Genomic DNA, 57,671 nt, shown 5'->3' with positions numbered 1-57,671 from the left:
GCTGCACTGTTTTTGCTTTTGTTTTTGTGCTGTCCTTTTTCACATCCTCTTTCTTCGGTTTCGGAATTTCCTTCTTCGGCATAAAACTCGCATTATAGATACGATCCTGAATATACTTTGGCATAGTGATGGTGTCCTTAACATATTTTTCGACCATCATACTGGCTATAGGTCCAGCCCATACTCCTCCGTAACCGGCATTTTCTACAAATACAGCAATTGCTATTTTTGGATTTTCACGTGGGGCAAACGCAAAGAATACAGCATGGTTTTCACCGTGTGGATTCTGGGCAGTTCCTGTTTTTCCACACATTTCTATTCCATTAATTCTGTTGGAATACGCTGTACCTCCCGGAGAGTTCACGGCCTGACTTAAGCCTTCTATCACCATCTGATAATATTTCGCATCTACTCCGGCAGAAATTTTTTCTGTAAATTCTTCTTTCAGGATTTTTTTGTCTCCTATCCCTTTGATCAGGTGAGGACGGTAATAGAAACCTCTGTTGGCAACAATGGCCATGATATTTGCCATCTGCAAAGGTGTAATACCCATTTCACCTTGTCCGATCGATAAAGAAATGTTAAATGAAGATCTCCATTTGTCATTACCATAACGTTTTGTATAAAAATCTGAAGTAGGTAGCAGACCTGGTTTTTCGCCGGGTAAATCGATTCCTAATTTATGACCTATACCAAATTTCATAGTAGCCTCTCTCCACAGATCGTATGCCTTTGGTCCGGAAAGTCCTCTTGAATCTATCATTCGGGCATACGTATACCCGTAATAGGTATTGCAGGACCGTTGTATAGATTTGACCAGACTGGTTGGTCCATCTACGTGCGTACAACGCATAAATCCGCGCCCTCCTCCGTAGCTGTATCCTCCGGGACAATTAAATACAGTATGCGTATCTATCATGCCGGCTTGCTGTGCTGTCAAAGCTGAAACCACCTTGAATACAGATCCCGGCGGATAGGAAGCCTGAATAGGCCGGTTAAACATGGGTTTGGTCGGATCATTCAGCAATTTCATATAATTATTGCCTCTTTGTCTCCCTACCATCAGGTTGGGGTCGTAACTCGGACTGCTTACATAGGCCAGTATTTCTCCTGTGGAAGGTTCGATTGCAACAATGGATCCCAGTTTATTCTTCATTAATTTTTCACCCAGAATCTGCAGTTCTTTATCCAGTGAAGAGATTAATCCATCCCCGGCTACAGCAAGCGTATCATACTTGCCTTCCATAAAAACTCCTTTTGGTCTGTTGAGGGCATCAACCATAAGATTTTTGACACCTCTTTTACCGCGTAACAGATCTTCATATGCCCGTTCAACACCACTGGCGCCAATATAATCGCCTGGTCTGTAAAAACCATTTGATTTTTCGATGTCCCGATCTCTTACTTCCTCAATATATCCCAGGAACTGTGCAGCCAGACTGTCCGGATAACTGCGGACAGTACGATTCTGTACATAGAATCCTCTGAATTTATATAAATGTTCCTGAAGACGTGCATAGGTGGTCGCCGAAAGTTGCTTTTCAAATTGAGAGGCTCTGAACGGAGAATGCGCGCGAGCTTTGGCCATCCGGCTGTCAAAGCCGGCTTTATCGATGTCTATTAATGAACAGAGTAAAGCGGTGTCTATATCTTTTACTTCTTTTGGGGTGACCAGTAGATCGTAGACAGGTTCGTTTTGTACCATTACCTTGCCGTTACGGTCTAAGATGACCCCGCGCGCAGGATATACAATGACTTTCCTCAAGACATTGTTGTTTGCAGACAGAAGATAAGTGTCGTCAATGATTTGAAGATAAAAAAGTCGAGCAATCAGTATAATGGCAACGGCAATAAATATCCCTTGAATGACGTATTTACGAGCAAAAAAACTGTTCATAAACCGGAGGTTTCCTTCGTTATTAGAAAAATGTACAGAATCGATTATGCATTATAACGGGTCTTCTTTCTAAAGAATAATAGCCCGGATAATAGGATGATAATCAGTGTAAAGATACAACTTAATCCGATACTTAAGAGTGTATATTGAAATTGGTAGAATGAAAATACTTCTAATATATACAATACCGTATGGTGGACTAAAATGCCAAAAAATGTATAGGAAAGGAACCATTTAAATCCCATTTCTCCTAATGAGGGGGTGAGGTAGGATTCTTTCATATCCACCTCCAGCGTGATGTTATGAAAAAAGATCCTGTACCAGGCTAATGCCACACATGCAGCAGCATGTACGCCCAGTGAATCATAAAATACGTCTACTGTCAGTCCGGTAAGAAAAGCCAGTACGTATAATAATAAATTAGGAAGGCCGATAGGTAAAAGAAAGATAATAAGAATATAAGGGAAGGGGCTGGCGAGATTGTAATAACCAATATTCTTGAACAGAAAAACCTGTAAAAGAATAAGGATTACAAATCGTAAAAAATTAAGTAAAACCGTTCTACCCATTGTCGTTATTCGTTTCTTCTAAAAGTCTTTTTTCTTCGGCCATTTTATCTTTAAGAATATACACGTGCTGAAGATTTGAAAAATTGGTGGAAAGCAGTAGCCGCAGATCCAGAAAACTTTCACCGGAGGTAATGCCTGTCTCTACTATTTGGCCGACCTGTATTCCTTTTGGAAAAATTGAAAAACCGGAAGTGTATACTTTTTCTCCTTTGGCGACCTTGACATGATTAGGAATATCACGCACCATCGCATACCGTGAATCTCTGTTACTGCCCCACATTAACGAACCAAATACTTCTGATTTGCCCAGTGTGACGGAGATACGTGTATCGGGATGCAATAGAGACTGTACTGTACAGAAGTCTTTTGAGACATTCAATACTATACCAACAACTCCATTAGAAGTTATTACGCCCATATCTTTTTCTACCCCGTCTTTCGAACCTTTATCCAGCGTAAGATAATTGCTTTTCTGATGAATACTGTTATTTGCAACATTGGCAACAATAAACTGATAACGTCCTTCTTCTATGCTGTCTACCAGGCGAACGCTGTCTGAGCTATCTTTGACAATATAGCGTTGGAGCTGGTTGTGAAGCATTGCATTTTCCTGAACGAGCTGATCATTGGCATCAGCGAGCGCCAGATAGCTTTTCCAGGAGTTTACCTTAGCATACATATTGCCGATCACGACATTAGAAGAATTAAAGGCTGAAGCACGTTGGAAAGTGTTGTTTTTGACAACAAGGAGTACAGAAAAGACAAAAAACAGGATAAACCAAAAAAAGGCGTTATATCTGATTAAGAATAACCAAAGGTTTCTCATGTTATTGCTGGTGTTTTTTAACAACTACGCGATATAGCAGGGTATACCTATCTATATCGCGTAACTGGAATTGATATTCAAAGAATTACTGCATTAAAAACTTGAATTTACCAATATTTTTCAATGCTGTGCCTGTACCACGTACAACCGCACGAAGAGGATCTTCTGCTACGTGAACAGGAAGTTTTGTTTTGGCCTGAATACGTTTATCCAAACCTCTTAGTAATGCACCACCTCCGGTCAGGTAGATACCAGTCTGATAGATATCTGCTGATAATTCGGGTGGAGTTATTTCTAATGCTTTCAGGATTGCTTCTTCAATCTTCGAAATAGATTTATCCAGACAATGCGCAATCTCCGTATAGGAAACAGTGATTTGTTTAGGAATACCGGTCATCAGGTCACGTCCCTGTACAGCAAAATCTTCAGGTGGCTCCTGTAATTCAGGAAGAGCAGCACCAACTTCAATTTTGATTTTCTCTGCCGTACGGTCACCGATCATGATATTGTGTTGTCTTCTGATGTATTGTACAATATCAGAATCAAAATTATCTCCGGCAACACGGATAGACTGATCACAAACGATACCTGATAATGCGATGACCGCAATCTCTGTCGTACCACCACCGATATCGATGATCATATTACCGACAGGTTCTTCTACATCGATACCGATACCAACGGCTGCTGCCATAGGTTCGTGAATCAGGTATACTTCTTTTGCTCCTGCAATTTCTGCAGAATCCCTTACAGCACGCTTCTCGACTTCTGTAATTCCGGAAGGGATACAAACGACCATTCTAAGAGAAGGGAAAAACCAACTTTTTCCGTTGTTTACTAATTTTACCATTCCTCTGATCAGATGTTCAGCGGCTGTAAAATCAGCGATAACACCATCACGAAGAGGTCGTACGGTTTTTATATTATCATGAGTCTTACCTTCCATCTGCATTGCCTGACGACCAATAGCAATTACTTTATTGGTAGTGCGGTCAAATGCAACGATAGAGGGTTCGTCTACTACTACTTTGTCATTATGGATAATCAGGGTATTAGCTGTACCCAAATCGATCGCAACTTCTTGCGTAAACCAGTTAAATAACCCCATTTAGTGAATTTTAAACGATTTTTTATTAATATGCAAAACTACTGAAAAATTATCAATCTCTGTGTACAATGAAAAAAAATTATTTGGTTCAAAATGAACCGAAAAGAATCTTTTGTTAGGTATTAAATCGTTAACGGAAAAGAGATGATTATCGTATAATTTTACTGCTTTTTTTGTTGTTAAAATTTAAAAAGATCCCTGTTTTTTAATGTTAGTTGTTAAGTAAACTAATCGTTTACAAATAATCCTTATTAGGATTATTTGTGTTGTCCCAGATGTTGACTTTTTAAATCACTTATAAATTAAAGAGAGCTGCAATTTGCAGCTCTCTTTAATTTATTTTGCTCCCGGAGGGCAATACGTTTTAAGAAATTTGGTGAACAAAGTTGATAAATGCCGCGTTGTTCCTGCTCCTTCATTGATGGAATGGCTGCGGTTTGGGTAGGACATCAGTTGAAATTGTTTGTTATATTTTACCATTTCGTTGGTATATACCTCTGTATTCTGGTAGTGCACATTATCATCTCCTGTTCCGTGTATGAGTAATAAGTTGCCTTTTAGATTTTTGACATAAGATACAGGAGATCCTTTTATAAAGTCTTCTTTATTTTCCTGTGGCAACCCCATGTAGCGTTCCTGATAGATATTGTCATAAAACAACTGGTTTGTTACGGGAGCAATGGATATTCCGGTTTTATAGATATCCGGATATTGTCCCAGGAGGTTGAGTGTGGAAGATCCGCCTCCGCTCCATCCCCATACGGCTATACGCTCCGGATCTACAAATTTCCATTTTAATATCTCTTTTGCACCCATGGCCTGATCACGAATATTGAGACGGCCGATATTTCTGTAGATAGATTTACGCCATACTCTGCCTTTTGGAGCCGGTGCACCACGGTTTTCCAATGAAATATAGATGTATCCGTCATCCGACATATTACCTGTATACAATGGATTGTATCCGGTGTAAGTATCATCTGTTACTGTTTGCGCTGCAGGTTCTCCATAAACATAGAATACAACCGGATATTTTTTATTCGGATCGAAGTTTTTTGGTTTTACCATCCACCCGTCTAATTCAATGCTATCCTGTGTTTTAATTTTGATAAATTCCACATGTGTGGCAATTCCTTCTTTAACAGACTTTGGTTTTACAATTTCTTTATGTTCCGGAAGGCTTACTATAGATCCTGTGGAACTAAACGTCGTGCTCTTGCTGTTGAAAATGGCCAGTTTGCCATTGGAAGAAATCGTATAGGTGTTTGTTCCTTTATATGTCGCCGGAGTTACGCGACTGGCCTGCCCGCCATTCAGGCTGATTTTGTACAAAAACTTTTGAGTTGCATTTGCCGGAGAAGCAGAGAAATAAATAAGATTAGCTTTCTGATCAATATTATCTAGTTGTATAACATCATAGTTTTCTTTTGTAATCAGCGATTCTTTACCCTGAAGGTCGATTTTATAAATTTGTCTCCATCCGTTTTTTTCGGAGAGCCAGATAAATTCCTCGCCATTGTTGATCCAGTCCCAACCGCTTGGGTCTCCGTTATTCCAGCGGGCTTTAATATCTATCCATGCTTCGTCAGTTTCCTGGTGAATGGTTTTGGAAGTCGCATTTACAGCATCGCACACGATAATTCTGCTTACATTTTGTTTGCGGTTAAGCTGTTGGAGTATTATAGATTTGGAATCCAGTACCCATTCCATTCGGGGAATATAGTGCTGGATGTCATCTCCTTCAATACCGGCTTTTTTGGTACTTCCATCTGATATATTATAAAACCAAATTGTACAGGAAGAAGGGTTCATACCTACTTTCGGATATTCTACCGGAATAGTGAACGAATACAGGCTGTCTGTATTGTTGATCATCAGGAAGTTGCGTGTTTCTTTTGCGTCTAATTTCCAATAGGCGATTTTTGTTCCGTCGGGTGACCACCGAAATCCGTCCTGACATCCGAACTCTTCTTCATAAGCCCAGTCAAATGTACCGTTGATAATGCGGTCTGTGCCGTCTTTGGTTATAGCGATGTATGTATTGGTAGAAAGATCTTCTATGTAAATATTATGCTTGGATACATAAGCGACTTTTTTGCCGTTAGGTGAAAATTTTGCAAACATCAGAGAGGAGGCAGGCAATCCTTTGCCCAGTTGAATAAGTTTCTTGCTCTTTTTGTCAAATATCCAGTAGTCTCCTCTCGTATTATCCCGCCATACACGTTGCGTATTGGCAAACAGTAAAAGGCTATTGCCATCAGGAGATACCTGAAAACTCTGGACTTCTAACGCTTCGGTCGAATCTTTTGGGATAAGGTCCTGTGTAGTCAGAAAGGCTTTATTCTGATCCGGGTGAAGAAGATCTACCATATCAATTCCCTTGGAAGAGAATGAATAATAGGCATTGCCATCTGCCGTCCATTGCATTTTTTGAGCAAAACTATTATGGAGTAAAAAGATGCAAAATATGGATAAAAAGTATTTGGTGAGTTTTATCATAAAATAAAAAATTATGCTGCTAATTGTTTGATCTGTAGTTTTCAATTTCCTCTGCGGTTTTAATGAGTTCCGGACCTAATAAGCGATGACCGTCTGCTGTGATCAGGAAATCGTCTTCTATACGGATTCCACCGAAATTGCGATATTCATTTACTTTATCATAGTTGATAAATGTGCTGTTTTTATTTTCTGCCTGCCAGATATCAATGAGTTCAGGAATAAAATACAGACCAGGCTCAACGGTGACTACATGACCTGCTTTCAGCGGTTTACCCAGGCGAAGTGATTTAAGTCCGAAAGTACGGGTATCTTTTGGTTCGTCCGGAGTATACCCCACATATTGTTCTCCGAGATCTTCCATATCATGTACATCCAGTCCCATCATATGCCCGAGTCCACATTGAAAAAACAGCGTGTGGGCATGTGCTTGTACGGCTTCTTCAGCGTTACCTTTCATTAATCCAATGGATTTCAGTCCTTCAACAAGGGTAAGGGAGGCTTTAAGATGAATATCTTTGAAGTTTGTGTCCGGAGCGAGTGCATTTCTTGCATTCGTAAAAGACTGCAATACTATGTTGTAAATTTCTTTTTGTTTGGTGGTGAATCTCGAATCTGCAGGGAATGTGCGGGTAAGATCACCTGCATATCCCATCGCTGTCTCTGCACCGGAATCATTCAGAAAAAGATCTCCGCTTTTAAGTGTATGCTGACGATAATGATTGTGCAGTATTCCGCCATTGATAGTTACAATAGGTGGATAAGCCATTTCACAGCTCTGATCAGCAGCCAGATGTTGGATGGCATTGGCAATTTCAAATTCCCGTATACCCGGCCTGACAATTCGCATGGCGAGCAGGTGCATTTCAGTAGAAACGCGAATAGCTTCTTCTATTTCCTTAATTTCCTGATCTTCTTTGATCTCTCTTTGCTTTACAACAGCTGTTATAAAGGGTGCTGAAGGTTGTATAGCAGATACAGAAATACTGAATAGTTCTGTAAGTAAGATCTTGTTGGAAGGTTGATAAGGAGGTAGATAATGTACAGTACGATTCTTGTTTTCCTGCAGATAAGTAGCTAATGCGGAAAAAGGACGTGTCTCACTGATCCCGGAACGCAGACTTTTCTCTTTTAATGTCTCCTGTTTACCCATCCAGACGATATCATCGATACTTAATTCATCTCCGAATACAATTGTTTTATCTTCATCAATATCTATAATTGCAGCCAGACGGGGTTCTTGTATTCCGAAGTAATATAAAAAAGTACTGTCCTGCCGAAATCTGTAGGGGTTGTGTTCGAAATTTATCGGATTTTCAATATTCCCCAAAAACAGGAGAATACCATGGCCAATATTTTTCTTTAAGACATTTCTTCGTTCCTGATAGGTATGTGCTGCAAACATATAGTTGTTGTTTAATACGTTAAATTTAAGGTCTTTCACCTTTGTATACGGGATGATTTTATCATCCTTTACATTTTGACTTTGATATAATAATTAAAGGTATCGATATCAATATTTTGCTTTGTCAGTTCCGCAACAGGTATGGGTTTAAACTGCTGATCAAACGTGTATTGTTGTTTTACTTCTCCTTTTTTACCGATAGCTACCGGCATTTTGAAATCTTTGACTTCACTGATCCACCGGGCTGCGGGCAGACCTTTATTGTTCCAAACCACTTCCAGGGTCGGAATGCTGGTATGCTGTACATACTGCTCAAAAACTTTTGACAGATCTATACCCGATTCACGAGATACATAAGATGTGATATCCTGATAATCTACAGTTTTATGATAAAATTTTTTGTTTAATCCTCTGAGGATTGCACGCCATTTTTCATCATTATTTATCATGGAGCGGATCATATTATGTAATACTCCACCTTTAAGATACATATCACCCGATCCTTCTTTATTTACATCATACGGGCCTTGCATTGCTGTATCATTCAGGATACCCCTGCGATTGCCGTTTACATACTCCTGGCTGGCCTGTTTGCCATAATGATAGTCAATGTATAATGCTTCGGAATAGTTTGTGTAGCTCTCATGGATCCAGAGGTCAGCGACATCTTTGGCCGTTATATTATTTCCGAACCATTCGTGACCTGACTCGTGGATAATGATAAAATCCCATTTCATTCCCCATCCTGTGCCGGAGCTTTCTGTGCCCAGATAACCGTTTTTATATTTATTCCCGTAGGCAATGGCGCTCTGATGTTCCATGCCCAGATGGGATGTTTCGACAAGTTTGTATCCATCTTCATAAAAAGGATAGGGACCAAACCAGTGTTCCAGGGCTTCAAGCATGGGTTTGACATTTTCACCAAAGTGCTTTTCAGCTATTGTTTCATTTCCACGGAGGACATAATAATCAATATCCAGTTTACCGTTTTCACCCTGATAGGCATCCTGCAAATGTACATAATCACCTATATTCAATGCCACATTGTAGTTGTTGATTGGGTTAGAAACGCTCCAATGGTAAGTTGAATATCCGTCAGTGCCCTTTTCTACGCCTTTAAGTCTTCCATTTGAGACGTTCATTAAAGAGGAGGGAACTGCAACCGAGATCAGCATACTGTCTACCTCATCCGATAGGTGATCTTTATTGGGCCACCATGCACTGGCTCCCAGACCCTCACATGCAGTTGCTATCCACGGATTCCCGTTTTTATCCTTTTTCCAGTCGAATCCACCATCCCAGGGAGCACGTTTAGCCTCAACTGGATTGCCGGAATAATAAACCTCAAAGGAATCCTGATTTCCTTTTTTTATAGTTTGCGGAAATGATATAAAAACAGCATTATATTCTCTTCTGAAAGGTAAAGTCTTTCCCTGATACACAACTTTGTCAATAGTGAGGTTTTCAAAGAGGTCAAACTGTAGGTCTTTGAAGTCCGTCACTGCCTTGAACCGGAAGAGATTGCTGCCCGAAACAGATTTTTGCTCAGGATTGACTTTTATGTTAAGATGATAGAATTGCACATCATAACAGGTACGTAAGGGGGTAAGCTTTCCGCGTAAGGAATCAGCCCGGGTAAAACTGTTTTTAGGGTGTAAGAGTTGCGAATAAGAATGTAAGGAAAACAACAATAACAGCAAAAGAATAGGGTAGCGCATAACCGATCACAAATTGATCTATAAAAATAGCAAAAGAACCTGAAAAATAAAGCGCTTAAATTCCCCTTGAAATTTTTCTGTTTGTAAAGAATTCGCTGATTTCTGTGACCGAACGTGCATTAAGACAGTTTTCAGCAGATAGTCCTCCTTTACGTGCTACGTAGACACCATAGTGCATATCCAAAAGTCCTTCTGTACGGTGTGCATCCGGATTGATGGATAGCAATACACCTTTTTCGATAGCGTATCTGTGCCATCTCCAGTCCAAATCTAACCGCAGAGGGTTGGCATTAATCTCGATGACCACCTGATTTGCTGCACAGGCATCTATTATTTTTTTGAAATCCAAAGGATATCCCGAGCGGCTTAATAATAATCTTCCCGTAGGATGCCCCAGAATAGTGGTGTAAGGATTTTCGATTGCTTTTATTAATCTGTCTGTCGCTTTCTCTTCATCCATTTTGAGATTGGAATGTACGGAAGCTACTACAAAATCGAATTTAGCAAGTATCTCATTCGGATAATCGAGAGATCCGTCCGAAAGAATATCAGATTCAATACCTTTGAAAATACGGAATGGAGCCATTTTTTCATTCAACGCATCTACTTCTTTCCATTGTTGTTCCAGACGATCTATAGACAGACCGTTGGCATATACAGCCGTACGGGAGTGATCGCAGATACCAAAATATTCTAATCCCAGATCCTCCTTACAGTATCGCGCCATTTCAGCCAGGCTATGTACGCCGTCACTATATGTAGAGTGATTGTGAACGGTTCCTTTTAATTCTTCAAAAGTGATAAGCTGCGGAAGTGTGCTGTTTTTTGCTCTCTGGATTTCATCCAATCCTTCTCTAAGTTCGGGCTCGATATAGGCTAATCCCAGCAACTGATAGATCCCGGCTTCTGTAGAAGCTTTAGGAAGTGGCTGTTGTATCGCTTCTAATTGTTGGATATGGAGTTCTGAACCTGTGGTTATTAAAAGAGTTTGCGCAAAATTTTCGGAATCTGTATTTAAAAAACTAAAAAGGAAGCCATTGTTATCTTTTGCGTCTATCCGATCCGGATCTTGTTGCTGAATCTGCAGATCAGGAATCGTAGCTAATACTTTTTGCAGCTCTTCTGTTGAAGCGGACAGCAAAAAATCCACACGATCTAATATTTCAACTTTTCTTCTGAAAGCTCCGGTATACGAAAGCGCTGTGTGTTCGGGTAGGGCGAACCGTAATTTATTGAGAATTGCTTCTGCAGACGGCAATACTTTTGCGTATAAAAACCAGCCTTGATTGGCAATGGAAAATTCTATATTTTTCTTAATGTCTTCCTGTGTTTTGAGACCGAAGCCTTTTGCCTCTACCAGACGGTTTTCGTTGCAGGCATAATACAGTTCTCCTACAGATTCAATACCGAGTTCTTTCCATATGATCAGTATTTTTTTTGGTCCAAGACCTTTTATCTGAAGCATATCCAATAATCCGGGAGGCGTATTGGCGATCAGCTGATCCAGTTCTGTAAAGGATCCAGTCTGAATAATTTCCTGAATTTTTTCTGCCGTGCCTTTGCCGATTCCCTGTTGAGCACTGAGATCTTCAACAGTCGCTGTAGCTGCAGCAAAGGGCAATTTGTCAATTTTAAAAGATGCGGAGGCCATTGCTTTAGCCCTGAATGGGTTTTCATTATGAAGTTCCATAAGCTGACTTCCCAGCTTAAATAGCTTAGCAATGACCTTGTTATCCATATCTTAAATGTTGTTTTATTCTGTAAGTGCCGGTTTTTTTTCTTCTGGTTTCGGCCGCTCATATTTATTGATGATCAGTCGGATTCCACCATTCATAGTAAAGAATTTGATAGACCAGTTGACGAAAGTAACCAATTTATTTCTAAATCCGAAGATGGACATCAAGTGAACGAACATCCATACAAACCAGGCGAAGAATCCCTGAAACCGGATTTTACCCATATCTACGACAGCTCTGTTACGACCTATTGTAGCCATAGATCCTTTGTCAAAATAGCTGAAACTTTCAAGAGGCTGATCATTAAGCAGGTGCATGATCTGATGTGCTACGAATTTACCTTGTTGTTGTGCAACAGGAGCGACACCCGGTAATCCTCTTGGAAGATCTTCTGTAATCATAGCAGAGACATCTCCGATAGCAAATACATTTTCCAGACCTTCGACTCTGCAGGTTGCATCTGTTTTGATGCGATTGCCACGCTGGATAATATCTTTTTCCAGGCCTTCAGGGAATTGTCCCATGACACCTGCTCCCCAGATAACCGTTTTGGTATCAATACTCTCTCCATCGCTGAAAGAGATCGTATTTCCATTATAGCCTGTTACCTGCTTGTTTAACAATACTTTTACTCCTAATTCTTTCAGATATGTTTCTGCTTTTTCGGATGCCTGCGGAGATAATGCAGCGAGGATCTTATCCTGCCCCTCTATCAGGTAAACATTCATTTCCTGAGTAGATAACTCAGGGTAGTCTTTTCTAAGGATATTATTACGGATCTCTGCGATTGCTCCTGACAGTTCTACACCGGTAGGGCCACCACCGACAACGACGAAGTTGAGGTAAGGAGCACGCTGTGTAGCGGTCTCTCTCAGGACTGCTGCTTCCAGATTTTGAAGAACATAACTTCTGATGTTAAGCGCTTCGCGTATGCTTTTCATCGGAAGAGAATATTTGGCTACTTCCTGGTTTCCGAAGAAGTTTGTTGTAGCGCCTGTCGCAACAACCAGATAGTCGTAATCGAAATCTCCGACATCTGTTCTTACAATTTTAGTATCGGTATCGATATGTGATACTTCTGCTATTCGGAATTTAAAATTTTCCTGCGATTTGAACATCTTCCGTAACGGGAAGGAAATGGCATCGGCTGCAAGTGTTCCGGTGGCGACCTGATAAAGCAGGGGCTGGAACGTGTGATAGTTATTGCGATCCAGAAGTAATACTTCTACATCTTTGTTTTTGAGGTGTTTAGCAACTTCCACTCCACCAAAGCCACCACCTATGACGATAACTCTTGGAAAACTTCTCTCTGAACGACTGCTTAGCATATTAGTTGTTTTATCTTTATTCTATTAACTTTTGCAAGTTTTTGCAAATATCTTAAATTTTATTGCAGTAAACTAAATTATTTGCAACTAACCTTGTACACATGCGATAAAGAGATCTTTAAAGAAGGCAGATTAACAACGTGCGTTGATCGAAAAGACAGAAGCACTTTTTGCCTGTTTGTATATAAGTCTTTTTCAATCAAGGGTATTCTTAGTGTACAAAGTACACAAATTTAAGAATAATAATTAAAAAGGCTTATTGTAAGGTCCCTTTTATTTTTATTCGTAGCCCGTCATTTTCATTGCCTAGTCTGATCTGACAGGCAAGCCTGCTCTCATCATCCGCATCTGGTAAGGTATCCAGCATATCCAGTTCCTGATCCTGTGGTTCGGACAGGTTTTCAGCTCCATCCAATATCTGCACATGACAGGTCGCACACAATGCCATTCCTCCACAGGTGGCCAGAATCTCGTATTCTGAAGCCTTCAGGATCTCCATCAGGCTCAGATTTATATCTGTAGGAATCTCTACATCTTTTACTGTGCCTTCCCGGTCTTCTACATAAATGGTGATTAAATTATCCATGTGATTTGATTAAAATGCATTTACACCGTTTACCGTTGTATATTTAAATGAAAGTTTCTGATCCGGATATACATATTTAAAAGCACTCTGTGCCATTAATGCTGCTTCGTGATATCCGCAAAGAATAAGTTTTAATTTTCCCGGATAGGTATTGATGTCTCCGATAGCAAATATCCGTTCCACATTAGTAGAATAATCAAAGGTGTCTACAACTATTGCATTTTTATCTATATTAAGTCCCCAGTCTGCAATAGGCCCTAACTTAGGACTTAATCCATACAGTGGAATAAAGTGTTCGGTATGGACAACTATGGCTTCTTTTTGCTTATTTTGTAAATGCACTTCCTGAAGAGTGCCGTTTCCCTGTAAGGCCACCAGATTATGAGAAAGCAACAGATCAATTTTTCCTTCATTGGCCAGTTTGTATACTTTCTCTGCTGAGTCCGGAGCTCCGCGGAAACTGTCACTGCGGTGTACCAGCGTAATGCTTTTTGCAACATCGGCCAGGAAAATTGTCCAATCCAGTGCCGAATCACCTCCGCCGGCTATCAGGATATTTTTATCTCTGAAACGTTCCGGATCACGGACCATATAATGTACGGAGTTGTGTTCAAAAGTATCCAGATTCTGAATTTCAGGCTTACGGGGTTCAAAACAGCCCAATCCTCCGGCAATCACGACTACCTGACAATGGATAACTGTTCCCTCAGAACCAATTACATAATAAGAACCATCTTCCTGTTTATTCAATCCTTCTACACGTTCTCCTAAAGTGAAGGTAGGGTGGAAGGGCGCTATCTGCTCCATCTGATTATTGATCAGCTCCTGTGCATTTATAGCAGGATAACCGGGAATATCGTAGATCGGTTTGTGCGGATAGATCTCTGAAAGCTGACCGCCTACCTGTGGGAGGACATCTATCAAATGGCATCTCATTTTTAATAAGCCTGCTTCAAATACTGCAAATAGTCCTACCGGACCAGCTCCGATTATACAAATATCAGTTGTTATCATAGCTATCTATGTTTAAGTTATCGTGTATTTTGTTAAGTATTCGGGTGAAATGTTTGAAATCCTCATCTGTCAGATTATCCCAGGCCTTGGTACGGATCTGTGTGATGTGAGGAGTTAATGATTGTACTTTACTGCTGCCCAGGTCCGTCAGTTTTAGATAAAGAGAGCGTCTGTCGGTAGGATGATTGTGACGTTCGGCCAATCCTTTCTTGATCAGCAAATCCACAATACGGGTCAGTGTAGGCTGATCTTTACCGCATTTTTCAGCCAGTTCCTTTTGTAACAAATCCGGATGTTCAAAGAGTGTCTTTATGATTGTCCATTGATCCACTGTAATATCGAATCCCTTTTCCGTAAAAGAGGATTGTGCGTATTGCTTTACCTTTTTCGCAGTCCGGTCCAGGATAAATGAATATTCGTTGAATTTTTCGTTTTGCATAACAATATTTAGTACAACAAATATATGAAAGAATACATTAAGTTAAAACCATTTTTGTTAGTCCATTGTCAATATTGATTATAAAAAAAGAGGGCTTTCATCATTGATGAAAGCCCTCTGTATGGTACTAAGTTATGTGCTTGATTATGGTCTTGCAGGCTCTACTTTTTTAAGATCTGCTTTTTCTGCCATGTGACGTCCTTTACGGAAGTCATATACAGAAGGTGCTGCAAGGAAGATTGAGGAGTATGTTCCTACTACGATACCGATAAGGATCGCAAAGGAGAATCCACGGATTACTTCACCTCCGAAGATAAACAATACGGCTAATACGAAGATAATGGTCAGTGACGTAATGATCGTACGGCTTAATGTTGTGTTAATCGCATGATTTACAATATCACTCATTTTTTCATTATGGCTGTTTGGCTTGTTTACGTACTCTCTCAGTCTGTCAAATACAACTACCGTATCATTTACAGAGTAAGCAATTACGGTCAATATCGCTGCCACAAAGTGCTGGTCGATATCCAGAGAGAATGGTACGATACCATCTAACAGAGAGAACAAACCTAATAAGATAACCGCATCGTGGATAGTTGCAATCGCAGCTCCTGCAGAATACTGCCATTTGCGGAAACGGATCAGAATGTATGTTGCAATGATAATAATCGAGAAGATAGCCGAATAGGTAGCTCTTGATTTGATATCATTTGCAATTGATGGTCCTACTTTCTGTTGTGAAAGGATTTCATGTTTGTTTCCTCCAATCTTAGACAAACCAAGGTTCAGTTTATCCAATACATCTTTATCTACAGCATCACTGGTCTCGTCAATCTTGTACGTCGTCGTAATGCGAACCTGATTTTCACTTCCGAAAGTTTTTACCTCAGTTGTTTTCTGGAATACTTCATCCAGATTCTGACGTACGCTTTCCAGATTAACAGCTTTTTCAAAACGTACTGTATAGGTACGACCACCCTGGAAATCTACCCCAAGCGTAAAGCCTTTTGTAAAGATAGATGCCAAACAGATAATAGCAGCAATAATAGATACGATATAGAATTTCTTACGGTTTTTGATAAAGTTGAAGTTTGCATTTCTCAGCGTGTTCGCAGACCAAGGGTAAGATACAGAGATCTTCATGTCTTTATCCAACATGAATTCAAAGATCAGACGGGAAATGAAAATTGCAGTAAATAATGATGTAACGATACCTAACATCATCGTTGTTGCAAAACCTAAGATCGGTCCGCTACCTAAGAAGAAGAGTACAATACCTACAAGGAAAGTTGTGATCTGTGAATCGAGAATAGACGGCATCGCATGTTTGTAACCATCTGCAATCGCCTGACGCATAGATTTACCCAGACCCAGCTCTTCCCGGATACGCTCATATATAAGTACGTTGGCATCTACCGCTGTACCCATAGTCAATACGATACCTGCAATACCCGGTAAGGTAAGTACGGCATTTAAGGAGGCTAATACCCCTAACAGGAAGAATACGTTGACAATAACAGCAATATTTGCTGCCCATCCTGCACGGTTATAATAAACAACCATGAAGATCAATACCACTACGAAAGCAATGATGGCAGAGTTTACACCCGCATCGATTGCTGCCTGACCTAATGAAGGACCTACAATAGCCTCTTCAACGATCTTAGCTGTTGTAGGAAGACGACCTGCCTTTAATACGTTTGCTAAATCTTTTGTATCATCTGTTGTAAATGATCCTGAGATCTGTGAACTTCCGTTTGGAATTTCTTCATTTACATTCGGAGCAGAGTAAACAACATTATCTAATACAATAGCAATAGCTTCTTTATTTTGAGCTGCTTTTGCCGTGATTTTGCGCCATTCGCGTGCACCTTCATTATTCATCTGCATCGATACCACAGGTTGATTTGTCTGTGGAGCGATGTCATTTTTTGCATCTGTAATCACATCACCTGTCAATACCGCACCGTTATCAATACCTGACGGTCGGATTGCATAAAGTGATAATGCATTAGGTGAATTTTGTTCAGGTTTTACTGCCCAAAGAAGTTTCAGGTTAGCCGGGATAATAGATTTTATCTCTGGTTTTGCTAATAAAGCATTTACTTTTGCAGTATCTTTCAGTTCCGCAATACCGACCATAGGGCCCGGTACTAATTGCATCTGGTTGTTTGGTCCCATAGCAACTGACGGTCTCAATACAGCAAATAACGGATTTTCTTCACCCAATTTTGCGTTTACAGCAGCTGAGTCAGATTTTCCTTTGCCAGCACCCAGGTTGGCTAACAGATTTTCTTTCTTAGTTGTATCTGCTTTTGTTGTATCAGCAGGGGAAGATTTTTGTGCTTTCAGGGTCGCCGCTAATGTTTTGTTAACATTTTCCAAAAGAGGATATACCTGGAAATTGCTATGTGTTTCATAGAATTCCAGTTTGGCAGATCCCTGAAGAAGTTTGCGTACACGTTCCTCATCGTTGACACCCGGAAGCTCAATAAGAATACGGTTTGTTCCTTGTTGAATCTGGATATTCGGAGATGCTACTCCGAATTTGTCAATACGGGTACGAAGTACTTTATATGAATTCTGGATAGCATTATCCGCTTCTTTTTGCAAGAAATTAGCTACTTCTTTATCAGAGCTTGTCGCTTTGATTAAGGTAGAATTAGATTGTGTAGCAAAAAATGAAGCTAATGGAGTGCTTGCTCCGCTGGATTTGTAGTCTTCGATAAATAAATCAACTAATGATTTATTGGAAGATCTGCTTTTCTTTACAGCATTTCCTAATGAAGTGTTGAATTTTTCATCTTTCGGATTGTTCGCTAAGTTTCTGATCAATTCGTCTAATGAAATTTCCATTGTCACGTTCATACCGCCTTTTAGGTCAAGACCTAAAGCCAGTTCTTTGGCTTTGACTTCTCTGTACGTGTATTTCGCTACTCCCAGATTGTATACAACCTGTCCAGCCATCGAATCTAAATAAGCCTTTTCTTTCGTCATGTCACCTTTGGCGAATGCCTCAGCGTCTTTTTCTACTTTACGGCTCACAAAAGTGAATGATAGGGAATAGAGGCATGCTAACGATACCACTATAACCAAAAATTTAATCAGCCCTTTACCTTGCATTGTCTATTTTAGTGTATTAGTTTGATATATAGTATATTTATAATTTACTCCGGTTGTATTACATTTTACCAAGAATGGCAAAGGTATAAAATTTTTGTATAATGAACCCGACATGATTAAAATAATTATCAAAAGCAAGAATTATCGACAATTTTGTTTGTAAAAGCTCCTCTATTTGTTGATAAACAGATGTGTGGAACTGCAAGCTGGGAAATATAAAAGAGTATTCCGGCTTTTATATATGCAGGAGAGGGAGGAACAAAAAGAGCCTGACGGATATCCGTCAGGCTCTGCTTAAAGATTTGATATTTTCTATTTCAATGTGTATTTGATACCTAATGAAAATTCAGAAGCATCAAAATCACTATTGTGATTTAACTGCCAGTAAGGCTTCCAATCTACGTGAAGACCGATAGGAGCACTAGGGATTTTGAATTCAAGACCTGCCTGTGGACGTAAAGCGATTGCAGTGAAATCATCGCTACCAGCATCGATAAACGAGATTTGAGGACCAACACCTACATACCATCCCAAACCGTTAGTGCCACGGAAAGGTCTTGCATACTGATAATCTGCACCAATACCTACAACATTATCACCGAATAATACTTGAACCTGACCTTGATTAGTTCCTCCAAAAGAAGTTTTGTATTGTACTCCAAATGCATCAAATGGTGAATCAAATACAACTCCTATAGCCGCTCTTTGCGGAGACTGTGCTTTTGCTTCTTGGGCACCTAATGCCAAAACAGCTGCTGCTGCAAAAGAAAGTAATAATTTTTTCATAATAATGTTATGTTGTTTTTCTGTTAAATTACGATCAACACTTTGCAAATAGCTTGCCAAAAATCATGATTGATACATTTTTTTATGCAGAAATTGTAATCAGGCAATCATCATTTGGTTGTCAATTATAAAAAAACGTTTTACAATCCGAATATTATTTGTAATTTTGCCTGGCAAATAGAAACTCCAACACGTATTTGCCATGCAATTAGATCCACAAAAATTCGTAGCAGAAGGTCTTACCTACGACGATGTATTATTAATTCCCGCTTATTCAGAAATTTTGCCGCGTGATGTAGACACGAGCACATATTTGACTAAAAAAATCAAGTTGAATATTCCTTTGGTCTCTGCCGCTATGGATACGGTAACAGGTTCTGACTTAGCTATTGCTATAGCACAGGCCGGAGGTATCGGTATGCTGCACAAGAATATGACAATTACAGAGCAGGCTGCTGAAGTCCGTAAAGTAAAACGTTCAGAAAGTGGTATGATTCAGGATCCGGTTACGTTGCTGGAAACAGCTACTGTAGGTGACGCATTCAAAATCATGAGTGAGCACAAAATCGGAGGTATTCCTATTATAGACTTATCGGGTAAACTGGTCGGAATTGTAACAAACAGAGATCTGCGTTTTCAAAAAGATATGAAACGCCCTATCAGCGAATTAATGACCCGGGATAATCTGGTTGTAGCTCCTGAAGGTACGGATCTGGTGCAGGCTGAACTGATACTTCAGAATTATAAAATTGAAAAACTTCCTGTTGTCAATGAAGAAGGATTTTTAAAAGGACTGATTACCTTTAAAGATATCCAGAAATATAAACATTACCCTAATGCTGCGAAAGATTCCCATGGTCGTCTGCTGGTAGGAGCTGCAGTAGGAGTGACTCCGGACACATTGGATCGTGTAGATGCTTTGGTAAAAGCTGGTGTAGATGTCGTGACTATTGATACTGCACATGGTCATTCAAAGGGAGTAATAGATAAACTTAAATTAGTAAAATCAACATACCCAGATCTTCAGGTTATCGTCGGAAATATTGCCACCGGAGCAGCAGCAGCTGATCTGGCAGCAGCAGGTGCCGATGCTGTAAAAGTAGGAATCGGTCCGGGTTCTATCTGTACCACACGTATTATAGCTGGTGTAGGTGTACCACAGTTGTATGCTGTTTATGAAGTTGCCAAAGCACTTAAAGGTACAGGAGTTCCTTTGATTGCTGATGGTGGTATCAAGCAGACAGGCGATATTGCAAAAGCAATAGCAGCGGGAGCAAGTACTATTATGGCCGGATCACTGTTTGCAGGAGTAGAAGAAGCTCCGGGAGAAACGATTATATATGAAGGACGTAAGTTTAAATCATATCGTGGTATGGGATCTATTGAGGCTATGGAAAAAGGATCCAAAGATCGTTATTTCCAGGATGTGGAAGATGATATTAAAAAACTGGTTCCGGAAGGAATTGTAGGTCGTGTTCCTTATAAAGGTACTTTGGCAGAAGTTGTATATCAATATATCGGAGGTCTTCGTGCATCAATGGGCTACTGTGGTGCGGCAACGATTTCGCGTCTTCAGGAAGCGCAGTTTGTGAAAATTACAGGAGCAGGACTTCGCGAGTCGCATCCGCATAATATTTCGATTACAAAAGAAGCTCCCAACTACAACAGCAGAGGTTAATTTCTGATCGGAAAAAATATTAAAAACGGGCATTCAATTTTTGGATGCCCGTTTTTATTGACCACATTCTTTGTTTTTTAGGATATAAATGGTTAAATTGTAAATCGTTAACTATTTTTATTACATCACTTAACAATATAATAATATGGGTAAAGGAGATAAAAAATCAAGAAAAGGGAAAATTATTATGGGTTCGTATGGTAACAAACGCCCTCGTGGATTTCAAGCAAAAGCTGTGGTTCCGGAAGCTACAGAAGCCGGAAAACCTGCAGCAAAGAAAAAAGGTAAAGAAACTGCCTGATACACATTCCGGGATTTATTGCCGGTGTGAGAGAGACCAGCATACTTCGTTCAAGTGTGCTGGTCTTTCTTTTATAATCTCCTCCCTAAACCGAGATAAAAAAAATAATCAGTTCTGATTTCGCTGTTGACATACTGTTGTCATTGACCCGGATTAACTTTGAATCATAATCAAAACAGGAGAAATATGAAAACAAATGAAATCATCAGCAAAGAAGAATTATTGAAACACTGGCAGGGACACCGCAGTCTGACACGCCGGGTTATAGAAGCATTTCCGGAAAAAGATTTGTTCGAATTTAAAGTAGGTCCTATGCGTCCATTTTCATTAATGGCTCAGGAGCTGATCTCCATCGCCGGTCCCGGATTAAAAGGTATAGTGAATAGGGCAGAGGAGCCTTACAGCGAAAAAATAGACCTGAAAACAAAACAGGAAATTCTTGACGAATGGGACAAGGTAACCAAAGATGTAGATCTGTACTTTAACAAGATTAAAGAAGAAGATTTTCACGATACCTTTAATCTTTTTGGTGAGTACAAATCACCTATATATGAAAATCTTCTTTATTTTATTGATAATGAGATTCATCATCGCGGGCAGGGGTATGTGTATCTCCGGGCTTTAGGAATTCAGCCTCCGCCATTCTGGGAGCGATACTAATTTGTTGTTTTATATAAAGAAAGCGGTTCACTTGTGAACCGCTTTCTTACTTTTGGACAGATTTAAACTGCTTATCGCTGACAATCAGCTGTCCATATCTTATTTTCTTTTGTGAAAGCTATAGTTAGTTTTCCTGCATCAATACGGATCAAAGCACCTTCTGCTGAATTTATATTAACCAGAGTGTTATCTCCTTTTTTCTCAAACTCTACTCCTTTAAGATCCGGAATATCATTGTTAAAGTAAAAAGTATAGGAATTACCTAATTTCTGTACAGTCACTGTTCCATCAGCCAGCGGTTTATTGTTTTGGCTGTTTCCAAGATCAGTATAGGAAATTTTACCGTTGTACTTCCCTACGAAGATATCATTGTCAGCCGGATCATCATCTTTACTACATGCTGAAAATATAGCAACAGTGAACACTAACAGCCCCAAGATCTTAATCATTTTTTTCATAGTGGTAACGTTTTTTATGTTTGTTAAAGATTCTGTTTATATGCAGAATAAAGGACAAACCCGGTGCCAAAAACGGGAGGTAGGAAGTAATGTGGCTGATTAACAGCCTGATGTGGTAAGACTTATTTGATGAAACCGGCGACTATGTTAATGGTCAGAGCGACCACAAAAGTATTCAGTGCAAAAGAAAGTAAACCGTGAAACAGTGCCACATGTCTTATCTTTTTACTGGATATCTCTACATCTGAAACCTGGAACGTGCATCCTAAAACAAAAGAAAAGTAAGCAAAGTCAAGATAGTCGGGCTTCTCTGATCCCGGAAAGTCAAGACCTCTTGCTTTCTTGTCGTCATCATTGTAGTAGAGCCGAGCATAATGAAAAGTATAAATCGTGTGTACAAGTGCCCACGAGGCAATCATGCTGGCTACAGCTATTCCTATATTGCTGATATTAAGAGAAGGGTTATCTGCCGGAGATTCGATTACAAATAATACCGCAAAAAGACAGGTGAAAGAGGCTAATAAGATAAATAAAGTGACAACAATGCGGCTTCCGTCCTCGATTGTGGCTAGTTTAATAATCTTCCGAATCGGCATAGTATAAAAAGTTGTCCAGGCTATGACCAGGTAAGTAAGCGAAAAAGCCAGCCAGCTATACAGGAACTGAACCATGATGTTTTCATTCCTCGGTAATACAAAAAAAACAAATCCAGCAATTACCAGTGCTATCAACCCTCTGTGTATGGGTCTCAATTGGTGAATAAATAATTCTTTGGGCTGCATATTTGTTGAAATAAAGGATTTCCTATCCTCTTTTTCAGCTCTGCTGATGGGAGAGGATAGGAATAATAGTTATTTGGAACCTGTCCTTTTGATAATCATGATAGATTTGTATTTATCAAGATCAAAATGAGGTGATTCGAGCGTCAGTTCTGTAGGAAAAGGAAAGTTCTTGTCAAAGAAATAGAGCGTTGTGGAGCTTCCGTAGTCATTCGTAGGGAACAGATCTGCAGCACCTTCATAATCTGCATTTGCGATATCACCGACTGAAATAGCATAAATACGGATAATACCACCTTTATTTTGTTCATTACGCACAAAAGCAACTTCTTTGAAATCTCCTTTCAGATCTGCGATACTTTTTTGAGTCAGCGAATCTTTGAAAATAAATCCTACGATCAGTATAATTGGGATGATCAGCAACCAGGCTTTTTTGTTTTTGCTCTTCATTAAAGCGAAATTTTAATATCAAGGAGTTTGAAAAATTCTTTTAAAATGGCCTGATGTCCCGGCCATGCAGGTGATGTCACCAGATTGCCGTCTACTACAGCCTGATCTGCAGGTATATTTTTCCATGTTCCCCCGGCAAGTTCGATGTCCGGTCCTACAGCTACATAAGCTGTCAAAGTGCGTCCCGCTAATACTTTTGCGGCAGTCAATACCTGAATACCATGACAGATAGCGGCCACAGGTTTGTTGGCGTTAAAGAAATGTTGTGTAATTTCCAGTACACGCTTATTCAACCGGATATATTCTGCAGAACGTCCGCCTGCAATATAGAGTCCGTCATATTCTTCCGGATTGACAGTGTCGAAGTCCTTGTTGATACCGAAGTTATGCCCGCGTAATTCCTTGTATGTCTGATCTCCGGTAAAATCATGCACTGCTGTAGGTACTACATCTCCTTTTTTGCGTTCAGGAGCGATGGCGTCAACATCAATTCCAATTGCACCCATTGCCTGAAAAGGTACCATTGCTTCATAATCTTCTACATAATCGCCTACTAATAATAAGATTTTTTTTGCCATGATCTTCTAAATTTTTATAGTGTTAAATATACAAGTAATTGCTTTGAGCGGCAGATCAGTTTAGTAAAATATACGTCATGAATTGCCTTGAAGTTTTTCGGCCATTGTTCTTTTCGTCTTCCTGACTTTCGCTTCCAGCTGACTTCTTAACAACATATTAACTACTCCTTTTCCTTCTTCAAAGTTATCATTGAAACTAGGCAGCGAAAAGGTATCCAGAACATCTCCTCCGTCAAATGGCATCCGTGCAGTTGCAATGCTCAATACCGATTGTCCGCCTCTGGCACCAGGACTTGTAGCCATCAGAAAGATCGGTTTGTCCGCATATATCTTTCTTTTGGGAATGCGGGAAATCCAATCGACCATATTTTTGTACCCCACATTATAATTGCCGTTATTTTCAGCTAGTGAGATAAGAATAAGATCTGCCCAGTCGATCTTGTCCACAAAATTATGCACTTCCTGTGGTATTCCTATTTCTGCTTCTACCTGCTTGCTGAACAGCGGTAACGGAAAATCATTGAGATCGGCAATCTCAATAATATCTTCGGCTTCTTTGTAATATCTGGATACAGATGCTACCAGTTTTTTATTTATGGATGAGGAACTGTTGCTTCCTGCAAAGGCTAATATTTTCATATCGTAAACTTAACTAAATTTTATATCTTCAGCCTAATTAAAACTATAACAATGAAATCTAAACCTTGTTTTTTACTTCTGTTTTTGATGGTTTGTTTTTTTAAAGGATATGCACAGACCGCTATTCATTGGTTAGACCCTTTGACCGAAAATGCTGTGTCAGGCAGGGTTCCCGGATTAGCAAAGAGTCATGACTATGGCCGACTTCCTGCTTCTCTAAAAGAACAGGTGAGGGAGCCGGTATGGTCGTTGGGAACTAATGCAGCTGGTTTGTTTATAGATTTTCAGACAGATGCAGATTCTATTATAGTGAAGTATACACTTAAAGGTTCGCTCGCAATGCCACATATGCCTTCCACCGGCGTAAGTGGTCTCGATCTGTATGCCTTTGATCCGGTCAAAAAGACCTGGAGCTGGGCTGCAGGAAGATATGATTTTAGTGATACCTCTTCATTTGTGTTTTCGAATATTGCCTCCAGCTCTTCTCTGCAGTATCGCTTATATCTACCTTTGTATAACTCCGTTGGCTGGATGAATATCGGGGTGACGGAAGGGAGCAAACTGGAGTTCTTGAAGAAGGATAGTAAACCTGTAGTAGTATACGGTACGTCTATCGCTCAGGGAGCCTGTACATCGAGACCCGGTTTGGCGTGGACCAATATTCTGGGCAGACATCTGCAGATACCTGTGATTAATCTGGGGTTTTCCGGTAACGGACGGTTAGAAGAACCTGTCCTAAACCTGATGAATACTGTCGATGCGCGTGTATATGTGCTGGATTGTATTCCTAATCTGGGTATTACCAAAGATTTGTCAGAAAAGCAATTGGACTCTTTGCTTAAAAATGCAGTATCGGTATTGCGTCTGAAACATCCCAAAACGCCGATAATTATTACAGAACACAGTTCGGGTATGGATCCACAGGTGATGAATCTGGGAACAAATGCAGCTTATACACGATCGACTGTGATTGCAAGGAAAGCTTTCCGGGATATGCAACAATCCGGAATAAAAGATCTGTATCTGCTGTCAAATACAGCTATCGGTCTTGATCTGGAATCAACGGTGGACTATGCTCACCCCAATGATCTGGGAATGATGAAGATTGCACGTGCATATGAAAAACTGATCCGGAACATACTGAAGTAAAAAAATATCCTCACCTGTATGAGCGGGTGAGGATAATATTATATAACTGAGAATAGCTTAGAGCTTACTTTCTTTTTTCTTTTTGCGGATTTCCGGTTTTGAAACCTTGAGCTCATACTGTCTCTCCAGATACATAATGATCTCCCCTGCGATATCTTTTTTAGTCGCTTTTTCTATCCCCTCCAGTCCGGGGCTTGAATTGACCTCGAGTACCAATGGACCTCTTTCCGATGGAATCATATCCACTCCACAGACGGTCAGACCCAATTCTGCAGCTGCGGCTATAGCTGTGTCTTTCTCCTTCTTGGTCAGTTTGATGACTTCAGCGCTTCCTCCTCTATGGATATTGGAGCGGAATTCACCTTCTTTGGCTGTTCTTTTCATAGCTCCGACGACTTTTCCTCCAACGACGAAGGCACGTATGTCCGTTCCTTTGGATTCCTTAATAAATTCCTGTACAAGGATATTATTCCCTAATCCATAGAACGCTTCAATAACGGATGAAGCTGCTTTTTTTGTTTCAGCGAGCACAACACCTATACCCTGTGTTCCCTCCAGCAATTTGATAACCAGCGGCGCACCACCGACCATGCTGATCAGGTCATCTACATCGGAGATGGTTCTTGCGAATCCTGTTACCGGAAGTCCGATACCGGCACCCGAAAGGATCTGCATACAGCGCAGTTTGTCCCTTGAACGGGTAATAGCCTGACTTGGGTTGGCTGAAATAACACCCATAACCTCAAATTGACGTACAATAGCAGATCCATAAAAGGTAACAGACGAACCTATCCGCGGAATAATGGCGTCGATAGGGCCGATCTCCTGACCACGATAATGAATGCTTGGGCTGTCCTGGCGGATGCCTACGTAACATTTGCTGTGATCCATGACCACACACTCATGTCCTCTTTTCTCAGCAGCCTCCACGAGTCTTCGTGTGGAATACAAAGATTTATTAGTTGAAAGAATAGCGATTTTCACTGAACTGATAGTATTGTATTGTTATAACAAATGATATGCTGCTTGGTTTTCCTTTTGCAAATTTATAAGGAAGAGTTTTCTGAGAGGTTGTATTTTGAAACGTCTACAAGGAATTTTTTGCTTATAAAATTTCGCCCAAGAAGCATTGGAAATTTCATGCCCGAACGATTTCGGAATGAAAGTTTAATATTATATAGTTGATCGAAGAGTTTAATCTTAGTAAAGATCATATACCTGATCTCTGAATGTCCAAAAGAGCTTTTTACAACTCCCTGGCGTACTATCGGAAACCGGATGACACGTGTGCTCTCTGTCTCAAAATCGTCGATGATCGTGCATTGTATAAATTTGTGTCCGTTTTCTTCTTCAATATGATATTCTTCACAATGAAGAACAGAAGTACGGGCACCTGTATCGATTTTTGCCTTAAAATTGTACAAGCCAAGTTCCGGCAGATCTACCGTTTCATACCAACCTATGGTTCGCATTTCAGCCATATATCTACCGTTTATTCGTATTCAAATGTTCCGTAAGGAGAATGGATCGTTACTTTTTTGCCTGAAGCCCCTTCTACACGGCCTACAATCTGTGCAGGGATACCAAATGATTCAGAAATCGCAATAATATCCTGAGCAATGTCTTCCGAAACGTACAATTCCATACGGTGTCCCATATTAAAAACCTTATACATCTCCTGCCAGTCTGTTTTTGATTCTTTCTGGATCAGATCAAACAGAGGCGGAACAGGGAACAGATTATCTTTGATAACATGCACATTATCCACAAAGTGTAATACTTTTGTTTGCGCACCACCTGAACAATGCACCATTCCGTCGATTTGTGAACGATATTTATCTAAAATGGTCTTGATAACCGGAGCATATGTACGGGTTGGTGATAAAACCAGTTTACCTGCTGTGATCGTTTTCTCATTGCCTATTTCAACGGGATCTGTCAATCCTTTACCACCTGCAAATACCAGATCATAGGGAACTGCGGGATCAAAGCTTTCCGGATATTGTTCGGCAATCGCTTTATGAAATACATCATGACGTGCAGATGTAAGGCCATTGGAACCCATTCCGCCATTATATTCTTTTTCATATTTGGCCTGTCCGTATGAAGCAAGTCCTACGATTACATTTCCGGATTTGATGTTATGATTGGAAATCACATCCTTACGAGGCATACGACAAGTAACCGTACTGTCCACAATGATGGTACGCACAATGTCGCCTACATCTGCAGTCTCTCCACCTGTAGAATAGATGCCTATACCCATATCACGAAGTTCAGCAAGTATTTCTTCTGTCCCGTTGATGATTTCTGCAATTACTTCTCCAGGGATCAGATTCTTATTTCTTCCGATAGTAGAAGACAACAGGATATTATCTGTTGAACCTACGCACAGCAGGTCGTCAAGATTCATAATAATAGCATCCTGTGCGATTCCTCTCCATACTGAAGCATCTCCTGTTTGCTTCCAGTATACATACGCCAATGAAGATTTTGTACCTGCACCATCGGCATGCATAATATTACACCATTCTTCATCACCAGCCAGAATATCAGGGATGATTTTACAAAAAGCTTTGGGAAAAAGTCCCTTATCAATGTTTTTGATTGCATTGTGTACATCCTCTTTACCTGCGGACACACCTCTTTGGTTGTATTTTAAATCTGACATCTTGGGGCAAAAATAGTCAATCATCCTGATATTTACAGGAAAATTGGCGAATATTAAACGGATTTGAGTATTGACCAGGAGTCTACCAGTTTGTCAAAGGTAAAGCTGGCATTTGCCGGGCTGGTGCTGGGCAGGCTGTGATAGGATATCTGCGGAAGTCTCTTATGGTATTTGTCATATAATTGCTTTGCTTTATTACCGTTAAAAATCACGTGCTGTATAGAAGGGACATGTTGTAGCATACTGATGATATCATTCGGGATTTCTGAAAGTATGGCTGTATCCATACTACCAGGACGTATTGCTGAAGCACAGGTATCCCAAAGTGCAATATGATGATCTTCCAAAAGTTGAATGCGCCTGGAATAATCAGATTCATATTCTTTTTCCATAAGATGAAATAATAATTTCCAGAACCGGTTTTGAGGATGTGCATAATATTGCTGCTGTTCCAGCGATTTATCTCCTGGCAGAGAACCCAGAATTAAAAACCTTGGAAAAAGACCACATACAGGAGGAAAAGATTCTTTTAGCATATTTTAAAATTACAAAAAATGATAAATCTATTAGTCATTTGAGTTTCAGATAGTGAATTCTAAGCGTGTTTTAATGTCTACTTTTTTAATTATCTGATCTTTGATTCTTTTCCTGAAATTTTAATTTTAAAAGGACTTGCTTTTGAAATTAAAATGATATAATTTTGATATCATATCAATAACACTAATATTTAAATTATGGAAAAGTTAATCAAACCTATTTCAGGCTTTCTAGCCTTATTAATTGCGGTAATATGTTTTGCGCTTGCCATATATTGTATTGTTCTGGTCAAGGACAATCCGACATATGGGTTTATAAGTGCATTGTTGTTTCTGGTATTTGCTTTTACACTTAAAGGTCTCATGATTATCAGTCCGAATCACTCCCGCGTATTGAGCTTTTTCGGCAGGTATGTAGGAACAGTAAAAGAAAACGGTTTGTTCTTTATTAATCCTTTGTATTCAAGTATCAAAGTGAGCCTTCGTTCGGATAACTTACAGGGGCAGACGTTAAAGGTTAATGATAAAATGGGTAATCCTATTGAAATCGGAGCTGTAATTGTGTGGCAGGTAGGAGATACATACAAAGCTTCTTTTGATGTAACAAACTACACTTCATATGTTCGTACACAGAGTGAAGCGGCTGTGCGTCATCTGGCCGGAAGTTTTCCTTATGATAATCTTGAAGATGAAGAAGCTTCTATTACGCTTCGTGAAGGAGGAGAGACCGTTAATCATATTTTAGAACAGGAATTGACGGATCGTCTGGCTCCGGCTGGCATTGTTATTAAAGAGGCTCGTATCAGTCATCTGGCTTATGCTTCAGAGATTGCAGGAGCGATGTTACAACGCCAGCAGGCAACTGCTATCGTTGCGGCTAGAGCTAAGATTGTAGAAGGTGCTGTAGGTATGGTGGAGATGGCACTTCATAAGCTTTCGGAGAAGGATATTGTCGAGTTAGACAATGAGAAAAAAGCAGCGATGGTCAGCAATCTTATGGTTGTACTTTGTGGTGAAAAGGCAGCCTCTCCGATAGTCAACGCAGGTACTTTGTATCAATAAAATTGAAAACAGGATGTCGGGTAAAAAGAATTTTATGTTAAGGGTCGATGCTGAAATGTTCAATGCATTGGAAAAGTGGGCAGCCGACGAATTCAGAAGTGTAAATGGTCAGATTGAATATCTCCTGAATAAAGCATTGAAAGAGAACAAACGTCTTAAAAGTAAAGATTCAGGGGATAAGTCTGAAAAATAACCTATCTTTTCGGTATCTGCCTGTTAATAATGCAAGAGTGTGTAAGCTCTTGCATTATTTTTTTGTATTTGCTAAATCAATTTTTGATAACAGGAATATGATTTGTTTGAAAAATTGACTTGATTTTTTGTGATTATTTGTATTTAAATTATACATTTATTAAAATCGATAAGAATTTTGATAATAGATGATCTGGACATTGTGCCAAGAGTGGAAAGAATGTCATTTTGATAAGGATTCAGGTAAATATTATTTGAAAGCTATACATTTGAAAGTATTAAAGAAGTAATGTGATATGGAAATTGGAAAGAATACACGACTGATGGTGATCAGTACAAGTACAGTATATGGAAGTGATTTTTTAGTTTATATACGTGACAGGATAGCGGAGTTTACAGGAGAAAAGCAAATTTTGTTTATTCCTTACGCCCGTCCGTCCGGAGTTACATATGATGAGTATACCTCCAAAGTAGGTCAGGCTCTTATATCCTTAGGTATTAATGTAAGAGGTATTCATGAATTTGAAGACCCGGCGCAAGCCATACGTGAGGCTTCTTCCATTTTTACGGGTGGGGGAAATACCTTTTTACTGCTTAAGACTTTGCAGGAAAAAGGATTGCTGCCGGTATTGAAAGAGGAAATTGAAAAAGGAAAACCCTATATCGGTACTTCTGCGGGATCTAATATCACCGGATTAACGATCAGTACTACCAATGATATGCCGATTGTCTATCCGCAGGGATTTGATGCTTTGCAGATTTTGCCGTTTAATATCAATCCCCATTATCTGGATCCGGATCCTAACTCCACGCACAAAGGAGAAACCCGTGAGACCCGTATTCAGGAGTTTCATGTCTATAATTCACAACCTGTCCTGGGTATACGGGAAGGAAGCTGGTTAGAGGTGGAGAACGGACAAGTCATACTTGCCGGAAATCTGACAGCCAGACTGTTCAGACAGGGGGCAGCACCTGTGGAACTCTCTCCCGGGCAGATTGATTTTTAAGTTCTGAAAAACAGCTTTCAGCCTGAAAGCCAAAATAAAAGGTTAGCTTTGCCGCGTTTTGTTCACTATAATAATGGAGTTCCGATGGATCAAAAGAACCTACTTCATCCTGCAGACATTGCAGAACAACTGGCAGAGTTAACCGGAAGAGAACTGTATCAGGCATTTTCCGATTATCCCCTGGATGTCCGGCTCGAAATTTTCTCTTTTTTCGATAATGCTGCACAATATGAGCTGATAAAACAATTGTCGGAAAAAGAACTATCCGAATTTCTGAATAATCTAAAGCCGGATTTGCGTAATGAGCTGTTTTATCAGTTGCCGGATGAAGTGATCAAGTATCTGATCAACCTTCTCAATGAGGGTGAAAAGCAGATGGCGCTGGAGCTGATCGGTTACAAAGAAGATAGCATTGCGCGCCTAATGACGCCAATGTATGTACAGGTCAGGCTGCATTATACCGTAGCCGATGTATTCCGGCACATTAAACTTTTCGGCAGAAAAGCAGAAACGCTGAATTTTGTATATGTGGTAGACGGACAGAATGTGCTGATTGATGATCTCAAGATCGGTCAGCTGCTGCTGGCTGATGAAAATACAAAGATCTCTGAACTGGTAGACTACAACTTTGCTGCCATCCGGGCCTCCACACCCATGGAAGAAGCATTCGAGATCTTTCAAAAGTATGACAGGAGTGCGCTTCCTATTATTACAGATAGTGGTGTATTGGTTGGCATAGTGACTTTTGACGATGTACTGGATCGTATAGAAGATCGTGATACGGAAGATATCCATCGTTTCGGAGGGATGGATGAGCTGGATCTGGCTTATACAAAGACTCCTTTGCTGGAACTGGTACGTAAGCGTGCAGGATGGTTGATTATCCTATTTCTGAGTGAAATGTTAACCGCTTCAGCTATGAGTTATTATGACGGAGAGATTGCGAAAGCGGTGGTACTGGCTCTGTTTGTGCCACTTATTATATCCTCCGGCGGAAATTCCGGATCTCAGGCTGCATCACTTATTATACGGGCCATGGCACTTGGAGAACTGAAACTGAAGGACTGGTGGTATGTCATGAAGAGAGAAATTTCCTCCGGGATTATTTTAGGTACTATCTTGGGTTCTATAGGATTTATACGGATTCTGCTCTGGCAGCAATTTGGTATATATGATTACGGTGAATACTGGTTTTATATAGGTTTGAGTGTATCAATATCTTTATTGTTTATCGTATTATGGGGGACATTATCCGGATCTTTTATTCCCTTTATCTTACGGAGACTCGGAATGGATCCGGCTACTGCCTCGGCTCCATTTGTGGCTACATTAGTCGATGTATCCGGCCTTATTATCTATTTTTCTATTGCTGCATTCTTCCTCAGCGGCAAATTATTGTAAACATGCTGTTATTGTCAAACAGATAGGCTTTTAAACTGTTAAAGAGATGGGAGGCAAATGTAGGCTTCCTCTCTTTATTGTTAATATTAAAAACATATCTATATGGCAAAGATTGTAGCCGATCAATTGGTGGAGATGCTCGTGCAGGCGGGTGTAAAAAGAGTATATGCAGTTACGGGAGATAGTCTCAATTTTTTTAATGAAGCTATCCGAAAAGACGGGCGTATCAAGTGGATTCATGTACGACACGAAGAAGTAGGAGCATATGCTGCTGCTGCTGAAGCAGAACTGGATGGTATTGCCTGCTGTGCAGGTAGCTGCGGTCCGGGACATGTACATCTTATCAATGGAATGTATGATGCACATAAGTCGCATGTCCCTATGCTGGTTATTGCCTCTACCATCAATACGCATGAGATGGGAATGGATTATTTTCAGGAAACAAATACCATCAAATTATTTGACGATTGCAGTTGCTATAACCAGCTTATTACTACTGCAGAACAGGCTCCCCGAATTATCCAGACCGCTATTCAGCATGCGATCAGTAAAAAAGGAGTCGCTGTAATCGGTTTGCCGGGAGATGTCAGTGAGCTGAAAGCTGTGGATACAGAGACCTCTACACAGATCTTCCGTTGCAATCCAACAATCCGTCCTTCAGAGGATGAACTTCTCAAACTGGCTAATCTGATAAATTCAAGCCGATGTACCACTATTTACTGTGGTATTGGAGCTGAAGGAGCCCATGAAGAAGTCGTTCAGTTATCACATCATCTTAAAGCTCCTGTAGGGTATTCTTTCCGGGGAAAGATGGGCATACAACATCATAATCCAAACGAAATCGGTATGACAGGTCTGCTTGGCATGCCTTCTGCCTATCAGAGCATGCACGATTCTGATTTAGTGATTCTGCTGGGAACGGATTTTCCATATGAAAATTTTATGCCTGTTGATAATAAAATTATTCAGATTGATACCAATGCAGAACGTCTAGGAAGGCGTGCAAAACTGGATTTGGGATTGATCGGGGATATCAAAGATACTATTGTGGCACTTCTCCCTTTACTGAATGAAAAGCTGGATGATAGTTTTTTGAAAAGTCAGCTTGATTTTTATGAAAAAGTAAAGGAGAATATGCATACGTATATCAATGCAAAAGGAGACGAAGATACCATTCAACCAGAATATCTGGCGCATATCATTGATACAAAAGCTTCTGAAGATGCTATTTTTACGGTGGATACGGGAATGACCTGTGTATGGGGAGCTCGTTTCATTACAGCTACCGGTAAGCGTAAAATGCTTGGATCCTTTAATCACGGATCTATGGCCAATGCGATGCCTATGGCTATAGGAGCTGCTCTGGCTTATCCGGATCGTCAGGTAATTGCGATGTGTGGAGACGGAGGGTTATCTATGTTACTCGGTGATCTTGCCACTATACGGCAGTATAATATTCCGGTTAAGATTATTGTTTTTAATAACCGATCACTTGGAATGGTCAAATTGGAAATGCAGGTGACGGGTTTGATGGATAATGAAACCGATATGATCAACCCTGATTTTGCAATGATTGCAGAAGCAATGGGTTTCAGAGGGATAACAGTACGTAATCCTGAAGAAGTGAGCGGAGCTATAGATGCGGCATTGCTGCACCCGGGACCTGTATTGTTGAATGTATTTACCAATCCAAGCGCACTGGCGATGCCACCTAAAGTGAATCTGGATCAGATGTTTGGAATGGCAAAATCAATGACAAAACTGATGTTAGGAGGGAAAATGCAGGAGGTATTTGATACGGTAAAATCCAACTATAAACATCTTAAGGAGTTGTAATAAAACGTTTTTATAAGACTGTTATAAATATTGAATCTATCGCAGTCTTATTTTATTGCTTTATTTTAACGACACGAGTTTTGCCTGCAATAATAGCTTATTTTTTTTTAATTCTATATTGATCAGGATGTTATACTAACTTGTATAAGATTTTTGATTTTTTAGATGAAAAAAGGCGATTTCTCCTTATATTTGTCGTGCTGCCCAAGTGGCGAAATGGTATACGCACCGTCTTCAGGTGGCGGCGCCGCAAGGTTTGCTGGTTCGACTCCAGTCTTGGGCACAAAAAAGGTTTACATTGAAAAATGTAAACCTTTTTTATTGGCAGATAAAATCTGTCTAAAGATTCTTTTCTTTAAGCCATGAAAACAAGGTCTCGTAAACTTTTGTCCTGACTTCTTTTCCGGAAAGAACAAGATCATGTACCCCATTTTCAACAGCCCTGATAGTAATATCTCCTGTCAGCTTTAAGGCATATTTGTGGATATCTTTAACTTCGAGTACAAGATCACTGCTGTTGACCTCCTGATTCCATACTTTTGGCTTTTTGCTTTGATGTGAATGCATAATCAGGGCAGGAATCGTAAGTGTTGCACCCTTGTGCAGTACTTTATGCGTCTTATGTATGGCTCTTATAAACCCTGCATAAGAGCAGGGATATTGTACAGGCTTCCAATTCAGATCAAAATCCCATTCACCTGAAAGATCCTTATGCAGACTTGCTGCATAATAACGGTTTAACCCGTTCGGAAGGCGAAGGTGGGGGAATACTTTAGCTATGCTGCTGGCAAAAGGTATTGCTATACGTTTAGACAAAGCATCTACATTAAAATCATAAAACGGGCTATTTGCCCATAGGCCTTTGATTAAGGAATGATGCGGATGACGAATTGCATAATAGGTAACTGTGAGTCCGCCCGTAGAATGACCAGATAAAATAACCGAACTATGCCCTTCATCAGCAATCAATTTCAGGGTCAGATCAATTTCTTCGTCATACTCACGTAAGTCTCTGACATTAAATAGTTTTTGATGAGGAAGATAAGAGCGTCCGTATTTTCGCAGATCCAAAGCATAGAAGTCATATCCGTGATGATTGAATTGCTCTGCCATCTCTTTTTGAAAGAAATAATCAATATAGCCGTGTATGTACAGTACCGCTTTTCGGGTGACAATTTTACTTTTTCTCCGAACTACCGTTGCCACAGCTTTTCCTTCGTAATCATCTTTGAGTCTCAGTGTAAGTTGTTCATAAGGACTTCCCAGAATGTCAGTCTGATAGATAGGTAATTGATCTTCCATATAGCAGTATTTAACCTAATTATAAAATTTTAGCTTCATATGCGTATTCATTAACGAACTTCTACTCCGATGGTATTGTAATCTTCCAACAGGACACTATCCGGGTCGCATTCTGTTATCAGCATATGCAGAGATTTTGTCTTTGCTACATAATAATTGTCTGTACTGTTGAGTTTATCTGACGTACAAAGACCAATCGTATTGGTGCTGTTAGCAATTATTTCCCGTTTCATTTCAGCATCTTCCAGATCTTTGCAATACAATTCATCTGGCGTGATACTGGATACACCGAAGAAGTAGTAATCTGCCCTGAATTTCTGGATATTCAGAAGAGTTTCGTTGCCATATGTCGCAAATGCTGTTTTAGAAAGACGACCGCCAAGAAACAATAGTTCGCATGTCGGGTGATCTTCCAGAACATTGGCAACCGGAAAACTATTTGTTATAATCGTTGATCTGAGATCCTGTGGTAATATTTTAGCCAACTCCAAAGCCGATGTTCCTCCGTCGAAGAAAAGAAGCTGATTGTGTCTGATCAGGGATAATGCTTTGCGGGCAATGACTTTCTTTTCCTCAATATCTCTTATTTCACGTTGTCTGTAATGATGCGGAATCTTCGACAGGGTGGTTGCACCTCCACGTACAGCTTTGAGAAGGCCCTGGCTGTCGAGTTCTTTGATATCTCTTCTTACAGTGTCTTCAGATGCTGTTATAACAGCTGACAGTTCAGCATAAGAGACAACTCCTCTTTTGTGAAGTTCATTTAATATGGTAGATAAGCGTTCCTGTTTTAGCATAAGCTAAAGTAGCATTTAAAATAATAAACAGCAAATATTTGCAATTTATTGCAAAATATTGCATATTGCAGCATGGAACAACAGAAAATAATTGCACTTGATATGGATGGTGTACTGGCAGATAACCAGCAGCATTATCTTTCGTATTATTATAACGAAACAGGAATCCGGCTGGATCCTTTATCCATGTTGGGAAAATCTGAGGGCTTGGGTTTGCCCGATGAAACAGCGATATACCGCTATCTGCATACTGAAGGCTTTTTCAGAACGCTACCTGTAGCTGAAGATGCAATAGAAATTGTTCGGGAGTTACAGAACAGGTATAAAGTATATGTCGTGTCTGCAGCAATGGAATTCCCGCATTCACTTCGGGAAAAATTTGACTGGCTGGCGGAATATTTTCCTTTTATTTCCTGGAAAAATATTGTTTTTTGTGGTGATAAAAGCATGATTAAGACCGATTATCTTCTTGATGACCACATCAGTAATCTGCGTACTTTTCAGGGAAAGCCAGTCCTTTTTAATTCCTTTCATAATGTAAATGAACAAGGATATGAAAGACTGATGAACTGGAAAGAGGTAGGGGATTATTTTTTGAAGTAACTAATAATTTGCTTGTGTAATCCTATTCGAACAGGAATTGCAGCACATAAAGATTGTGCTGCAATTCCTTATAGTTGTCTGAAATTTATGCCTGACCTGAGAAAATCCTGTATTGATTTTTCAGGGCTGTTCATTTCTATTTAAAAGCTTCCATTACAGCTTTACCTCTCCATGCCTGAGGTTGGTCAAGTCCCAGTATCCAGGCTAAGGTAGCGCCCGTATCATAGGTGATAATGGTATTTTTGATTTCATGATTTACTTTTACACCCGGTCCGCTGATAATCCATGGGATCTCCACTTCATCCAGTGATTTTCCACCGTGGCCTTTATCTATTCCTCCATGATCTGATGTGATGAGTACAATAGTTTCGTTCGCTATACCTGCATCTTTTATTGCATTCAGTATCTTACCTATCCGTGCGTCTACTGTTTTCAGAATTTCATAATATTCAGCTGTGCGGTGGCCTTTGGCATGTCCTGTATGATCCGGTTCATCAAAATGAATAAATGTAAACAGCGGTTTTTTTGTTTTGATTGTTTCTACAGCATCGTTCACACATTTTTCTTCATCATCATTTGCTGGTAATACATGTGTAATTGCATCTTTTTCGATCAGGTAGCCAATTCCCGGCCAGCTGTATACTGCTGCAGTGACAGCCTTTGGCTTTTGATCCCGGATTACACTGAAGATACTTGGAAACTGTTTATATGCAGCAGTTGTGTATGCAGATGGAATCTCCGGCTTTTGACTTCCCCATTCTGTAAAACCATGTTGAGTAGGACCGGCACCCATCAGCATCGATGCCCAGTTAACAGCACTGGAAGAGGGAAGAACTGAGCGGGCATGCAGACTCCATGCGCCGGATGCCATTACTGATTTGACATTTGGCATATCTGCTTTAGGTAGGGCATATGCACCCAATCCGTCACAGCCGATGACTACAATATGCTTTGCTTTTTTGATCTGTGCCTGCAGTGTAAATACACTTAAACAGATCACTGCACATAGAAATAATTTTTTCATTGGTTATTAGATTTACAAATTAGTCAAATATATTCTTTTGCTACGTAAATCGCTATATATGAGGTTTGAGCAATCGATTGTCCAACGGTTTTGTTATAAAAAAATAAGGCTGAGTTCTGTAGAGAACCCAGCCTTAATATTGTACTATGTTATATGATTAACGTCTGTCTTATTAGTGTTTGAAGTGGCGTACACCTGTCGTCACCATTGCAAGGCCTTTTTCATTTGCCATATCAATAGACAGTTGGTCTTTGATCGATCCTCCCGGTTGTAATACCGCGGCAATACCAGCTTCTGCGGCAAGTTCTACGCAATCAGGGAAAGGGAAAAATGCATCTGAAGCCATTGACGATCCGTTAAGATCAAAACCAAATGATTTAGCTTTCTCGATCGCTTGTTTCAGGGCATCCACACGTGAAGTTTGTCCCACACCTGAAGCTAACAGCTGACCGTCTTTTGCAAAAACAATAGTATTGGATTTGGTATGTTTCACAATTTTATTGGCAAAGTACAGGTCTTCCAACTGTTCTGCAGTAGGCTTAACATTCGTAACAGAAGTCATCTGATCCGGATTTTCTACCGTATTGTCTTTATCCTGCTGAATGACACCATTCAATAATGTTTTGAATTGTTGCTGAGGCAATTTTACATCCTTGCGAACCAGAATGATACGGTTTTTCTTTGCTGTGAGGATAGCTTTCGCTTCTTCAGAGTAAGCAGGAGCAATCAATACCTCAAAGAAAAGATTGTTAATTTCTATAGCTGTTTCTGCATCTACCTCACGATTTGTAATCAAAACACCTCCGAATGCGGAAACAGGATCACATGCCAGCGCATCTGTCCATGCTTGTTTTACAGTTGGACGTGAAGCCACACCACAGGCATTTGTATGTTTCAGGATCGCAAAAGTAGGTTCTTCAAATTCATCGATAATAGATACGGCAGCATCTACATCTACTAAATTATTGTATGAAAGTTCTTTACCGTTCAGCTTGTCAAACATCGCATCCAGATTGCCATAGAAAACACCTTTCTGATGCGGATTTTCTCCGTAGCGTAATACCTGTGCTGCTTGTTCAGACTGTTTGAACACATCAAGAGGATTCTCCTGATTGAAATAGTTAAAAATAGCGGTATCGTAATGAGACGATGTATTGAAAGCGCGTTTTGCAAATTCCTTACGTTGCTCAAGTGTCGTACTTCCTTCCTGAGTCGCTAATATATTTTCAAGTTCCTGATAATCATTTTTAGAAGACAGGATCACAACATCATTGAAGTTTTTCGCAGCAGCGCGGATCAATGAAATACCGCCAATATCGATTTTTTCAATAATATCCTGTTCCTGAGCTCCGGAAGCAACTGTTTCTTCAAACGGATAAAGATCAACGATAACCAAATCAATTTCCGGAATTTCATATTGTTCCAGTTGTTTCTGGTCATCTTCCAACGGTCTTCTTGCCAGAATACCTCCGAATACTTTAGGGTGTAACGTTTTGACACGTCCGCCTAAAATAGAAGGGTAGCTGGTCAGATCTTCTACAGGTACAACACCGATACCTAAATCTTTGATAAATGCTTCGGTACCTCCGGTAGAGTAGAAGGTCACACCATGTTTGTGCAGCAGTTGAATGAGAGGCGCTAAATTGTCTTTGTAATATACAGACACTAAAGCATTTTTAATCTTTACAGGATGGCTCATTATTATTTTGTTTGGAAGCCGCAAAGATACAAAATAATACAGAATAGCCTAAGGCGTATTTTAGTAAATTATCAATTGTACTTTTTTAACAGGTTTTCAATCACTTTAGGGTAGTGAAGATGTTCCAGTTGCTGGCCTTTGAATTTTATAATTTCCAGCGTATCGCCGGATTCCACCTTAAATTTGGCCTGATAAATGACTTCACCTTCATCAAAATGCTCATTTACAAAATGAATAGTAATCCCATGTTCGGATTCTTTGGCCTCGAGTACCGCTTTATGGACGCGATCCCCATACATTCCTTTGCCACCAAATTTAGGAAGCAAAGCCGGGTGGATATTGATGATCTTGTTTGGAAAAGCTTTCAGTAAATTTTCCGGAACAAGCCACAGAAAACCAGCTAATACAATCAGATCGATATTCAGATTTTTCAGTAGTTTAACAATATCATCTGTTTGGAAAAAATCATGTCTGTCAAATACATGAGAAGGAATCTCAAAGTTATCTGCACGTTGCAGTACATATGACTCGGGATTATTACTTAAGATCAATGCGACCTCGGCTGTATCTGAATATTTAAAATGCTCCATTATTTTCTGAGCATTAGAACCTGATCCTGAAGCAAAAATAGCGATACGTTTTTTCACAGACTTTCTTCCTTATTGATAACCATTAACTAAAACTAACCAAAAATACTTAAATTTTTCATTAAATTATTGTAAGATATGCGTTAAATGCAGAAATTGGAGCCAAATCTTACAATTAAATTGGACTTCTATCCCTTATGAGGAAACAAATACTTCTAAAGCTCTCATGTGTAATCTATTTAGTGAGCAGTGCATTTCAACAGACTGTCACGGCACAGCTTGCTACTTCGGGAATCAATCTTCGATCGTATATCATGAATATGGATATGCCTCGTCTCAATCTGCAGGTCAGCAATACCAAAGTGGTAGCTCCTGCTATCGAAATTGCGGTAACTGCGGTCGGAAGAGCTTCTGCAGAGGGAAAGAATGACGGACAGCGGCTGCCACTGTTATACGATAGTTTTTGCCATCCCAGTGTCGTGTATGTGGACAACAAATGGAATGGATTCCGGTACTGGATGGCCATGTCTCCCTATTTCGGACAGACAAAGTCTGATCCCGGTTTTGAGAATCCTACTGTAGTCTGTTCCAATGACGGCATTCACTGGGAAGAGCCTAAGGGTATCCGCAATCCTATTGATATTCCGCCCGCAAAACCTTCACATGCATACTGGAGTGATCCGAAGTTGTATCTGGATGATAAAGGACTGATGCATATCTTTTATAGAGGAGATGCTATGCCAAATGGTAAACTGGGCGTGCGGTTTGGCGATCATGAACGTGCAATTGTACACCGCTCTTCCCGTGATGGTGCCAACTGGTCTAAAGTATGGATGTTGTATTCTTCCGATTCTGAAGGTGTGGATGCTGCAAACCTGCTTTTGTCTCCGGCAATCTTTCAGGATCACACTGGTAAATATAACTGCTACGATGTGATCTACAGTTCGGCCAAACACCCTATAGGTCCTCAGGGCAATCAGACGCATGCCTTTGTTCATAGGCGAACTTCTGCGCAGATTGACTCTTTTGGCAAATTCAGTACGACACAACTGTGTAAATTTATCAACCGCCCCTGGGGTACGGGAATGGATCCCTGGCATCTGGATGCTTTTATGGTAGGACGTCTTTATTTTATGTTGGTAGATGTAGGCCGGGTCAATAATTATTATGGTAATGAACTGTATATTGCCTATAGTCAGGATGGTATTAATTTTAAAGTTATTAATACGCCTCTTTCGCCCAGCGGAGCTTATAAATCTGCGATGTATCCTATCAAAGCGGACGGCAACGAGATCCAGTTGGGACTCTACAGAGCGGATAATAAAACTGGTGTAATATCATATGAAATAGTATCTTTAATGCACAAGGACTAAATATTATATAATGAAAAAACTGATTGTTATTTTACTGAGCGTCTATTTTACAAGCCATGCTGCAGCACAAAAAGCACCGGCCAGCATACCGGATTTTACCTTTTATTTATTACAGAATAATCAGCCATTCAAGCAGGATAAACTTCCTTCATCAGGATATATTGTTTTCAATTATTATGATCCGGGCTGCGGGCATTGTCAGAAAATGGCTGCCGGAATCGCCAAAAACATTGATAAATTTTCGAAAACTCAGATTTATTTTGTGACCATTAATGATAAGCCTTATGTAGACGGGTTTATTGAAATGTATATTCCGGGATTAAAGAACAGGAAAAACGTAGTGTTTTTGCATGACAAGGATATTGAGTTTATCCCTAAATTTAATCCTACACAGTATCCATCGGTTTACGTGTATGATGCAAAGACCAGGAAGTTGATCAAGCACTTTGACGGGGAAGAGGATGCCCGTAAACTGGTTACTTATCTGAAATAAGATTTATAATGATTGGTTTCATCAGATCATGAAACCAATCATTTTTGACAGCTGACTGTTGTTAATTTTTCTGAGTCAGCAAATAATCTAAAATTTTCATAGCGTATTCATCTGTCTCAACAGCTGAATTGGACAATACAACTACTGCGGATTTTTCATCCGGAGCGATTCCGATAAACGAACGGCTTCCGTTCGTTCCGCCATTATGCCAGTAAAATGTGATGCCTTCCAGCATATTGATATGCCATGCCATGCCCAGATCGGTATCAGGAGGCAGGAAATAAGTGAATTGCTTAGTTTCCGCTATCGCTTTTTCAATATCGGTCTCCGGCATCTTGAACTGAGCGCGTGCAAATTGAAGCAGATCTGTAACAGTAGATTTTAAAACCCCTGTACCGGCAAGTGCATTAAAATTCCATACAGGTACCTGCTCACCTTTGCTGTTATAAACACTGACCAACTGATTGTTTTTTGGATCTACTTTATCTGTAGTCGCATTCAAACTGAGTGGTTTTGCAATGATGTCCTGTATCAATTGGTTGTATGTTTTTTTACTGATTACACTGATCAGCTCGCCCAATAATCCAAAACCTAAATTACTGTATTCAAATTTTTCACCGGGAGCTTGCTCTGCTTTGAAGGTTTTGAGATAGGCATAAAGTGCTTTACGGTCATATGCCTTATAGGGATCCAATTCGGTATAGCCTTTTACCGTTTCCAGATTGCCGGGCAATCGGGGCAAACCTGACGTATGGTTAGCTAAAGACCGGAAGGTGATTTTCTGAAGATCGGTATTGGTTTTCAGGGAATCCGGCAGATATTTTGTAATAGCGTCATCCAGAGAGATTGTATTTTTCAATACTAAATCTGCTAATAATGTCGCTGTAAATACCTTGGTGACGGAACCTATTTCATAAAGGGATGTTTCCGTTGGTAAAGTTGAATTTCCTTTTGTTGTTTCACCGAAAAAATAAGTCTTGACCTGATTATTTTTGATTACTCCAATAGTAAGTGATGCCGTGTTCGGCTTTTTAAGATATGCTTTCGCAATAGAATCCACATAAAAGTCAAGAGGGGATTCTTTAACTGATTTATCAGTTAGTATCGTATCCGTTTTTGTTTCTGTTTCCTCCTGTTTCTCTGCTTTTGGATAAGGTTTTATCAGAAAAGTATTGTAATGCAGACTCTTGTCGATAACCAGTAAAAGCTGCAGAGGACCATCAGCATAATCTAAGCGATAAGCACCGATTCCGCTGTCAAAACTTTCCAATGTAGCTGAACGGATGCGACCTTTCGGAAACACATTCTGAGTAAGTATAGATGCCAATCTGCTTTTGGGGATGGCTTTTTGAAAACTCTCATCTGCCATATTATAAATGGAATCTACCTGCTGATTGTTCAGAAAAAATTCAATTTTATTAAATACGGCTTTATTTTGCTGTTGTTGAGAACTTGTCTGTTGAGCTTTTAATGATAAAGCGATCAACAGACAAGACAGAGATATTATATATTTTGTCATTGCAGGACAAAATTAAGCAATGAAATGCTACATACCAATTAATTGTTTTAATCGGGCATAACCTGATTTGCTGACATTTATTTTGTCTCCTGAGATGAGTGTAGCAATGTAATTCTCTTTTTCCAGAGGTTCTATTTTTGATAACTGATCAACCCGGATCATGAAAGAACGATGTACACGGACAAAGTTTTTCGGATCCAGTTGCTTTTCAAAAGATGACATGGTTTTGTTTTTCAAAAACATTCCTTCTTTTGTGTGTATCTTCACATAATCGTCATATGCTTCCAGAAAAATAACCTGTTGTACCGGAATTATTTTGATTTGTGCGCCATTCTTAACAACTATACGTTCCAGATTTTGCTCTTCTCCTTCCAGAGATTCTTTAATCTTAACAGGAGTGGCCGCCAGAGTAGACTGTTTGAATGCCGTGTTGAATTTGCTGACTGCCTGGTCAAACCTTGACTGGCTGATCGGTTTCAGCAGATAATCAATTGCATTTTTTTCAAAAGCCTTGATTGCAAATTCATCAAAAGCAGTTGTAAAAATGACTTGTGGCTGTTCGTCAATAATCTCCAATAGTTCAAAACCATTTAATTTAGGCATTTGAATATCCAGAAATATAAGATCGGGTTTGTGCTGCTGAATAGCCTTTATTCCCTCAAATCCATCATTACATTCTGCAACAACCGTATAGTCCGGATGTTGTTGTAAATAAGCTGAAATAATACTTCTGGCAAGGGGTTCGTCATCTATAATAATGGTCTTAATCATATTGAGGTATTTTTAGGGTTGATATAAAGCTCTTATCTTTTGTTTCGGTAAATAAAAGGTCTGTGCGACCGAAGATCAGGAACAGCCTGCGTTGTACACTGCTTAATCCGAAGCCTGTACCTTTGGTGTTTTCATACTGATCATTTTCAATAGGGTTGGTGATTCTGATCCAAAGAAGATTATCTGCGTAGGAAACCTCGACTTTGATAAGGACATCTCCGGTAATGTTGTAAAGCCCGAATTTGATCGCATTTTCCAGCAAAGGCTGGATAATCATAGTGGGCAGCTTTGTTTCAGACAGCTCTTCAGGGAAATGAACTTCTGTATTCAGACGATGACCAAAGCGCACTTTTTCAATATCCAGATAGAGCTGCAGATGAGAGAGCTCGTCTTTTAGTGAGATCAGACTGAGATTGTCCTTTCTCATTGTTCCCCGCAGAAAGTCGGAAAGCTGAAAAGTCATTTCACGTGCTTTCTCAGGTTTAATGCCAATCAGTGCTATAATGGAATTTAAACTATTGAATAAAAAATGGGGCTGCAACTGCTGTCTGAGATTATATAATTCGGCATCTCTGACCATCTTTTCAGATTCTTCCTTTCTTTTCTTATTTTCTTCATATTCTTCCTGAATATTCCATACGATCTGCAGAATGGCAATACAGAATAAAACAAGAAAATTGAGAATAACCCGGTAGGGGATACTAAAGTCAAAATAACTGATGTCTATCAAAGAGAAAATCTGCAGGAGAATAATGCGGCTCACGTAGAGCCCAAGGGCAACAACAATAAGACCGATTGCGGACAACCGAAGCATCTGACCTTTCCGAGGCAGGAAAAAATTAATGGTGCTGGATAGAATGTAACAACACAAAGTGATGCTTAAGGCATTAATCCCGGCATCATACAACGCGATTTCTTTGGTTGTACCGCTCCATATCAACAGACCAAATACAACCAAAAAGTATAATATACAAATTGTCCATGCAGAGACATGGATCAGATAATTTTTATTTGCGGGTAACTTAAAAAATAACATTCTCGTCTGTATTATGCGTTTTTAAGTGTAATACCTCCAAATATTGTACTTCCGGTAATGTATATCTTCTTATTCGGGTCCAGACCTACTCCGGAAGGAAACCGTCGGTCGTCGACATCACCCAATAAAGAGGAAATGTTGGAAGAAGCCTGCCAGTGGCTTGGAAGAATAATTTGTGTACTGCCAAATAACTGAAATACCTCTATCGCTATTGGTTGCTGCAGATCCGCCTGTAATAAATTGATTTCTACAGAACCGAATAAGTTGGAAACGCGACCTCCAAGAAATTTTTTGGATAACACCAGTTTTTTCATTGAACTGAATGCTGAGTTTACATTCAGGATGTCTTCAGACTTTGGATTGAACCGGTCATAAGAAGATTGCCCCGTACTTTGGTACGAGGACTGAAAATTAGGATCTGTATTTTCGGTTTTATTTTCAGAAGAACCATTTGCAGCTGTTTCTTCTGATGAATCAACTACTCGTTTATCCCAGTCAAAGTCATCCTGACCCGGTGGTACCGGAGGCACAGGAGGTATGTAGTTTGAATTCTTTTTAGATATCAGGTAGTATCCAAGTATAATGATACCAAGTGGAAGTATTACTCGTCCGAAGGAAAGGTCTGTAATTTCTCTGAATAGAAAAAGCCCACCAATGATTAACAGAATAATAGAAGCCTTACGTTCAAATTTGGAATTGACACCTATAATAAGACCTACCACCACCAATATCATCGGCCAGCTAAACAACCAGTCCGGGAACAGATCTCCGATGTTAAGGTTTTTTAATAGTAATGCTAATCCAGTTATTATAATGATTGCTCCTATGGTATTACGGTTGTCGTTCGGCATGCGTGGGATATTCGGAGGCGTCGAGTTATTATTTGTCGTTTTCATTGTTTTATTTGTTTTACTATGTTTTTGATAGTTCAAATGTAGAGCTAATATAAGGAGAGCAAAACACTATTTAGGTTATTAGAATCAAAAAGTCGGTGAATATCGCTTTTTTATCGGTAAAATGTTTTCCAACCATTATTTGTCATAAAAAAAGCAATATTTTCCTATTTTGAGAAAAATAATAAGTTTTTTATTATTAAAATTTGGAGAAAAGAATATAATTATTATATATTTATGACGGAAAATGGAACTTAAACTTAAATAGTTAATAATGGGAGATTTTGAAAACAAAGAGCGCGAAGAGGTATTTTCAAAAAAAGTGAGAGCTGGAAAACGTACTTATTTTTTTGATGTAAAGGCAACTCGTTCAGACGATTATTACATTACCATCACAGAAAGTAAAAAACGTTTTGAAGACGGACAGTTTATCAAACACAAGATTTTCTTATATAAAGAAGATTTTGAAAAATTTGCTGAAGGATTAAAAGATGTTGTGGAATACATCAAGTCGAATCAGGATGTTGTTGAGAAACGTTACGAGCCTAATTTTGAAGATGCAGGTTATGCTGAGGGTAGCAAAATTGCTCAAAGAGACGACTTTTCATTCTAAGGTGTGCCTAGCCTAGAATAAGAGCCACTATTCCATAGTGGCTTTTTTTATAAAGTTGTTACATCTGTTTGCTGAAAAGCAGATGTAATATGCTTATTTTCGAAGAACTTAAAAAATAACTTCAAACTTAATATGAATAAATATGCTGCCGGTTTTTTCGGCTTGTTTGTACTGTTCTATCAGCATAGTGATGCACAGACAAAACGTCTGAATTTTGAACAGTCATGGGGAAGACAGCTTTCTGTTACCAAACCAATTCCTTCCTTTTCCGGATGGGCAGACGGGACGCATTATCTGGAAGGTAATCCCAGAGATAAGCAAATGTTCCAGGTAGATGTCAGTACAGGAGAACGAAAAAGCTACACTGTTCCGACAAAATCAGGTACAACCGTAGAAGTGAAGGATAAAGATGTGCAGATCCGCTTTGCGGATGGTACAGTCAAAAAACTTACGAATTCTCCCGATATAGAAGAACAAAACCCAACCTTATCTCCAGATGGAAATTATGTCGCTTATACCAGAGCGAGTAATCTCTTTGCTGTCCAAGTGTCATCGGGTAAGGAGATTCAGTATACAACCGATGGTACTGATGTGATCTATAACGGTTATTCTTCATGGGTATATTATGAGGAAATATTGGGAAGATCTACTAATTATAAGGCTTTCTGGTGGTCTCCGGACAGTAAAAAGCTTGCCTTTATGCGGTTTGATGATACAGAGGTCCCTATGTTTCCCATCTATGTATCCAAAGGTCAGCATGGATATCTGGAAAAGACACGCTATCCGAAAGCAGGAGATAAAAATCCTTTGGTAAAGGTTGGTGTTGTAAATACTGACGGAGGCGCTGTGGTCTGGGCCGACTTTAATGAGCAGGACGATCAGTATTTTGGCCAGCCCTACTGGGCATTTAACAGTGAAAATATTATGGTGCAGTGGATGAACCGTGAGCAGAATAATTTAAAATTCTATCAGGTAAACCCGCAGACTGGAGCGAAGAAAGAAATCTATGACGAGAAACAGCCTTCCTGGATAAATCTGGATCACGATGAGCGTATTACCTATTTGTCGGATAATAAGCATTATATTCTAAAATCCGACAAGACTGGCTGGGCGCATTATTACCTGTATACATTAGATGGTAAGCTGATTAATGCTATTACCTCAGGAGACTGGCAGGTGACTTCTATTGCACACATTGATGAGAAAACAAAGGTTCTGTACGTGAATGCGCGAAAAGAAAATTCAGCAACAGTAGATTTATACCGAGTAGATTTTTCAGGTAAAAACTTTAAGAGACTTACTTTCGGGGACTATACACACAATGTGTCTGTATCCCCTGATGGTAAATATTTTATAACTAATTATTCCAATATCAATACACCTAATAAAGTAGCGTTATTGCGTACGGATGGAAAACTGATTCGTGAGCTGGCAGACAGTAAGGGTGAAAGTTTTGCGGACTATAAAATTGGTAAGACGGAGTATCTGACTATACCTTCGGATGATGGTAAATATCAGCTTCCGGTTATTATTACTTATCCGACTGATTTCGACGAATCAAAATCTTATCCTGTTGTGATGAGCATCTACGGAGGACCGGATGCCGGAACTGTCAAGAATACCTGGAAAGGGACTTCCAACCAGTATTGGGCTAATGAAGGGGTTATCCAAATCGCTGCAGATCACCGGGCTTCAGGTCATTTTGGTAAGCAAGGGGTTGCTCTTATGCACAGAAACCTAGGACATTGGGAGATGATAGATTATAGCACTGTAGCAAAATGGCTGAAGGCAAAACCCTGGGTCAAAAAAGATAAATTGCTGATCACAGGACATAGTTATGGTGGATATATGACTTGTATGGCGCTGACTAAAGGATCTGATTATTTTGATTACGGAATAGCAGGGGCTCCTGTGACCAGTTGGGAATTATACGATACCCATTATACCGAGCGCTGGATGGATACACCTCAGGATAATCCGGAAGGGTACAAGAGCGGATCTGTCCTGACTTACGCTGATAAATATAAGGGTGGTCTGCGTATTATGCATGGTGATCTGGATGATAATGTGCATCTTCAGAATACGATTCAGCTGGTGGACAAACTTACAGACAGAGACAAAGCGTTTGAGCTGATGATCTATCCGGGAAGCAGACATGGTTTTGAGGCATCAAAACGTAAATATGATTTTAACGAGCGCGTTCGCTTTTATTATCAGTATCTGTTAGAGAAGCCTGTTCCTCAGGATTTTAAATAGATTTTTATAATGCCCGAATAAGAAAAAGAGGTTTTGCTGTATGTCAGTCAAAACCTCTTTTCATTTATAATTGTTAAAAACTGTTTTTTTTGGGTAAAAACGGATGGAAGGAGTTGATGCACACGAAAATAAATCACATCTTTGCGGTAATTCTATGAGTTCAATGATACAATATTTAAAGGAAAGCACGTTTGCTGTAAATGAGGTGTTTGCAAAATCTGTAAACATTCTGAAAAATCATTATTTTTCGGTGGCAGGACTATGTTTTTTACTATTTGTCACTTCTAATTTGTCCAGTATGCTGGCCAGCTATATGAGCGAGTACAATATTGTTTTAAGTGGTTTCATGGCGCTGATTTTTATGATCTTTTATTTCGGGGTGAACCTTACCTTGTTTAAATATATCATGGAGATTATTGATAAAGAGGACGGAGCTAAGTTGTCTGTCTCTATTCCGACTACAAAAGAGCTTCTTTACTTTTTCACGGCTATGTTGATCATATTGGGTGTCTCCATGGTTATTCTGCTTGTTATTTCAGTGGTGTGCTGGCCTTTAATCTATATCAAAAAAGAAGTCAGTACAATGGCTAGTGTATCTCTGATTGTTTCAGCTATACTAACGTTTCTGTTTATAATCCGGGTAGCTTTTTATCCGTTCTTTATTATGGACAAGCATGCCAGTTCATTCCGGTCCATCCGGTTGAGTTTTGCATTGACAAAAGGCAATGTAACTAAATTATTGCTGATTCTTTTTTGTTTTGCGATGCTCCATATTTTGCAGGTTTATTTCAATTTTGCAGGATATACATTTTTTTCCATATTTTTAAGCATCATCAATTCCTTTCTGGTTGTACCTTTATCCAGTATTGTGATTACGGTTGCCTACCGGAATATGATGACTGCTTATGCAGGCGGAGAGAATCCGGAGATTTTAAAGAATATTATTTAAGAAATTTAACAACCCTTGGAGTATAAAACAATAGCGGTACTCGGTTCGACAGGTAGTGTGGGTACACAGGCATTAGAGGTAGTCGAATCTTTTCCCGAACGATTAAAGGTGTCTGTGCTTACCGCAGGATCAAATGCGGATCTACTTATCAAACAAGCCCTTCAGTTTCAACCCCGCGCTGTCGTTATAGTAGATGACAGTCAGTATCTTCGTGTCAAGGAAGCCCTTGCGGGTTATCCAATAGTTGTCAGATCAGGAGAAGCAGCGTTGGAAGAAGTGGTGCAGTATGAGGATATTGACATCGTATTGAATGCAATTGTCGGATCGGCGGGACTTCGTTCTACCGTTCGTGCGATCCAGAGTGGAAAGGATATTGCTCTGGCTAATAAAGAGACACTTGTAGTGGCAGGAGAGTTGGTCATGGGGCTTGCCCGTAAGCATCAGGTACGTATGCTGCCGGTGGATTCGGAGCATTCTGCGATTTTTCAGTGCCTTACAGGTGAAGAAGCCAATCCGATTGAAAAAATATATCTGACCGCTTCCGGAGGGCCTTTCAGAGGTAAAGATCTGGATTTCTTATCTTCCGTGACAAAGCAGCAGGCTTTAAAGCATCCGAACTGGTCAATGGGGGCCAAGATTACTATTGATTCGGCCTCTTTAATGAATAAAGGGCTGGAAGTTATCGAGGCCAAATGGTTATTTGATCTTGATGCAGATCAGGTGGATGTCATTGTACACCCGCAGTCTATCGTCCATTCACTGGTGCAGTTTAGAGATGGTTCTATGAAAGCACAAATGGGCGTGCCGGATATGAAGTTGCCTATTCAGTATGCACTGACCTATCCTTCCAGATGGGAGAATAAATTTGAACGATTTGATTTTGCTAATTTTGCAAGTCTTACATTTGAACCTGCCGATACAAAAACATTTCGTAATTTGGCGATTGCTTATGAAGCATTGCGTCAGGGGGGCAACAGTGCTTGTGTCATGAATGCTGCAAATGAGATTGTGGTTGATGCTTTTCTGAAAGAAAAAGTATCGTTTCTGGGCATGAGTGAAGTGATAGAAAAAACATTGGGACGTGTGGAGCATGTAGCAACTCCTACATTGGAAGATTATTTATATGCCGATCAGGAGAGCAGAAGGATTGCTCAGGAGTTGATTTAAGAATTAATGTAAAAGATTAAAAAGTTAAATGGGAGTTTTAATAATGGTTGGACAGGTCGTCTTAGGCCTGTCGATTTTGATTGTATTGCACGAATTGGGACATTTTTTAGCAGCACGTGCATTCGGTATTAAAGTAGAAAAGTTTTATTTGTTTTTTGATGCCTGGGGTGTCAAATTATTTAAATTCAATTATAAAGGTTGTGAGTACGGTATTGGATGGTTACCTCTCGGAGGATACGTGAAGATTGCCGGTATGATCGATGAGTCCATGGATACAGAGCAACTGAAGGGAGAACCTCAGCCCTGGGAGTTTCGTTCCAAACCAGCCTGGCAACGTCTTATCGTAATGCTAGGCGGTATTATTGTAAACATTGTAGTTGGAGTAGTGGTGTACTGGATGCTGGCTTTCAGTCAGGGTGAATCTAATTTCGATAACCAAAAGCTTGTAAATGGAGTTGTGCCGGGGATTATCGGTAAGCAGATCGGCATACAGACCGGAGACCGCATTGTTGCAATAGACGGTCAGAAAGTAGGTTTTTTCAAAGAGCTTCTGAGTTCAAAAGTACTGATGGGTAATACCAATCTGACAATTGAGCGTAACGGAGAGACAAAAGAAATTCATGTTCCGGCTGATATTCTGAATGCTGTAGCAGACCATAAAGCAAATGAATTCGTACAGATCCGTACCAAGATGACCGCTGTAGATAATGTGGTAAAAGGTTCGGAAGCGGCCAAAATGGGACTCGTAAAAGGAGATAGTGTGATTGCTGTAAATGAAGTGCCTGTTCGTTTCTTTGATGAATTCAAATCCATCTTAGAAAAAGATGCGGGTAAGCCTGTCATGTTGACTTTAATAAGAAAGGGACAGACGATTACAGTGAAAGGGCAGGTTGATAAAGACGGAACCTTAGGATTCAACCGTAACTACGATTACTCTCTTCCATTAGTTATTACAGAGTATAGTCTGGCGGAAGCATTTCCGGTAGGAGCAAAGCAGGCTTTTTCTGTTATCACAGATAATATTAAAGGATTCGGTAAGATCTTCCGAGGAGAAATCAGAGCTGATAAGGCACTTTCAGGTCCTGTAGGTATTGCTACGTTATTTGGAACAGAAGTCGATTGGGTTCGTTTCTGGAGTCTGGTAGGGATGCTGTCAATGGCATTGGCCTTTATGAATCTACTTCCTATTCCTGCACTGGACGGGGGACATGTAATTTTCTTGCTTGTGGAAATGATTCAGGGCAAGCCATTGAGCGAAAAATTCCTTGAAAAGGCACAAATGGTAGGTTTCTTTATCTTACTGGGCTTAATGATATTTGTGTTTGGAAATGATATTTTCAAACTCTTTAAATAAAGATTTTCAATAGATAAGCAGAAGGTCTTTCATTTGAAAGACCTTCTTGCTTTTTAAAAGATAAAATATGGACGGAACGAACAGAGCAGATATAAAACCAGGGATACTGGTAAATATAATTTTGAAAAAAGATCAACGTACGGGAGCATTGACAGAGGGGATTGTAAAAGATATTCTGACTTCATCATCTTACCATTCCAGAGGTATCAAAGTACGTCTTACAGATGGTCAGATAGGTCGTGTAGCAGAGATTATAGATGAAGATTAATGTGTGACGGATAAAAGTGTTGAAAACTTCTTAAAATAATTATGCTATTTTAATGAATAATATGTACCTTTGTCCCTCGTGAAAATTGAAGTAAATCTTTTCAAGGTGAGCGCAGAATTTATCAGTGTATTCATTGATCAATATGTCGATTAATTGCTATTTAGCCCGTTGAGGGCTTTTTTTGTGCCCTTGAATGATGAGAAGAACGAGAAGCTTAAACATAAAATAATAAACGTTAATAATGACCAACTACAGCAAATTGCCTGCAATTTTAGTTTTAGAAGACGGTACCGTGTATCATGGTAAAGCTGCTGGGAAAATTGGAACAACTACAGGAGAGATCTGTTTCAATACCGGCACTACTGGTTATCAGGAAATTTTTACCGATCCTTCTTATTTTGGACAGATTATGGTAACGACCAATGCTCATATCGGGAATTACGGTATTGCCAATGAAGAATCTGAATCTAATCAAATCCAAATCGCAGGATTGGTGTGTAAGAACTATAATATCAACTATAGCCGCAAGATGGCTGATACTTCTATTCAAAACTACTTTGAAGAGGAGAATCTTGTTGGTATTTCAGATATCGATACCCGTTCATTAGTCCGTCATATTCGCAGTAAAGGTGCAATGAATGCGATTATATCTTCCGAAAATCTGGATGTAGAGTCTTTGAAAGCACAACTGGCACAGGTTCCTTCGATGGATGGACTGGAGTTGTCTTCAAAGGTTTCGACCAAAGAACCTTATTTTTATGGGGATGAAGATGCTTCGACACGCATCGCTGTTCTGGATCTGGGTATAAAACGTAATATTTTGAGAAACTTTGACGCACGTCAGGTGTATGCAAAAGTTTTTCCGGCAAAGACAACATTTGCAGAAATGGAAGCATGGGGAGCTGATGGTTACTTTATCTCTAATGGCCCTGGCGATCCGTCTGCAATGCCTTATGCGATTGATACCGTTAAAGAGATTATTGCTGCTGAAAAACCAATGTTCGGAATTTGTTTAGGACATCAGATATTAGCTTTAGCGAATGGTATCCGTACCAGCAAAATGCACAATGGCCACAGAGGTATTAATCACCCTGTCAAAAATATTATTGCAAACAGATGTGAGATTACTTCCCAAAACCATGGTTTTGGTGTGGTAGCAGAAGATATTGAAAAATCAGAAAAGGTCGAGATTACACATGTCAACCTGAATGATGGTTCCATAGAAGGTATCCGTGTCAAAGGTAAGAAAGCATTTTCGGTGCAGTACCATCCTGAATCATCTCCGGGTCCGCACGATTCGAGATATTTATTCGATGATTTCGTCGCTTTGATCAAAAAATAAAACGCTGTATAACAGTTAGAAAGGGTTGAATAGAAAATATTCGACCCTTTTTTATTATTCTGCTGTAGCGTAAAGCAGGTTTGTCCCGTTAGGAGTATACAATCATATTTAGGTTTATGATTTGAATGGTAATCAATGTTTAGCAAGACAGCCCTCCTGTCTTGCTTTTTTTATTTAAATCTCTCCCAAATAATTTTCTAAGAAGCATATTTTAGTTATATTTGGTTGTATATAAATGAGAAAGCATAAAAAGTGTACTTTGTACACTTAGTGCTGATTTTTATTTGAAGATAATCATACAACCAGAAAAAAATAACAATGAGTTTAATTATTGATGTTAGAGCGCGTCAGATTTTGGATTCGCGCGGAAATCCTACAATTGAAGTAGATGTAACTACACAAAATGGTTTTACTGGTCGTGCTGCTGTACCTTCGGGTGCTTCTACCGGTGCGCATGAAGCTGTAGAATTGCGTGATGGCGATAAGAAAAAATACTTGGGTAAAGGTGTTCTTAAAGCTGTTGAAAACGTAAACACTAAGATTGCGAAAGCCTTGGAAGGTGTAGATGTATTCGAGCAGAATGCAATCGACAAGTTAATGATTGATCTTGACGGAACAGAGAATAAAGGTAAACTGGGAGCTAATGCTATCCTTGGTGTTTCTCTGGCTGTAGCTAAAGCTGCTGCACAGGAAAGCGGACAACCTCTTTACCGTTATGTAGGTGGTGTCAATGCAAATACATTGCCTATCCCGATGATGAATATCATCAACGGTGGTTCTCACTCTGATGCTCCTATTGCTTTTCAGGAATTTATGATTATGCCGGTTGGTGCGCCTTCATTCTCTGAAGCTTTGCGTTGGGGAACGGAAGTATTCCACAATTTGAAGAAAATTCTTCACGACAGAGGATTATCTACTGCTGTAGGTGATGAAGGTGGTTTTGCTCCTACATTTGAAGGTACTGAAGATGCTATAGAGACGGTATTAAAAGCGATCTCTGCTGCAGGTTACAAACCAGGTAAAGATATCTGTTTAGCTTTAGACTGTGCTTCTTCTGAGTTCTTCAAAAGCAACAAATACGATTATACAAAATTTGAAGGTTCTAAAGGTGCTGTACGTACTATCGAACAACAAGTAGATTACCTTGCTGAATTGACAGAGAAGTATCCTATTATCTCTATTGAAGATGGTATGGCTGAGGATGACTGGAAAGGATGGAAATTGTTAACAGATAAAATCGGTGACCGTGTTCAGCTGGTTGGTGATGATTTGTTCGTAACCAATACTAAACGTCTTCAACAAGGTATCGATCAGCATACTGGTAATTCTATCCTTGTAAAAGTGAACCAGATCGGATCGTTAACAGAGACTATCAATGCGGTATCTCTTGCTCAGACCAGCGGATATACTTCTGTAATGTCTCACCGTTCAGGAGAAACTGAAGATACAACTATTGCAGATTTAGCAGTTGCGTTAAATTGTGGCCAGATTAAGACAGGTTCAGCTTCACGTTCTGACAGGATCGCAAAATACAATCAATTGTTGCGTATCGAAGAAGAATTGGGTGCAAATGCCCGTTTCATTGGTAAAGATTTCAAATACGCAATCAAGAAAAAATAAACATTAACAGCAATGTTAATATAGAAAGAGACTATTTCGATAGTCTCTTTTTTATTTTCAGAAAATTACTTTAATTTTAGCTTGTTAGAAATTAATAGGTAATAGTTTGTACTTTTGGCATATGGAAAGATTTTTGTACGTTATCCGAAATAAATACCTGCTTGCAGGTGTAGCTTTTGTGGTATGGATGTTATTCTTTGACCGAAATGATTTCAGTACGCAATACAGTTATCAGAAAGAAAAGTCTAATCTGGAAAAAGAAAAGGCATACTATGAGAAGGAGATAGCTGGTATTCAGCAGACTATTAAGGATGTACAGAATAATCCCAGTGAGATTCAACGTATAGCACGGGAACGCTATCAAATGAAAAAAGATAATGAAGATGTCTACATTATCCTTGAAAAGGAAGCTGAGAAAAAATAATATAAAGACAAGGGGTATCTGATTTCAGATACCCCTTCTTGTTGATAAAAGATATACTGATTATCCCTCAGATATAGCATTGATAATATCATATTGCGTAATGATATTGATTCTTCCGTATTCATCCTCCACTAATACTGCCTGAGAATCCTTATTGATCAAGGCCGAAATTTTGTCTATAGAGGCATTAAGATCTACAAATGGAAAAGGCTTTGTACTGATGCTTTGCACTTTTGCGGATTTGGTGGATGGATTTTCCAGAAGTGCCGACAAAATATCAGACTCTGTTATCTTTCCGACAACCATTCCCTGCTGTGTAACAGGTATCTGGGAAATATTCAATGTTTTCATGGTGTTGAATGTTTCAATCACTGTCTGGTCAACATCTGCTGTTACAATGTCCTGTGTTTCCCGTTTTTTCAGAATAGTCAGAGCCGTTAATTTTTCATCTTTCAGAAACCCGCGTTCACGTAACCAGTCTTCATTGTACATCTTACCCATATAACGGGACCCGTGATCATGGAAGATAACCACAACTACATCTTCATCCTTTAGAGATGCTCCCAGCTGCAGGAGTCCTGCAACAGCAGCTCCTGCCGAGTTCCCGGCAAATATGCCTTCTTTTCGGGCCAGATCTCTGGTCTGAAGTGCAGCATCTTTGTCTGTTACTTTTTCAAACAGATCGATGACGCTGAAGTCCACATTTTCAGGAAGAAAATCTTCACCTATACCTTCCGTGATATAAGGGTATATCTCGTTTTTATCGAATATTCCTGTTTCCTTGTATTTCTTAAAAACAGATCCGTAGGTATCGATACCCCAAACTTTCAGATCCGGATTTTTCTCCCGGAGATATCGGGCTGTTCCCGATATAGTTCCACCGGTTCCTACTCCGACGATCAGATGCGTGATCTTTCCTTCCGTTTGTTCCCATATCTCAGGTCCTGTGGTCTCATAATGAGCCTGTGCATTGGAGGGGTTGTCGTATTGATTAGCCTTCCATGCATTGGGTACTTCCTTTTGCAATCTGCTCGAAACAGAATAGTAGGAGCGGGAATCTTCAGGTTCAACGTTAGTAGGGCATACAATTACTTCAGCGCCGAATGCACGAAGTGCATCAATTTTCTCTTTGGACTGTTTATCCGTAGTG

54 protein-coding genes and 1 tRNA gene (2 of these 55 running past the window's edge) are annotated in these 57,671 nt (G+C 39.7%); 22 read left to right on the top strand and 33 right to left on the bottom strand.

The window, feature by feature from the left end; all coding sequences use genetic code 11:
* The 14 genes from mrdA to I6J02_RS01435 form a co-directional block, all read right to left on the bottom strand.
* Positions 1-1,897, bottom strand: partial view of a penicillin-binding protein 2 gene (gene mrdA / locus I6J02_RS01500; RefSeq protein ID WP_201680086.1) — the 5' portion only. 74 nt of this gene lie to the left of the window's left edge; 1,897 of the gene's 1,971 nt are visible here — the first part of the coding sequence; it begins with the start codon at positions 1,895-1,897; the stop codon falls past the left edge of the window.
* A 44-nt stretch (positions 1,898-1,941) separates the two neighbouring features.
* Positions 1,942-2,466: a rod shape-determining protein MreD gene (locus tag I6J02_RS01495; protein ID WP_201680085.1), complete on the bottom strand. Its 525-nt coding sequence runs from the start codon at positions 2,464-2,466 to the stop codon at positions 1,942-1,944.
* On the bottom strand, positions 2,459-3,292 hold the full coding sequence (mreC, locus tag I6J02_RS01490; protein WP_201680084.1) for a rod shape-determining protein MreC: 834 nt from the start codon (positions 3,290-3,292) through the stop codon (positions 2,459-2,461). Before mreC ends, I6J02_RS01495 begins: the two co-directional genes overlap by 8 nt.
* Before the next feature lie 85 nt (positions 3,293-3,377).
* Positions 3,378-4,400, bottom strand: coding sequence for a rod shape-determining protein (locus I6J02_RS01485; protein WP_002993616.1), 1,023 nt, complete (start codon positions 4,398-4,400; stop codon positions 3,378-3,380).
* A gap of 336 nt (positions 4,401-4,736) precedes the next feature.
* Entirely contained in the window at positions 4,737-6,899 is a 2,163-nt protein-coding gene (locus I6J02_RS01480) for a S9 family peptidase (RefSeq protein WP_201680083.1), read from the bottom strand.
* A 19-nt stretch (positions 6,900-6,918) separates the two neighbouring features.
* Positions 6,919-8,340 carry an aminopeptidase P family protein gene (locus I6J02_RS01475; RefSeq protein ID WP_236582247.1) on the bottom strand — a complete coding sequence of 474 codons (1,422 nt, stop codon included), beginning with the start codon at positions 8,338-8,340 and terminating at the stop codon, positions 6,919-6,921.
* Between the two features lie 29 nt (positions 8,341-8,369).
* Entirely contained in the window at positions 8,370-10,019 is a 1,650-nt protein-coding gene (locus I6J02_RS01470) for a M1 family metallopeptidase (protein WP_201680082.1), read from the bottom strand.
* A gap of 55 nt (positions 10,020-10,074) precedes the next feature.
* A complete protein-coding gene (locus I6J02_RS01465) occupies positions 10,075-11,757 on the bottom strand; it encodes a DNA polymerase/3'-5' exonuclease PolX (RefSeq protein ID WP_201680081.1) in 1,683 nt (560 codons plus the stop codon).
* A 15-nt stretch (positions 11,758-11,772) separates the two neighbouring features.
* Positions 11,773-13,083: an NAD(P)/FAD-dependent oxidoreductase gene (locus I6J02_RS01460; protein WP_201680080.1), complete on the bottom strand. Its 1,311-nt coding sequence runs from the start codon at positions 13,081-13,083 to the stop codon at positions 11,773-11,775.
* A gap of 256 nt (positions 13,084-13,339) precedes the next feature.
* Positions 13,340-13,669 (bottom strand): 2Fe-2S iron-sulfur cluster-binding protein, encoded by a 330-nt coding sequence (locus I6J02_RS01455; protein WP_201680079.1) that lies wholly within the window; start codon positions 13,667-13,669, stop codon positions 13,340-13,342.
* Between the two features lie 9 nt (positions 13,670-13,678).
* Positions 13,679-14,683, bottom strand: coding sequence for an NAD(P)/FAD-dependent oxidoreductase (locus I6J02_RS01450; RefSeq protein ID WP_201680078.1), 1,005 nt, complete (start codon positions 14,681-14,683; stop codon positions 13,679-13,681).
* Entirely contained in the window at positions 14,670-15,122 is a 453-nt protein-coding gene (locus tag I6J02_RS01445; protein ID WP_201680077.1) for a MarR family winged helix-turn-helix transcriptional regulator, read from the bottom strand. Before I6J02_RS01445 ends, I6J02_RS01450 begins: the two co-directional genes overlap by 14 nt.
* 144 nt (positions 15,123-15,266) lie before the next feature.
* Positions 15,267-18,248 carry a protein translocase subunit SecDF gene (gene secDF / locus I6J02_RS01440; RefSeq protein ID WP_201680076.1) on the bottom strand — a complete coding sequence of 994 codons (2,982 nt, stop codon included), beginning with the start codon at positions 18,246-18,248 and terminating at the stop codon, positions 15,267-15,269.
* 312 nt (positions 18,249-18,560) lie between these two features.
* Complete coding sequence (locus tag I6J02_RS01435) at positions 18,561-19,034, bottom strand: hypothetical protein (protein WP_201680075.1); 474 nt, start codon at positions 19,032-19,034, stop codon at positions 18,561-18,563.
* 202 nt (positions 19,035-19,236) lie between these two features.
* Between I6J02_RS01435 and guaB the strand changes: the two genes are divergently transcribed.
* The 3 genes from guaB (at position 19,237) to I6J02_RS01420 (ending at position 21,673) form a co-directional block, all read left to right on the top strand.
* The gene (gene guaB, locus I6J02_RS01430) at positions 19,237-20,712 is read left to right on the top strand and encodes an IMP dehydrogenase (RefSeq protein ID WP_201680074.1); all 1,476 of its coding nucleotides are present in this window, start codon (positions 19,237-19,239) and stop codon (positions 20,710-20,712) included.
* Between the two features lie 145 nt (positions 20,713-20,857).
* Positions 20,858-21,013: a 30S ribosomal protein THX gene (locus I6J02_RS01425; protein WP_201680073.1), complete on the top strand. Its 156-nt coding sequence runs from the start codon at positions 20,858-20,860 to the stop codon at positions 21,011-21,013.
* Positions 21,014-21,199: 186 nt separating this feature from the next.
* The gene (locus I6J02_RS01420; protein ID WP_201680072.1) at positions 21,200-21,673 is read left to right on the top strand and encodes a DinB family protein; all 474 of its coding nucleotides are present in this window, start codon (positions 21,200-21,202) and stop codon (positions 21,671-21,673) included.
* Between the two features lie 71 nt (positions 21,674-21,744).
* Here I6J02_RS01420 and I6J02_RS01415 read toward each other — a convergent pair whose 3' ends face one another.
* From I6J02_RS01415 to I6J02_RS01395, 5 genes are all read right to left on the bottom strand, one after another.
* Positions 21,745-22,131 (bottom strand): hypothetical protein, encoded by a 387-nt coding sequence (locus tag I6J02_RS01415; RefSeq protein WP_201680071.1) that lies wholly within the window; start codon positions 22,129-22,131, stop codon positions 21,745-21,747.
* Positions 22,132-22,253: 122 nt separating this feature from the next.
* A complete protein-coding gene (locus I6J02_RS01410) occupies positions 22,254-22,913 on the bottom strand; it encodes a DUF1345 domain-containing protein (protein WP_201680070.1) in 660 nt (219 codons plus the stop codon).
* A 69-nt stretch (positions 22,914-22,982) separates the two neighbouring features.
* Complete coding sequence (locus I6J02_RS01405) at positions 22,983-23,360, bottom strand: hypothetical protein (RefSeq protein WP_201680069.1); 378 nt, start codon at positions 23,358-23,360, stop codon at positions 22,983-22,985.
* A complete protein-coding gene (locus I6J02_RS01400; RefSeq protein ID WP_201680068.1) occupies positions 23,360-23,938 on the bottom strand; it encodes a DJ-1/PfpI family protein in 579 nt (192 codons plus the stop codon). The genes I6J02_RS01405 and I6J02_RS01400 overlap by 1 nt, the downstream gene beginning before the upstream one ends.
* Positions 23,939-24,013: 75 nt before the next feature.
* On the bottom strand, positions 24,014-24,577 hold the full coding sequence (locus tag I6J02_RS01395) for an NADPH-dependent FMN reductase (protein ID WP_201680067.1): 564 nt from the start codon (positions 24,575-24,577) through the stop codon (positions 24,014-24,016).
* 51 nt (positions 24,578-24,628) lie between these two features.
* On the opposite strand from I6J02_RS01395, the gene I6J02_RS01390 reads away from it, so the two are divergent.
* Positions 24,629-25,726 carry an SGNH/GDSL hydrolase family protein gene (locus I6J02_RS01390; protein WP_201680066.1) on the top strand — a complete coding sequence of 366 codons (1,098 nt, stop codon included), beginning with the start codon at positions 24,629-24,631 and terminating at the stop codon, positions 25,724-25,726.
* 57 nt (positions 25,727-25,783) lie between these two features.
* Here the strand turns inward: I6J02_RS01390 and rimK are convergent, their stop codons facing one another.
* From rimK to I6J02_RS01370, 4 genes are all read right to left on the bottom strand, one after another.
* Positions 25,784-26,710: a 30S ribosomal protein S6--L-glutamate ligase gene (gene rimK / locus I6J02_RS01385; RefSeq protein ID WP_201680065.1), complete on the bottom strand. Its 927-nt coding sequence runs from the start codon at positions 26,708-26,710 to the stop codon at positions 25,784-25,786.
* 62 nt (positions 26,711-26,772) lie between these two features.
* Complete coding sequence (locus I6J02_RS01380; RefSeq protein WP_201680064.1) at positions 26,773-27,207, bottom strand: ATP-dependent zinc protease; 435 nt, start codon at positions 27,205-27,207, stop codon at positions 26,773-26,775.
* A gap of 11 nt (positions 27,208-27,218) precedes the next feature.
* Complete coding sequence (locus I6J02_RS01375; protein WP_201680063.1) at positions 27,219-28,397, bottom strand: AIR synthase related protein; 1,179 nt, start codon at positions 28,395-28,397, stop codon at positions 27,219-27,221.
* Between the two features lie 53 nt (positions 28,398-28,450).
* Positions 28,451-28,933 carry a DNA-deoxyinosine glycosylase gene (locus I6J02_RS01370; protein ID WP_201680062.1) on the bottom strand — a complete coding sequence of 161 codons (483 nt, stop codon included), beginning with the start codon at positions 28,931-28,933 and terminating at the stop codon, positions 28,451-28,453.
* A gap of 198 nt (positions 28,934-29,131) precedes the next feature.
* Between I6J02_RS01370 and I6J02_RS01365 the strand changes: the two genes are divergently transcribed.
* The 6 genes from I6J02_RS01365 to I6J02_RS01340 all read left to right on the top strand — a co-directional run bounded on the left by I6J02_RS01365 (position 29,132) and on the right by I6J02_RS01340 (position 34,714).
* Positions 29,132-29,995 carry an SPFH domain-containing protein gene (locus I6J02_RS01365; protein WP_201680061.1) on the top strand — a complete coding sequence of 288 codons (864 nt, stop codon included), beginning with the start codon at positions 29,132-29,134 and terminating at the stop codon, positions 29,993-29,995.
* 13 nt (positions 29,996-30,008) lie between these two features.
* Positions 30,009-30,188, top strand: coding sequence for an Arc family DNA binding domain-containing protein (locus tag I6J02_RS01360; RefSeq protein WP_201680060.1), 180 nt, complete (start codon positions 30,009-30,011; stop codon positions 30,186-30,188).
* A gap of 295 nt (positions 30,189-30,483) precedes the next feature.
* Positions 30,484-31,194 (top strand): dipeptidase PepE, encoded by a 711-nt coding sequence (gene pepE / locus I6J02_RS01355; RefSeq protein WP_201680059.1) that lies wholly within the window; start codon positions 30,484-30,486, stop codon positions 31,192-31,194.
* Between the two features lie 84 nt (positions 31,195-31,278).
* Positions 31,279-32,595 (top strand): magnesium transporter, encoded by a 1,317-nt coding sequence (gene mgtE, locus I6J02_RS01350; protein ID WP_201680058.1) that lies wholly within the window; start codon positions 31,279-31,281, stop codon positions 32,593-32,595.
* A gap of 102 nt (positions 32,596-32,697) precedes the next feature.
* On the top strand, positions 32,698-34,431 hold the full coding sequence (locus I6J02_RS01345) for a thiamine pyrophosphate-dependent enzyme (protein ID WP_201680057.1): 1,734 nt from the start codon (positions 32,698-32,700) through the stop codon (positions 34,429-34,431).
* Between the two features lie 202 nt (positions 34,432-34,633).
* A tRNA-Leu gene (locus tag I6J02_RS01340) sits at positions 34,634-34,714 on the top strand.
* Positions 34,715-34,770: 56 nt separating this feature from the next.
* Here the strand turns inward: I6J02_RS01340 and I6J02_RS01335 are convergent.
* Positions 34,771-35,733, bottom strand: a complete 963-nt coding sequence (locus tag I6J02_RS01335) for an alpha/beta hydrolase (RefSeq protein WP_201680056.1) — start codon at positions 35,731-35,733, stop codon at positions 34,771-34,773.
* Between the two features lie 50 nt (positions 35,734-35,783).
* Entirely contained in the window at positions 35,784-36,530 is a 747-nt protein-coding gene (locus I6J02_RS01330) for a DeoR/GlpR family DNA-binding transcription regulator (protein ID WP_201680055.1), read from the bottom strand.
* A gap of 72 nt (positions 36,531-36,602) precedes the next feature.
* On the opposite strand from I6J02_RS01330, the gene I6J02_RS01325 reads away from it, so the two are divergent.
* Positions 36,603-37,133, top strand: a complete 531-nt coding sequence (locus tag I6J02_RS01325) for a 5' nucleotidase, NT5C type (RefSeq protein WP_201680054.1) — start codon at positions 36,603-36,605, stop codon at positions 37,131-37,133.
* 136 nt (positions 37,134-37,269) lie between these two features.
* Here I6J02_RS01325 and I6J02_RS01320 read toward each other — a convergent pair whose 3' ends face one another.
* The 3 genes from I6J02_RS01320 to purN form a co-directional block, all read right to left on the bottom strand.
* The gene (locus I6J02_RS01320) at positions 37,270-38,157 is read right to left on the bottom strand and encodes an alkaline phosphatase (protein ID WP_201680053.1); all 888 of its coding nucleotides are present in this window, start codon (positions 38,155-38,157) and stop codon (positions 37,270-37,272) included.
* Between the two features lie 172 nt (positions 38,158-38,329).
* Positions 38,330-39,856 (bottom strand): bifunctional phosphoribosylaminoimidazolecarboxamide formyltransferase/IMP cyclohydrolase, encoded by a 1,527-nt coding sequence (gene purH / locus I6J02_RS01315; RefSeq protein ID WP_201680052.1) that lies wholly within the window; start codon positions 39,854-39,856, stop codon positions 38,330-38,332.
* 71 nt (positions 39,857-39,927) lie between these two features.
* Positions 39,928-40,503 carry a phosphoribosylglycinamide formyltransferase gene (gene purN, locus I6J02_RS01310; protein ID WP_201680051.1) on the bottom strand — a complete coding sequence of 192 codons (576 nt, stop codon included), beginning with the start codon at positions 40,501-40,503 and terminating at the stop codon, positions 39,928-39,930.
* A gap of 137 nt (positions 40,504-40,640) precedes the next feature.
* Between purN and I6J02_RS01305 the strand changes: the two genes are divergently transcribed.
* Positions 40,641-41,816 (top strand): hypothetical protein, encoded by a 1,176-nt coding sequence (locus I6J02_RS01305; protein ID WP_201680050.1) that lies wholly within the window; start codon positions 40,641-40,643, stop codon positions 41,814-41,816.
* 10 nt (positions 41,817-41,826) lie between these two features.
* Positions 41,827-42,309, top strand: coding sequence for a peroxiredoxin family protein (locus I6J02_RS01300; protein ID WP_201680049.1), 483 nt, complete (start codon positions 41,827-41,829; stop codon positions 42,307-42,309).
* A 61-nt stretch (positions 42,310-42,370) separates the two neighbouring features.
* Here I6J02_RS01300 and I6J02_RS01295 read toward each other — a convergent pair whose 3' ends face one another.
* The 4 genes from I6J02_RS01295 to I6J02_RS01280 are packed head-to-tail and all read right to left on the bottom strand — an operon-like array spanning position 42,371 to position 46,531.
* Entirely contained in the window at positions 42,371-43,828 is a 1,458-nt protein-coding gene (locus I6J02_RS01295) for a serine hydrolase (RefSeq protein WP_201680048.1), read from the bottom strand.
* 27 nt (positions 43,829-43,855) lie between these two features.
* Positions 43,856-44,599, bottom strand: a complete 744-nt coding sequence (locus tag I6J02_RS01290; RefSeq protein ID WP_201680047.1) for a LytR/AlgR family response regulator transcription factor — start codon at positions 44,597-44,599, stop codon at positions 43,856-43,858.
* Positions 44,592-45,635 carry a sensor histidine kinase gene (locus I6J02_RS01285; RefSeq protein ID WP_002993709.1) on the bottom strand — a complete coding sequence of 348 codons (1,044 nt, stop codon included), beginning with the start codon at positions 45,633-45,635 and terminating at the stop codon, positions 44,592-44,594. Before I6J02_RS01285 ends, I6J02_RS01290 begins: the two co-directional genes overlap by 8 nt.
* A gap of 11 nt (positions 45,636-45,646) precedes the next feature.
* Positions 45,647-46,531 carry a LiaF transmembrane domain-containing protein gene (locus I6J02_RS01280; RefSeq protein WP_236582246.1) on the bottom strand — a complete coding sequence of 295 codons (885 nt, stop codon included), beginning with the start codon at positions 46,529-46,531 and terminating at the stop codon, positions 45,647-45,649.
* 271 nt (positions 46,532-46,802) lie between these two features.
* Between I6J02_RS01280 and I6J02_RS01275 the strand changes: the two genes are divergently transcribed.
* From I6J02_RS01275 to I6J02_RS01235, 9 genes are all read left to right on the top strand, one after another.
* The gene (locus tag I6J02_RS01275) at positions 46,803-47,141 is read left to right on the top strand and encodes a DUF3276 family protein (protein WP_002993713.1); all 339 of its coding nucleotides are present in this window, start codon (positions 46,803-46,805) and stop codon (positions 47,139-47,141) included.
* Positions 47,142-47,273: 132 nt separating this feature from the next.
* A complete protein-coding gene (locus I6J02_RS01270) occupies positions 47,274-49,397 on the top strand; it encodes a S9 family peptidase (RefSeq protein ID WP_201680046.1) in 2,124 nt (707 codons plus the stop codon).
* Positions 49,398-49,500: 103 nt separating this feature from the next.
* The gene (locus I6J02_RS01265; protein ID WP_236582245.1) at positions 49,501-50,346 is read left to right on the top strand and encodes a beta-carotene 15,15'-monooxygenase; all 846 of its coding nucleotides are present in this window, start codon (positions 49,501-49,503) and stop codon (positions 50,344-50,346) included.
* A gap of 15 nt (positions 50,347-50,361) precedes the next feature.
* The gene (locus tag I6J02_RS01260) at positions 50,362-51,513 is read left to right on the top strand and encodes a 1-deoxy-D-xylulose-5-phosphate reductoisomerase (protein ID WP_201680045.1); all 1,152 of its coding nucleotides are present in this window, start codon (positions 50,362-50,364) and stop codon (positions 51,511-51,513) included.
* A 28-nt stretch (positions 51,514-51,541) separates the two neighbouring features.
* Positions 51,542-52,867 (top strand): RIP metalloprotease RseP, encoded by a 1,326-nt coding sequence (rseP, locus tag I6J02_RS01255; RefSeq protein ID WP_201680044.1) that lies wholly within the window; start codon positions 51,542-51,544, stop codon positions 52,865-52,867.
* A 67-nt stretch (positions 52,868-52,934) separates the two neighbouring features.
* Positions 52,935-53,135, top strand: a complete 201-nt coding sequence (locus I6J02_RS01250; protein ID WP_201680043.1) for a YwbE family protein — start codon at positions 52,935-52,937, stop codon at positions 53,133-53,135.
* Between the two features lie 241 nt (positions 53,136-53,376).
* On the top strand, positions 53,377-54,477 hold the full coding sequence (gene carA / locus I6J02_RS01245; RefSeq protein ID WP_201680042.1) for a glutamine-hydrolyzing carbamoyl-phosphate synthase small subunit: 1,101 nt from the start codon (positions 53,377-53,379) through the stop codon (positions 54,475-54,477).
* Positions 54,478-54,795: 318 nt separating this feature from the next.
* Positions 54,796-56,097, top strand: a complete 1,302-nt coding sequence (gene eno, locus I6J02_RS01240; protein WP_201680041.1) for a phosphopyruvate hydratase — start codon at positions 54,796-54,798, stop codon at positions 56,095-56,097.
* Between the two features lie 121 nt (positions 56,098-56,218).
* On the top strand, positions 56,219-56,521 hold the full coding sequence (locus tag I6J02_RS01235) for an FtsB family cell division protein (RefSeq protein ID WP_201680040.1): 303 nt from the start codon (positions 56,219-56,221) through the stop codon (positions 56,519-56,521).
* A 60-nt stretch (positions 56,522-56,581) separates the two neighbouring features.
* Here I6J02_RS01235 and I6J02_RS01230 read toward each other — a convergent pair whose 3' ends face one another.
* On the bottom strand, positions 56,582-57,671 hold the 3' portion of the coding sequence (locus I6J02_RS01230) for a pyridoxal-phosphate dependent enzyme (protein ID WP_201680039.1). The gene runs 275 nt beyond the window's last position; only the last 1,090 of its 1,365 coding nucleotides appear in the window; its start codon lies beyond the right edge, outside the window — the gene reads right to left on this strand; it ends in the stop codon at positions 56,582-56,584.

The sequence above is a fragment of the Sphingobacterium spiritivorum genome, from assembly GCF_016725325.1.
In the GTDB taxonomy this organism is placed as follows: Bacteria; Bacteroidota; Bacteroidia; order Sphingobacteriales; family Sphingobacteriaceae; genus Sphingobacterium.
Note: the sequence above shows the minus strand (reverse complement) of the source record. Positions and strands in the feature narration are given on the sequence as shown.

Excerpts from the sequence above, each read along its gene's own strand:
- I6J02_RS01495 (WP_201680085.1), bottom strand. The coding sequence starts at position 2,466 with ATGGGTAGAACGGTTTTACTTAATTTTTTACGATTTGTAATCCTTATT.
- mreC (WP_201680084.1), bottom strand. The coding sequence starts at position 3,292 with ATGAGAAACCTTTGGTTATTCTTAATCAGATATAACGCCTTTTTTTGG.
- I6J02_RS01485 (WP_002993616.1), bottom strand. The coding sequence starts at position 4,400 with ATGGGGTTATTTAACTGGTTTACGCAAGAAGTTGCGATCGATTTGGGT.
- I6J02_RS01480 (WP_201680083.1), bottom strand. The coding sequence starts at position 6,899 with ATGATAAAACTCACCAAATACTTTTTATCCATATTTTGCATCTTTTTA.
- I6J02_RS01470 (WP_201680082.1), bottom strand. The coding sequence starts at position 10,019 with ATGCGCTACCCTATTCTTTTGCTGTTATTGTTGTTTTCCTTACATTCT.
- I6J02_RS01465 (WP_201680081.1), bottom strand. The coding sequence starts at position 11,757 with ATGGATAACAAGGTCATTGCTAAGCTATTTAAGCTGGGAAGTCAGCTT.
- I6J02_RS01460 (WP_201680080.1), bottom strand. The coding sequence starts at position 13,083 with ATGCTAAGCAGTCGTTCAGAGAGAAGTTTTCCAAGAGTTATCGTCATA.
- I6J02_RS01455 (WP_201680079.1), bottom strand. The coding sequence starts at position 13,669 with ATGGATAATTTAATCACCATTTATGTAGAAGACCGGGAAGGCACAGTA.
- I6J02_RS01450 (WP_201680078.1), bottom strand. The coding sequence starts at position 14,683 with ATGATAACAACTGATATTTGTATAATCGGAGCTGGTCCGGTAGGACTA.
- I6J02_RS01445 (WP_201680077.1), bottom strand. The coding sequence starts at position 15,122 with ATGCAAAACGAAAAATTCAACGAATATTCATTTATCCTGGACCGGACT.
- secDF (WP_201680076.1), bottom strand. The coding sequence starts at position 18,248 with ATGCAAGGTAAAGGGCTGATTAAATTTTTGGTTATAGTGGTATCGTTA.
- I6J02_RS01435 (WP_201680075.1), bottom strand. The coding sequence starts at position 19,034 with ATGAAAAAATTATTACTTTCTTTTGCAGCAGCAGCTGTTTTGGCATTA.
- guaB (WP_201680074.1), top strand. The coding sequence starts at position 19,237 with ATGCAATTAGATCCACAAAAATTCGTAGCAGAAGGTCTTACCTACGAC.
- I6J02_RS01425 (WP_201680073.1), top strand. The coding sequence starts at position 20,858 with ATGGGTAAAGGAGATAAAAAATCAAGAAAAGGGAAAATTATTATGGGT.
- I6J02_RS01420 (WP_201680072.1), top strand. The coding sequence starts at position 21,200 with ATGAAAACAAATGAAATCATCAGCAAAGAAGAATTATTGAAACACTGG.
- I6J02_RS01415 (WP_201680071.1), bottom strand. The coding sequence starts at position 22,131 with ATGAAAAAAATGATTAAGATCTTGGGGCTGTTAGTGTTCACTGTTGCT.
- I6J02_RS01410 (WP_201680070.1), bottom strand. The coding sequence starts at position 22,913 with ATGCAGCCCAAAGAATTATTTATTCACCAATTGAGACCCATACACAGA.
- I6J02_RS01405 (WP_201680069.1), bottom strand. The coding sequence starts at position 23,360 with ATGAAGAGCAAAAACAAAAAAGCCTGGTTGCTGATCATCCCAATTATA.
- I6J02_RS01400 (WP_201680068.1), bottom strand. The coding sequence starts at position 23,938 with ATGGCAAAAAAAATCTTATTATTAGTAGGCGATTATGTAGAAGATTAT.
- I6J02_RS01395 (WP_201680067.1), bottom strand. The coding sequence starts at position 24,577 with ATGAAAATATTAGCCTTTGCAGGAAGCAACAGTTCCTCATCCATAAAT.
- I6J02_RS01390 (WP_201680066.1), top strand. The coding sequence starts at position 24,629 with ATGAAATCTAAACCTTGTTTTTTACTTCTGTTTTTGATGGTTTGTTTT.
- I6J02_RS01380 (WP_201680064.1), bottom strand. The coding sequence starts at position 27,207 with ATGGCTGAAATGCGAACCATAGGTTGGTATGAAACGGTAGATCTGCCG.
- I6J02_RS01375 (WP_201680063.1), bottom strand. The coding sequence starts at position 28,397 with ATGTCAGATTTAAAATACAACCAAAGAGGTGTGTCCGCAGGTAAAGAG.
- I6J02_RS01370 (WP_201680062.1), bottom strand. The coding sequence starts at position 28,933 with ATGCTAAAAGAATCTTTTCCTCCTGTATGTGGTCTTTTTCCAAGGTTT.
- I6J02_RS01365 (WP_201680061.1), top strand. The coding sequence starts at position 29,132 with ATGGAAAAGTTAATCAAACCTATTTCAGGCTTTCTAGCCTTATTAATT.
- I6J02_RS01360 (WP_201680060.1), top strand. The coding sequence starts at position 30,009 with ATGTCGGGTAAAAAGAATTTTATGTTAAGGGTCGATGCTGAAATGTTC.
- pepE (WP_201680059.1), top strand. The coding sequence starts at position 30,484 with ATGGAAATTGGAAAGAATACACGACTGATGGTGATCAGTACAAGTACA.
- mgtE (WP_201680058.1), top strand. The coding sequence starts at position 31,279 with ATGGATCAAAAGAACCTACTTCATCCTGCAGACATTGCAGAACAACTG.
- I6J02_RS01345 (WP_201680057.1), top strand. The coding sequence starts at position 32,698 with ATGGCAAAGATTGTAGCCGATCAATTGGTGGAGATGCTCGTGCAGGCG.
- I6J02_RS01335 (WP_201680056.1), bottom strand. The coding sequence starts at position 35,733 with ATGGAAGATCAATTACCTATCTATCAGACTGACATTCTGGGAAGTCCT.
- I6J02_RS01330 (WP_201680055.1), bottom strand. The coding sequence starts at position 36,530 with ATGCTAAAACAGGAACGCTTATCTACCATATTAAATGAACTTCACAAA.
- I6J02_RS01325 (WP_201680054.1), top strand. The coding sequence starts at position 36,603 with ATGGAACAACAGAAAATAATTGCACTTGATATGGATGGTGTACTGGCA.
- I6J02_RS01320 (WP_201680053.1), bottom strand. The coding sequence starts at position 38,157 with ATGAAAAAATTATTTCTATGTGCAGTGATCTGTTTAAGTGTATTTACA.
- purH (WP_201680052.1), bottom strand. The coding sequence starts at position 39,856 with ATGAGCCATCCTGTAAAGATTAAAAATGCTTTAGTGTCTGTATATTAC.
- I6J02_RS01305 (WP_201680050.1), top strand. The coding sequence starts at position 40,641 with ATGAGGAAACAAATACTTCTAAAGCTCTCATGTGTAATCTATTTAGTG.
- I6J02_RS01300 (WP_201680049.1), top strand. The coding sequence starts at position 41,827 with ATGAAAAAACTGATTGTTATTTTACTGAGCGTCTATTTTACAAGCCAT.
- I6J02_RS01295 (WP_201680048.1), bottom strand. The coding sequence starts at position 43,828 with ATGACAAAATATATAATATCTCTGTCTTGTCTGTTGATCGCTTTATCA.
- I6J02_RS01290 (WP_201680047.1), bottom strand. The coding sequence starts at position 44,599 with ATGATTAAGACCATTATTATAGATGACGAACCCCTTGCCAGAAGTATT.
- I6J02_RS01285 (WP_002993709.1), bottom strand. The coding sequence starts at position 45,635 with ATGTTATTTTTTAAGTTACCCGCAAATAAAAATTATCTGATCCATGTC.
- I6J02_RS01280 (WP_236582246.1), bottom strand. The coding sequence starts at position 46,531 with ATGAAAACGACAAATAATAACTCGACGCCTCCGAATATCCCACGCATG.
- I6J02_RS01275 (WP_002993713.1), top strand. The coding sequence starts at position 46,803 with ATGGGAGATTTTGAAAACAAAGAGCGCGAAGAGGTATTTTCAAAAAAA.
- I6J02_RS01270 (WP_201680046.1), top strand. The coding sequence starts at position 47,274 with ATGAATAAATATGCTGCCGGTTTTTTCGGCTTGTTTGTACTGTTCTAT.
- I6J02_RS01265 (WP_236582245.1), top strand. The coding sequence starts at position 49,501 with ATGGAAGGAGTTGATGCACACGAAAATAAATCACATCTTTGCGGTAAT.
- rseP (WP_201680044.1), top strand. The coding sequence starts at position 51,542 with ATGGGAGTTTTAATAATGGTTGGACAGGTCGTCTTAGGCCTGTCGATT.
- I6J02_RS01250 (WP_201680043.1), top strand. The coding sequence starts at position 52,935 with ATGGACGGAACGAACAGAGCAGATATAAAACCAGGGATACTGGTAAAT.
- carA (WP_201680042.1), top strand. The coding sequence starts at position 53,377 with ATGACCAACTACAGCAAATTGCCTGCAATTTTAGTTTTAGAAGACGGT.
- eno (WP_201680041.1), top strand. The coding sequence starts at position 54,796 with ATGAGTTTAATTATTGATGTTAGAGCGCGTCAGATTTTGGATTCGCGC.
- I6J02_RS01235 (WP_201680040.1), top strand. The coding sequence starts at position 56,219 with ATGGAAAGATTTTTGTACGTTATCCGAAATAAATACCTGCTTGCAGGT.